Source organism: Bacillus sp. CCNWLW194, assembly GCF_037120585.1.
GTDB classification, from domain to species: domain Bacteria; phylum Bacillota; class Bacilli; order Bacillales; family Bacillaceae_G; genus Bacillus_A; species Bacillus_A basilensis.
In genome coordinates this window covers 115,343-173,013 of record NZ_JBBBBL010000011.1, presented here as the reverse complement: position 1 = coordinate 173,013, position 57,671 = coordinate 115,343, and the positions used below count along the sequence as shown (strand labels likewise).

Here is a 57,671-nt window from a genome sequence, read left to right as displayed (position 1 = left end):
AGAATATCGTGGTATTGAAAACATGAGTACAGTGACGAAGAGCTTCTACCATCAAGGTCGTCAGCAAGTGCCTTCTATTACAAATGACCGAATATTCTCAACGGATATTGAAAATATTACGCATTGGTTAAAAACGAATTATTCGATAAAAGAAAGATTGGATGTAAACGCAGCACTATAAAATGAGAAAAGGGAGAGATCGAAATGGAAAAAGTACAACAAACAATTCGCGCGGCAAGAGGTACTGAGTTACAAACGAAAGGATGGGTTCAAGAAGCAGCACTTCGTATGTTAATGAACAATTTAGATCCTGAAGTTGCTGAAAAACCAGAAGAACTAGTTGTATATGGTGGGATTGGCCGTGCAGCTCGTAACTGGGAAAGCTACCATGCAATTGTTGATTCATTAAAAACGTTAGAAAGCGATGAAACGTTACTTGTTCAATCAGGAAAACCGGTAGCAATTTTTAAATCACATGAAGATGCGCCTCGCGTTCTTTTGGCGAACTCAAACTTAGTGCCGAAATGGGCGAATTGGGATCACTTCCGTGAATTAGAGAAAAAAGGCCTTATGATGTATGGTCAAATGACAGCTGGTAGCTGGATTTATATTGGAACACAAGGGATTTTACAAGGAACATATGAAACATTTGGTGAAGCGGCACGCCAACATTTCGGTGGTTCATTAAAAGGTACAATAACACTTACTGCTGGTTTAGGCGGTATGGGTGGTGCACAACCTCTTGCTGTAACGATGAACGGCGGTGTTGTAATCGCTATTGATGTAGATAAGCGTAGTATCGATCGTCGTATTGAAAAGAGATACTGTGATATGTATACAGAATCATTAGAAGAAGCATTAACGGTTGCGAACGAGTATAAAGAGAAGAAAGAAGCGATTTCTATTGGCTTATTAGGAAATGCAGCAGAGATTTTACCAGAACTAGTGAAGCGCAATATTACGCCAGATTTAGTTACGGATCAAACATCAGCTCATGATCCATTAAACGGTTATATTCCAGTAGGTTACACATTAGAAGAAGCGGCGAAACTTCGTGAAGAAGATCCAGAACGTTACGTACAATTATCAAAAGAAAGCATGACAAAACATGTGGAAGCAATGCTTGCTATGCAAGAAAAAGGCGCAATTACATTTGATTATGGAAATAACATTCGCCAAGTTGCTTTCGATGAAGGTTTGAAAAATGCATTCGATTTCCCAGGATTCGTACCTGCATTTATCCGTCCGTTATTCTGCGAAGGAAAAGGGCCATTCCGCTGGGTAGCACTTTCGGGTGATCCAGAAGATATTTATAAAACAGACGAAGTAATTTTACGTGAATTTGCGGATAATGAGCATTTATGTAACTGGATTCGTATGGCTCGTCAGCAAGTTGAATTCCAAGGTCTTCCATCACGTATTTGTTGGTTAGGTTACGGTGAACGCGCGAAATTTGGTCGCATCATTAATGAAATGGTTGCAAATGGTGAATTATCAGCACCAATCGTTATCGGTCGTGACCATTTAGATTGTGGATCAGTAGCATCTCCAAACCGTGAAACAGAATCGATGAAAGACGGTAGTGATGCAGTAGCAGACTGGCCAATTTTGAATGCATTAATTAACAGTGTAAACGGTGCAAGCTGGGTATCTGTTCACCACGGTGGCGGTGTTGGTATGGGTTATTCACTTCACGCTGGAATGGTTATCGTTGCAGATGGAACAGAAGCGGCTGCAAAACGTATTGAACGCGTATTAACTTCTGACCCTGGTATGGGTGTTGTTCGTCACGTTGATGCAGGATATGACTTAGCTGTAGAAACTGCGAAAGAAAAAGGCGTTAACATTCCAATGATGAAATAAGGAGGAGAAAACATGCTGGACACTTTACTAATAAATATCGGTCAATTACTAACAATGGATCAGGAAGATGGCTTGTTAAGACGGGAAGCGATGAACACGCTTCCTGTTATCGAAAACGGTGCAGTTGGAATTGAAAACGGCGTAGTTACTTTCGTTGGAACAGCAGAAGAAGCGAAAGGATTACAAGCGAAAGAAGTTATTGATTGCGGCGGCAAAATGGTTTCTCCTGGTCTTGTTGATCCGCATACGCATCTTGTATTTGGTGGATCTCGTGAAAATGAAATCGCACTAAAATTACAAGGAGTTCCGTACTTAGAAATTTTAGAACAAGGAGGGGGTATTCTTTCAACTGTAAATGCAACGAAACAGGCGTCGAAAGAAGAACTTGTTCAAAAAGCGAAATTCCATTTAGACCGTATGCTATCTTTCGGAGTTACAACTGTAGAAGCGAAGAGTGGTTACGGATTAGATGATGAGACGGAATGGAAACAATTAGAGGCAACTGCACAATTACAAAAAGAGCATCCAATCGATTTAGTTTCAACATTTTTAGGTGCTCATGCAGTTCCGAAAGAGTATAAAGGAAGATCAAAAGAATTTTTACAGTGGATGTTAGATCTATTACCAGAAATGAAAGAGAAGCAATTAGCTGAGTTCGTTGATATTTTCTGCGAAACAGGTGTGTTCTCTGTCGAAGAATCGAAAGAGTTTTTATTAAGAGCGAAAGAGCTTGGCTTTGATGTGAAAATTCATGCAGATGAAATCGACCCTCTTGGTGGTGCGGAAGCAGCGGCTGAAATTGGTGCAGCATCAGCGGATCATTTAGTTGGCGCTTCTGATAAAGGAATTGAAATGCTTGCAAACTCTAATACAGTAGCCACTTTATTACCAGGGACAACTTTCTATTTAAATAAAGAAAGCTTTGCTCGTGGTCGTAAAATGATTGATGAAGGTGTTGCAGTTGCGTTAGCTACAGACTTTAACCCAGGTAGCTGTCCAACTGAAAACATTCAGCTTATTATGAGCATCGCAATGTTGAAATTGAAAATGACACCAGAAGAAGTTTGGAATGCCGTAACAGTTAACTCTTCTTACGCAATTAATCGTGGTGATGTAGCTGGGAAAATTAGAGTTGGTCGCAAGGCAGATTTAGTGTTATGGGATGCTTACAATTATGCTTACGTACCGTATCATTACGGTGTAAGTCATGTGAATACAGTATGGAAGAATGGTAATATCGCATATACAAGAGGTGAACAATCGTGGAGCACGGCCACTATTTAAAGAAAAATGCAAAGTTTATTGATCGTGAAGTGACGAAATGGAGTGAGATGATTAAAGATTGGGAGGAAGGCGTGGAAATATTCGGTGCAGCCTTAATTGGAGCACCCCTTTCTAAACCATCTATTAGTCATTCAGGAGCAAGTTTTGCTCCAAAAACAATTCGTGCGATGTTAGATGCATATAGCACGTATGCAATTACAGAAGAACATGATATGAAAGAAAGTGTCTTATATGATTGCGGCGATATTACGATGCATGTGACGGATATAAAAGAAAGTCATAAACGAATTGTGAAATCAGTTGGTCACTTAACGAAAGTAAATCCAAATATGATACCAATCGTTCTTGGTGGTGATCACTCGATTAGTTTTCCGAGTATAACAGGATTTGCAAATAGTAAAGGGAAGGTCGGTATTATTCAATTTGATGCCCATCATGATTTGCGAAATTTAGATGATGGTGGTCCATCAAATGGTACACCGTTCCGTAGCTTACTAGAAAATGGTGTTATTACAGGAAAACAACTCATTCAAATCGGTATTCGTAATTTTTCAAATGCACGAGCGTACCATGAATATGCAAAAGAACATGGCGTGACAGTATACACAATGAAAGATGTACGAGAGCGAGAAATAAAGGATATTATCATAGAAAGTATTGAAGTATTAAGAAAGCAAGGCGTGACTTCTATTTACATTTCTCTTGACATGGATGTACTAGACCAAGCATTTGCACCAGGTTGTCCAGCAATTGGTCCTGGTGGAATGGACAGTACGACTTTATTTGATGCGATTGAATTTCTTGGTAAAGAACCACTCGTTCAAGGGATGGACATTGTAGAAATTGATCCAACACTTGATTTTAGGGATATGACGAGTAGAGTGGCTGCGCAAGTGATTATGAGTTTCCTTTTGGCAAGAGAAACGATTAGTAAACAGGTTAGTATATAGGTGTGGAATTAATAGGGGATGTTTATCGATTCTGTATAAAAAACACATTACTACTCATATGTAGTAATGTGTTTTTATGTTAAAAGAGAAGATGAAATTAAAATGTATATATGTGTGGAAAAGTTAATAAGATTGCGGGTTTTTAGTGATATTTTACGAATTTATTTTCTTGGTTCGAAAGGATTGACATGAAAAATATTTTTGTGATAAAATAAAAATTTTGCTAAAAAAGTGATTGTGTGTTAAGATTGAGAAGGTTACCATATATGGAGGTGGATTATTTGTTTCAAATTGGCGATAACATTGTTTATCCAATGCACGGAGCAGGTATAATTAAAGCCGTAGAAGAGAAGGAAATCGCAGGAGAAAAACAACAGTATTATGTTATAAAAATGTCGGGTAGTAATATGGAAGTAATGATTCCGGCAGGGAGAATATTGAACTCAAATATACGACCAGTCACGGATATAACGGCAATAGCACACATATTGGATATTTTTCAACATGGAGAATCTGATAGATTACTTACGTGGAAACAAAGGTATAAATTGAACACTGATAAAATAAAGACGGGTAAAATACAAGAAGGTGCTGAAGTTGTACGTGATTTATTACGTATGCAGAAAGAAAAAGCACTTAATGCAAGCGAAAAGAAAATGTTAGATAACGCACATGAATTTTTGATTAGTGAACTGGGATTAATTGAGGGTATCACAGAAAGTCAAATAAAAAGCTTTTGTTAAGATTCATTACAAATAATGTATTACATCCCAAAAAAGATTTTGAATTTTTTGGGAACATAATTATAGAAAATTAATCATTTCAAAGACATTCAACTCTTTCAAACCACTTTTAGAGCATTAACCTCTTTTGTTATTACTACAATAAAATCCATTTTTATTTTTTAACTCTTTACGAATGTTCGAAGTTTAATTAAACACTTCGATAGAATAGTTACTTGATTTTTGCAATCCTGATTCACACTGGCACGGACGAGGAGCCGTAAGGATGAAAGAGAGGTAGGGCTTTCATTGTATTAGGTTTATAAGTTATTATTTTTAGAAGAATACTGAACCACTCTCACTTCTATTGTTAAAGTTTTTTTATATGTGAAGAGATAATAATTGTTTATTTTCTTTATATAAAAGAGATAAACGAGTTGTCATCCATATACGGTAAACAAAAAAAGGTTTCCTTCCTAGGAAACCTTTTTTTGTTGTATCATTCTATTTTTTGATATTCGAATGTTTGATGGTAAAGGCGTATAAATTGACGTTACTATCTAAAAGTAAGTATGATGCGATTATAGTAAGAATTTTTTTAGGGGGAAGAGAAATGACAAGTTCAAATAAAAAAGCGGCAAGTATTTATGAAGGGACAAATATAAACGCTTGGGGATCTTTTGAAAATATTGAAGGAACGAAATTGTTTGATCCAATTCAAGTTGGATCTTGGTCTCTTCGTAATCGCATAGCAATGGCACCGATGACGAGATGTTTCGCGAATCATGAAACAGGAGTCGTTGGTACTGATGTAGTCGAGTACTACAGAAAACGTGCAGCTGATGGAGTTGGATTAATTATTACAGAGGGAATCGTCATTAGCCCAAGAGCAAAAGGGAACCCAGGGGTACCAGGAATTTATACACAAGAACAAATCGATTCGTGGAAGCCTGTTACAGAGGCAGTACATAAAGAAGGCGGAACGATTATCGCTCAAATATGGCATGTCGGCCGTATGAGTCATCACGAAATAATTGGTGGGCAATTGCCACAAGCACCGTCTGCTATTGCGGCAGAGGGAAATGTTCCGCGTTTTCGTAAACCATTCGATACGCCAGAAGCAATGACCTTAGAAGAAATACAAGAAGTGATCGGTCAATACGCACAAGCTGCGAAGAATGCGATCGAAGCTGGATTTGATGGAGTAGAAATTCACGGTGCACACGGATATTTAATCGATCAATTTACTTATGAGTTTGCAAATAAGCGTACTGATAAATACGGCGGTGACTTAAAGCAACGGTTAACGTTTATGAAAGAAGTAACGGCGGCTGTAATAGAAGCTGTTGGGGCTGATAAAACACTTCTTCGTTTCTCTGCCTTTAAAGGTGATAATCCTACTTATATGTGGGAAAATCCTGAGCTTGCAATTGAAACGTTTGTAAATATGTTCAAAGAAGTTGGTTTAACGATGATTCACCCTTCAACGATGAATTATACGGCAGTGATTGCTGACGGAAAGAATTTTCATCAATTAGTAAGAAAATATTGGGATGGTACGATCGTTGGGGTTGGTAATTTGAATCCGAAAGAGGCTGAAGAAGCGTTGCAAGAAGGAACAATTGACATAGCTGCATTCGGAAGACCTTTAATTGCTAATCCAGATTTTGTTCATCGAATTAAACATGCTGAAAGTTTAGTTGAATATGATGCGAAAGAGCATCTTGCTACATTAATTTGAATAAAGATAAAAGGAGAACACATGAAGTGTTCTCCTTTTATTATGGAATTTCATAGGAGGAAGCGGGATGAGTGAAACGCTACTCGTTATTATTAGTATATTGCTCTTATTGATGCTACTATTGATTATCTTTTTTATTATTACATTTTTCATTAAAAAACGGACGTATCATTCTATTTTAAAACTCCATCCATATCTAGGAAGAATGCGCTACTTACTGGAAAAAATAGGGCCGGAATTCCGGCAATATTGGTTTGATCACGATACGGATGGAAAACCTTTTTCGCGTTACGACTTTCAAAGTGTTATGTTTTTAGCGAAGTATCGCTCTGAAATACTTGGTTTTGGGTCGAAACGAGATTTTGAAGCATCTGGTTATTATATTGCTAATACGCTGTTTCCGGTATTAACAGAGGAATTAAGTGTGAATGTAACGCAAGAACGTGAAGGGAAAAAGTATGTGATTCATAAAGAAGGGTTATTTTCACGGAGAGAAAAATTGACAGCGGATACAACGAATCTTTGGTTATACGAAGAGGGCGATGCGATTATCGTTGGTGAAAATCGTAAATATCCATGGAAACTATATGGCATGTTTGGAGCATCAGCAACTTCTTACGGTTCGATTGGAGAAAATTATATTTTAGCGAGTGGGTTTGGAGCGAAAATGGCTGGTGGTTCATGGATTAATACTGGTGAAGGTGGTGTTATTCCAGAACATTTACATACGGGTGCGAATATCATTGCACAAATTGGTCCGGGTTTATTTGGATATCGTGATGAGGACGGTAATTTTTCAATAGAGAAATTTATGGGGAAAGCGAAAGAAAGTAATATTAAAGCATTCGAATTGAAATTTGGGCAAGGTGCGAAAATACGTGGTGGTCATTTAGAGGGACAAAAAGTAAATGAGAAAATTGCTTCTGTTCGAAATGTACGAGAGGGAGAGACAATTAATTCACCGAATCGATTTTCATTTTTAAATAATGCAGCAGATACACTTTATTTTATTCAACAGTTGCAAGAAAGTGGTGGTAAACCAGTTGGAATGAAAATCGTAATTGGACAGCAGGAGCCGTTGGAAGGTTTATTCAAAACGATGAAAGAGTTAAATATTTATCCAGATTTCATTACAATTGATGGTTCAGAAGGTGGATCAGGAGCAACGTATAAATCGATGGCAGATAGTATGGGAATGCCGCTTATTCCAGCATTACTGACATGTATTGATACAGCGAATCATTATGGTGTTCGGGACAAATTTAAAGTGTTTGCCTCGGGGAAATTAATTACACCAGATAAAGCGGCAATTGCTTTAGCTATTGGTGCAGATGCTGTAAATTCAGCGCGTGGTTTTATGATGGCAAGTGGCTGTATTATGGCGCTTCAATGTAATTCCGGACAATGTCCATCTGGAGTTGCCACGACGAATCCGCACTATCAAAAAGCGCTAGATCCGTATGAGAAGAAATGGCGGGTAATGAATTATGTTGTTAGTATGAGATATAGTTTGTTTTCACTTGCAGCAGCAGCGGGAGTAAAGAGTCCGCGTCATTTAACTAGAGAACATATTGTGTTTAAGGATGAGATGGGGCGGGTAGTTTCTCTTTCGGAATTGTTTCCTACTAGTAAATAGAAGGTAAGCTATGTTTAATAGATTAAAAGTCATATATTTGTATGGCTTTTTTGTTTAATAAAATAGGTGTATAGATTTCTGAATATTTTTACTTTAATTATTTTTGAAAGCGGGGTAATCCACTGGGATAAAGGCGTTTATAAAGGTTTTTACATGTAGTAAAAAGTGCTTGTTCACTTGAAAGAACAAAAAATGTTTGTTAAGGTAGGGAACCATAAGCGAAAACAAGAAAATAGAAAAAGTCATTTTTCGAAATTTTGAATGGCTTATGTAACTAAGGGAGAGATTTGGTGAAGATTGAGATTATGGTTTCGCTTGCTATTTATATGGCAGGTATGTTGTATATCGGTTATTGGTCTTATAAGAAGACATCCGATTTATCAGATTATATGTTAGGCGGAAGGGGACTCGGTCCAGCAGTTACAGCTTTATCAGCTGGTGCTTCTGACATGAGTGGTTGGATGCTAATGGGATTACCTGGTGCGATGTATGCAACAGGATTATCAAGTGTATGGATTGCGATAGGTTTATTAATAGGTGCTTATGCAAACTATTTAATTTTGGCCCCGCGTTTGCGAACGTATACAGAAGTGGCAAATGATTCAATTACGATTCCGGATTTTTTAGAGAATCGTTTTAAAGATCGTACGAAAATACTTCGTTTTGTCTCCGCTATCGTCATTTTAGTATTTTTCACATTTTATGCGTCGGCTGGTTTAGTTTCAGGTGGACGTTTGTTTGAAAATTCTTTTAACCTTGATTATAAAATTGGTTTATTTGTAACTGTGGGTGTCGTTGTTGCTTATACACTATTCGGTGGCTTTTTAGCAGTAAGTTGGACCGACTTTGTGCAAGGTTGTATTATGTTTATTGCTCTTGTATTAGTTCCAATTGTAGCTTTTACAGATGTCGGTGGTGTAACAGAAACATTCAATACAATTAAGCAAGTTGATGCATCGCATTTAGATATGTTTAAAGGGACTACAATACTTGGTATTATTTCATTTTTAGCATGGGGTCTTGGGTATTTCGGTCAACCACATATTATTGTCCGCTTTATGGCAATTACCTCTATTAAAGATTTGAAAACTTCTCGTAGAATCGGTATCGGTTGGATGACGATTTCAATCATAGGTGCAATGCTTACTGGTCTAGTTGGTATTGCTTATTACGCTAAAAATAATGCGACATTACAAGATCCGGAAATGGTCTTTGTAACATTCTCAAATATTCTATTCCATCCGTACATTACTGGGTTTTTACTATCAGCTATTTTAGCTTCGATTATGAGTAGTATTTCCTCACAATTACTTGTTATTTCAAGTGCTGTAACGGAAGATTTCTATAAAACATTTTTCCGTCGTAACGCAAGTGATAAAGAACTTGTATTTATCGGTAGGCTGTCAGTATTAGTAGTAGCGATGATTGCAGTTGTTTTAGCGTATCATCCAAGTGATACAATTTTAACGCTTGTTGGATATGCTTGGGCAGGATTTGGATCAGCATTCGGACCAGCAATTTTATTAAGTTTATATTGGAAGAGAACGAATAAATGGGGCGTTCTTGCCGGAATGATTATCGGTGCAGTAGTTGTTATTACTTGGGTACAAATTCCAAGTTTAAAAGCGACTATGTATGAAATGGTACCTGGATTCTTCTGTAGTTTATTAGCTGTTATTATTGTAAGTTTATTAACGAAAGAACCAGTTAAAGAAATTCATCGTGAATTTAATGAGATGGAAGCAGTACTGGAAGAAGAAACGAAATGATTTGAAAAGAGAGTAATCGGTGAATAGCGTTTACTCTCTTTTCATTTTAAATGAAATAAGTAGCTTATTGACAAAGAAAAGTAAGTAACTTATAATAAGTGTTGAGTTCGAGGAAAATGACATTCTAAATCAAGGTTTGTTATGATTATAGAGTGAGTAAATATTTTTTTAGTAAATTATCTCGAAATCGAGATAATTTCGATAAGTTAGATGATAATGTTTGTTTTTATAATCAATATCTCAATTTCGAGATAAAATCATCATGATGGATTTTACTTTGCGGTATGGACAAAATGAATAATGAATTTTAATGTAAAGCAATTTTTATAATGAAATGAAAAAGGAGCGGAGAAAATGGAAAAGAAGACGATGGGAATTCATCACATTACAGCAATTGTAGGACATCCACAAGAAAATGTAGATTTTTATGCTGGTGTATTAGGTTTACGTTTAGTGAAACAAACAGTGAATTTTGATGATCCAGGTACGTACCATCTTTATTTTGGTAATGAAGATGGAAAGCCCGGAACAATTATTACGTTTTTCCCATGGGCAGGTGCTCGTCAAGGAGTTATTGGTGACGGTCAAGTAGGGATCACTTCTTATGTTGTACCAAAAGGGGCAATGGAATTTTGGGAAAATAGATTAGAAAAATTCGATGTTTCGTATACGAAAATGACTCGATTTGGAGAGCAGTATTTAGAATTTGATGATCCACATGGTTTGCATATAGAATTAGTAGAAAGAGAAGAGAGCGAATTAAATAATTGGACTTTTGGAGAAGTTACGCCAGAAGTAGCAATTAAAGGGTTTGGCGGTGCGGTTCTTTTATCGGCACAGCCTCAAAAAACGGCTGAACTGTTAGAGCATGTTATGGGTCTTGAGAAAGTTGGAGAAGAGGGGGAATTCGTTCGATTCCGTTCTTCTGCTGATATTGGAAATATAATTGATTTAAAATTATCAACAATCGGTCGTGGCCAAATGGGCGTTGGTACAGTGCATCATATTGCTTGGAGAGCGAGTGACGATGCTGATCAGCTAGACTGGAAAGAGCGTGTGTCCCGTTTTGGATACCACGTAACTCCTGTACAAGATCGAAATTATTTTAACGCAATTTATTTTAGAGAACACGGCGAAATCTTATTTGAAATTGCGACAGATCCCCCTGGTTTTGTTCATGACGAATCGTTAGAGACGATGGGTGAGGAATTAAAGTTACCAGAGCAATATGAACAACATAGAAAACAGATTGAACAAACACTTTTACCATTTGAAGTGAGAAATTTAGATTAAAGTGATTGAAAGGGGAAAAGGATTATGATGAAACATGTTTTTCAAAAAGGGAAAGATACTTCAAAACCAGTGTTGTTATTACTTCATGGTACAGGTGGTAATGAATTAGATTTATTACCACTTGCAGAAATAATTGACCCGGAAGCTTCGGTATTAAGTGTCCGTGGAAATGTGTTAGAGAATGGGATGCCGCGTTTCTTCCGCCGATTAGCAGAAGGTATTTTTGATGAAGAGGATCTTATTTTCCGTACGAAGGAATTAAATGAATTTTTAAATGAAGCTGCAAAAACATATGAATTTGATAGAAATAACATTGTTGCTATCGGTTATTCAAATGGAGCAAACATTGCGGCAAGCTTATTATTCCATTATGAAAATGCGTTAAAAGGTGCTGTGCTTCATCACCCAATGGTGCCTAGAAGAGGAACACAATTACCTAATTTAGCTGAGAAATCCGTGTTTATTGCGGCGGGGACAAATGACCCGATTTGTTCACCTGCTGAGTCAGAGGAACTGAAGACGTTATTAGAAAGTGCAAATGCAAACGTAACAATGCACTGGGAAAATAGAGGACATCAATTAACGATGGGTGAAGTAGAAAAAGCAAAAGAGTGGTATGAGAAAACAGTTCTATAAGTACAAAAAATAAAAGAAGCATCTGCTATTCGTTAGCAGATGCTTCTTTTATTTTTTAAGACTAGATTGTAAGGTGAGATGAAGAAAGTGGTAGCTGAATATCAACGATCGTACCTTTATTTAATTCACTTGAAATGTGTAATTTACCATGATGTTCTTCAATTATTTTGTAACACATCATTAATCCTAGCCCTGTACCTTTTTCTTTTAAACTATAAAAAGGTTCGCCTAGACGGGAGATACGATCTTCTGGAATGCCGCAACCTTCATCGATAATCCGTATTAAGATGAAAGTATCCTCTAATGGTTTTGTTTGGATGAAAATATTTCCGCCATTTGGCATCGCTTCTATCGCATTTTTTAATATGTTTATAAAAACTTGTTTTAATTGGTTACCATCACATTGAATATCATATACGTAATCGAAATGGTCCATAATGATATGAACGCTATGCATAATAGCAGTTGGTAAAATAAATGTAACTACTTCTTCAATTAAAGTTTGTATGTTGCACGTTTGAATAGATAATACTTGTGGTTTGGACATCGCCATAAATTGACTTGTGATAGATTCCATTTGTGAAATTTCACTTAACATAACATCGATATACCATTTCTGCTCCTCATTTATTTCAGGGAGTAGCAATGTAAGAAAACCTTTTAGAGAAGTAAGTGGATTTCTAATTTCATGGGCAATTCCAGCTGTCAGTTGTCCGACTACTGCGAGCTTTTCAGATTTTCGTAATAACTTTTCAGTTTCTTTTAACTCAGTAACATCTCTTCCCATCACGATAAGACCTTTGCGAGAACCATCAGGATGATAAAGTGGAACTTTCGATATACTTAAGATTAGATCGAAATCATCTCTATGTATAATAAATTCCTCACCATGAAGAATTTGTCTTTGTTGCCATGCTAGTTCATCGACTTCTTCACAATGTAAAAAAGCTTCTCGGTACGCTTCATTATATTGAATAAGTTCGCTATCTTTTTTCCCGTGGTAAGGTACATGATGGAAATTGAAGCAAGAAAGCGCGTAGTCATTTGCCTCAAGCCAGCGCCCTTCATGATCCTTAAATATAACAAACGCAGGCATGGAGTTCACTAATGTACGCAATCTCTGTTCACTCTCTTTAAGCATTTTCTCAATTCTTTCTGATTTTTCAAGAGGCTTCATAATGGCATACACGCCTGTTAGACATTTTCTTGAAAAAATAGGAACTAATTTTGTTACGACATCTAATAAATATCCGTCTTTGTGATAAATAGATACGATATACTCTTGTTGATTGTCGGCTTTAGTTTGTTTTATATATTGTAATACTTGCTCAGAAATATGTGCTTCTAGAATAGAGGTAATGTTTTTTCGCTCTAATTCTAAAGAAGTGTAACCTAGTATTCTTTCGGCAGAAGGATTAGTGTGTATAATCATTCCCTCTAAATTTAATGAAATAATACTATCAGGATTATGTTCGAACAGAGATGCGTACATTTCTGCTAAAGAACGATCTTGTATATGGTTTCGCAAACGTCCTGAAATATTTGGATGACGTTTTTTTTGAGTAGATGAATATTTTTTCCGACTCATATTATTTCCTCCGTACAAATAGCATCTAAAAAGAGTTGTCTATTAATAACTATAATATAGATGTAATGTGTATTGCTATAAAAAATGGAAGTTATAGAATGAATTTTGTTTTTTTTATTTTTTGTAAAGTGAATGTAGGGTGGTAATAAGGGGAGCTTATATTGTTTTATAAACCTTTTGTAAGTTACAGGATTAGGTTTTCCTTATAAAATTAGGATAGAGGAGGGGGAGAGAGAATGAAAAATTATATTCAAGGGATTGATCATGTGCAAGTAGCTGCGCCTGTAGGGTGTGAAGAAGAAGCACGAGAATTTTATGGTGAAAAAATAGGTATGAAGGAAATACCGAAGCCAGAGGAATTAAAGAAGCGTGGTGGGTGCTGGTTTAAGTGTGGAAATCAAGAGATTCATATCGGAGTTGAGCAAAACTTTAATCCAGCTAAAAAGGCGCACCCAGCTTTTTATGTTTTAAAAATTGATGAATTTAAACAAGAGTTAATAAAGCAAGGTATTGAAGTAATAGATGATCATGCACGACCAGATGTAACTAGATTTTACGTGTCAGATCCGTTCGGAAATCGAATTGAATTTATGGAAAATAAAAACTAGGTGGAAATCCACCTAGTTTTTTAACCTTTTCTAAACAATCCTAATACTTCAACCGTTTCGGTAATGTTAACGAATGCATGAGGATCAATTTCAGAAATTGTTAATTTCATGCTTGCTAATTCTTCACGAGAAACGACTGTCATAAGTACACGTTTTTTTTCGCTGGAATAAGCACCTTCGCCATCAAGTAATGTAATTCCACGTACAACAGTTGAAAGAAGTTGTTTTTTCATTTTTTCTGCTTCATTTGTTACAATCATAAGTGTAACCTTTCGATGTTTCGTATGAATAGCATCGATGACTTTACCAGTCACATAAATGGAAAGTAAGCTTGTAAGAGCAACATCCCAAGTGAAGAAAAATCCTGCAATTATTACAACAACTGCATTTAAAATAATAAGGAATCCGCCAAGTTTAATGTCTCTTTTGCGAGATAATAACATACCAATAATATCGAAACCACCAGTTGATCCATTACAGTTAAAAACAAGACCGATACCAGCTCCGGCAATGACACCACCAAAGATAGATGATAAAAGTGGATCTGTTGCTACGACTTTCACGGGAACGTAGTATAATGCAACAGATAATACAATAACAGAGACCATTGTGTTGAAAATTACTTTTTTTCCAAGACCTATGTACCCTAAAATAAGGATAGGTAAGTTTAATACAAAGTTAATAATACCTGTGTTTACAGGAGTTACAATCCCTAAAATAATAGCAATTCCGCCAATTCCACTACTTAAAATTTTGTGGGGGATAAGGAAAAGATTAAAGGCAATCGCAATAATAATAGAACCAATAATAACACCAAGAAATCTGACCATCTCTTTCCCGTCCTTCACTAAAAAATTCATATTATTTCAAGATTATATATGATATTGAAAGTTTTGGGTAAAAACAGTTTATTTCGGAAAAATAGATTAATCGAAATAATTTGAATACTTTATCTTTTGAAAGGGGATACAGTTGTGAAGATAAAAACATATCAACAAAAAAGCCCGTTGAAGCAAGAATGTGAGGATTCTTACTTTTGTAATGAAGAAAATAAGATTTATGGTGTATGTGATGGTGCAACACCACTTGTCCCGTTTCGTGATGAAAAAGGACATAATGGAGCATACATCGCTTCACATTTATTTGCAAGTTATTTTGCTTCATTACGTGAAAATCATAGTTTACAAGTTGCAGTTACCAAAGCAAATGAAGCATTGCAAAGCAAAATGTTAGAATATAAAGTAGATACGAGAAAAAAAGAGCATTTATGGTGTACATGTATTGCGGCAGTTAAAATAGATGGTGAAAAAATTGAATACGCACAATTAGGGGACTGTATGATTGTCGCAATACTTCAAAATGGAACGATGCAAGTATTAACGAAAGACACAGTTGAAGGGATTAGTAAACGAGCAAAAAAGAAGAGAGAAGAAGATCGTAAAAAAGGGTTATCTGTACCAGAAGAATATGTTTTTCAAGATGTGCGAGAACAGTTAAAATATAATCGTTATCTTGCAAATATGCAGGGGGGGTATTCCGTTGCAAATGGAATGAAAGAAGCGATACATTATTTACAGCATGGTGAATTACATATAGATGAAGTGAGCAGGATTTTTATTTGTTCAGACGGATTATTTCACCCAGATTGGCCACTCGAACAAACTGTTGCATATATAAGAAAGAATAGTATAAGTGAATATGTAGCAATTATCGAAGAGCTAGAAGTGGAAAAGAGAATAAGACCAGATGATAAAACAATAATAATGATTGATTTTTAAGAGGAGGCAATTCATATGGAAATTGAATGTGCAAATCTAGCATTTAAAGACGAATTAGTTCCTTTAGAAAAAGTAAATAAACTAATTATCCACCATACATCCGAAGATGGATGGGATGTGTATCAAACACATGAATTTCATCAAAAAGTAAAAGGATGGAGCGGGATCGGTTACAATTATTTTATTGAAGAAGATGGAACTGTAGTCGAAGGGCGAGGTTTACATATTGGAGCGCATGCGAAAGATCATAATAGAGATACAATTGGAATATGTATGACGGGTAATTTTGATAAATATGATCCAACTACCGCACAAATGAATGCATTATATTCTTTATGTAAAATGTTTATGAAGCAGTTTTCTATAGAGAAAGGAAATGTACTTGGTCATAGGGAGCTAGAAGGTGTTACAAAAACTTGTCCTGGAAATCGCTTTTCTATGGTAGAGTTAAGAAACTTACTATCTTAAATATAGAGGAGTAATAAATGATGATGAATATAAAAATACCAAATGATAAAAAAGAAGAGCTTGTAGCACAAATTCAGCAATTTTTCGTTGAAGAAGATTTAGATGAAATTGGGCGTTTTCAAGCAGAACGTTTAATAGAAGAAATGATTAAATTAGTAGGACCTTTTGCATACAATCAAGCAATTGGAGATGCTAGAAAGCTTGTAACAGAGAAACTATCTAATATTGAAGAAGATTTGTATGTGTTAGAGAAGAGTGAAGGGAAGTAAACTTCCGTCAATTATAAAATAAGTGTTATTTCACGGCTTTTTCCGATGTTTTATTTGGAAAAGGCCGTGAAATTTTTTCATTGTCAGCAGGAAAATAATGAAACTTATTCCCCTATCTCGTACTCCATTCTTTTGCCATTTCATCATGATATGCTTCTGTCCAATGATATGGTTGCAACTCTTTTAAAGGTTTAAAAATAATATCTTGTTTAGCATTTGTAATCGCACACTGTACTTCTGGTCCCCAGTAAAATAAACGTTCTTGGCATACACCACAAGGTGAGAGTACCTTTAATTCAGAATGCTCATTTTCTCTTGCAAGACAAATAGAATGTGTAACTTTCTTTTGAAATTTATGAGCTTCTAAAATTGCACCTGTTTCCATACAAAGTTCTGTTGAAGCATTTATTACGTCCGGAGCAACACTTGTATAAATTGTTCCATCTTCTACACGAATCGCTGCGGCTCCACCCCAATCGTTTGGATATCTTTGTTCAATTAACTGTTTCACCACATCATATAATTGTTGCTCAATATTCAATTTCTTTTCCTCATTTCTGCCCAAATTCAGGTTTATTATTTCGAAATATTCTTTCTTTTATCATAATAACATAAACAAAAAAATGGAATGAACATTTAATTTCAAACCATCTTTTTTCCAAAAAGAACGCTAGAATTAAAAAAAACGTTATTCTTTCTTAACGAGCTAGATGAGAAGGAATAACGTTTTTTAGATTGAGATTAAAAATATATTATCTTAATTTTATCTTTTTTTAATAATTTATTTATGGGCAATTTATAGTTGCTATTTATAATTCCTATATATAGCAGCTATGGATACTATGAAAAAGAACTTTGGAGGTGTAACACTTTGTATCCAATTAGCTGTAATGAAAATTTAAAACATGAATTGCTCACATAGAGTCTTCTTTTGGAAGAAAAGTGGTGTAATTCTTTGTTAAATGAAGGAAGGGATTGGAAAGCTATGAATAAAACAATTTTAAAAACATGTATCATATCAGCAGTTCTAGGTGGAGTTCTATTAACTGAAAAAAATGGAGAAGTGAAAGCAGAAGCGATTACACCACAAACGAATCATACTGGTGTATTCAAAGATGTTCCACAGGGGCACTGGGCATATGAGGCGATTCAGCAATTAACAGATGAGAAAATCATTTTCGGCTATGATGATGGGAGATTTGGTTTTGGAGATAACGTGACACGCGAACAAGTTGCAGCTTTACTATATCGTTATTTTAATTTGGCAGAAGACAAAAATTATGAGAATCCATATGGAGATGTAAGTGAAGAGTCGACAAGCTATAAAAAGGAAATCTTGTCTTTAACAGAAATGGGCGTTTTTAAGGGTGACGAGCATGGGAACTTTAGACCGAAGGCATCCTTAACACGTGCAGAAATGGCACAGGTTCTTACAAATGCTTTTCATTTAAAGACAAAGAGTGATCACACTTTTAATGACGTTTCAACGAACTCATGGGCAAGCAATGCAATTAGTGCTGTTCAAACAAATAATATTGCAAAAGGAGTAGGCGGAGGGAATTTTGCTCCAAATATGGATGTGACGCGTGAACAGTATGCACAATTTTTATACAATGCAATACAAGAAACTGAGCAAACTCAACAAACGAAAGGGCAACTATTAGCTAGCATACTTGGTGAAACAAATTGGCAAGGGACAAAAGTCTATGACAAAGATCATAATGATTTAACGAAAGAAAATCAAAATTTCATTGGGCTTGCAAAGTATGATGCTAAAACAGCAAGGTATGAATTTTTTAATGCAAATACAGGAGAGAGTCGTAATGATAGCGGTACCTTTTTTATAACTAACGATGGAAAGAAAAGAGTACTAATTTCTGAGACGCAAAATTATCAAGCAGTTGTTGAATTAACGCAATTAGATAAAGAGAAATTTACATATAAAAGAATGGGGAAAGATGCAAAAGGGAACGATGTAGAAGTATTTGTTGAACATGTTCCTTATCATAAAAAAGAGCTATCTTTCACGCGACCTGATAAAAATTTAGAGAGCTCGACGGGTAAAATAGTTACGGATGTTGATGGAGATAAAATACTATCTAGTACACTATGGAACGGTACGGTGGTATTAGACGAACAGGGCAATAATGTAACAAAATACAATTCAAACTTAATCAGTCTAGCAAAATATGATAAAAGTACAAATAAATATGAGTTTTTTAATGTGAATACAGGAGAAAGTCGTGGAGACTATGGTTTCTTTGATGTTGTACATGGTAATAAAATAAGAGCTCACGTTTCGTTAGGAAATAATAAATACGGTGCAGTTCTTGAACTTACAGAATTAAATAAAGAGAAATTTACGTATACAAGAATGGGGAAAGATGCGAATGGAAAAGATATAAAAATCTTTGTTGAGCACGAACCATATACAGGAGACCTAAAACCAAATTTCACAAAATAAGATGTAAAAGTAATTTTTAGCTCTAGTAAAGGCATTGTGTTAGAAAATGTTAGTAATGAAAAGTCAGAGTGGTTATATAATTAAAATAGTTGTTTATAGACAAATAGATGCCCGAAGGCATCTATTTGTCGTTTTAAAATGATTTTATGGGTAAATATAAAATGCAAATATCTAGTAACTTACTACTTGCACAACCATACATTTTCGTTCTTTTATTTATTCTCTTTATGCTCTTTATATTCATGAACTTTTTCTTTCACATTACCGACAGTATCTTTAGCAGTGCCTTTCACTTTATCCCATTTTCCTTCAGCTTGTAATTTTTTATTGTCAGTTACTTTCCCGACAACTTCTTTTACTTCACCTTTTACTTTATCGATGGCACCTTCTACTTTTTCTTTTAAACCATGATCATGTTTAGTCATACATTTCTCCTCCTTGTAGTTTGATTAGAATTTTCTTTTCATATTGCAAGTTGAATGATGTATCTAGTAATAGCGTAACAAATCTAGTTTGAATATTCAAATGATTAATAGGGTAGAAAATAAATTGTAATAAAATGTATAAAAGTGTAATAAAAAGAGAAAGAATGTTAATTATATGTTTTTTGCAGTCCATATTGATTTCGTATAAGCGATTTTCATATGGGCACGTTCCATATTATTTTGGCTGCCGCTACCGAACCTTGCTTGTCCAACTATTAAATGACAATTGGATTCAATAGCTGTCTCAATTCGTTTTTGAATTAATGCAGTATGACAGCCTTTACGTTGAAATTCTGGCAAAGTAGCAGAAGCGGCTAATGAGGCAACACCGTTATTTATATAGAGAACTCCTATACTAGCAGGAGTATTTTGAACTTCAGCTATGAAAAAATGCCATCCTAGTTTATTGTAAAGAATTTTGTTATTTTGGCGCACGCCATCTTTTGTAAAGGATGGCATGTTAAAACCACGTACATATATATCTGCAAAAATATCAAACTCATTTTCTTTTAGCTTGCGTACTGAAATGTTAGAAGGAAGAAGAGATGGATCTTCTTTCGGTTTACTATATAAAGCGGTATGGAAGCTAGATTGGTAAAATCCTTTTTCAGATAAGTATTGAAATAGTTCAGCTGTACCTTGCGCTGGTGTAATTTCAAAACGGCAAGGAATTTGTAGTGATTGATAATAAGAGATAATCGCATCTATCTCATCTGTATTTGTAAAGGTAACGCCTTTTACTGTATTAAAAGCAGGACCAGCAATTATTTTTGATGAAAAGGCAGTGGCACTCCCGAACTTTTTCATTTGTACTTGCATTGGATTTCCGCTTATTGCTTGTAGTAGCGCTAATCTAGAAGAAAGCATATGTATTTCTGCGTTTTCAATTTCACTTGCTGTATTAAGTGTCAGAATAGTACTCATAAAATTCCCCCGTCATTAAATACATTTCATAGTACATATACGTTTTCTGTTCTAAGATTCCTGTTGAAATGTAAGAGAATTAGAGGTTTTTTGGAAGGGAAATGGAAGTGGATTGTCGAAGGGAGTAGAAACAGATTAAAGGTGGTGCTCTCATGAAACAGAAAGACGTGCAGACATGCTCTAATTGTGGTTCTCATAACATAGGAGAAGGTGAGTTTGTCGGTTATGCACAAATACGGAAAAAGGAGACGATGTTCACATCTTCACCAGTAGATGCTTATATTTGTACAGATTGCGGGAATATCCTTTTATTAAAAGTACGACATTATGAAAAGTTTAAGCAGAAGCCGTTATGAGTATTGAGAAGTAGTTTTATTAGGGGAGTTAATAAGAGTAATATTTTACATATATATGAGTAGGCCTCAGATAAAGAGATGAAAACATATGCTGTACATAGTTCGTTATATGACACATAAAAATATATAGAAGAAATTGTGAGGCAATAGGAGGAAGAAAAAACAGCTCCTCTTGGAATGCTTCATATTAAAAACTCCTTTAAATGAATAAGGGAGTTTTTTGGTTTCTTATAACAATAATTACCTATAATTGTTATAATTGGGTATTAGGAGAGTTTGTTTTATTAACGTCAAAATCATATAAGGAAAATAGCTAAATCGTATACAAAATCGCTATATAACACAATCGCAACCGTAAGTTGACAAAGTGCAACCGCAGGAAGATAGAGATAAGGGTAATGTTAACATACAATTTAATTAAGAAAACAAAGGGGGACACACATATGGGATTTGGTGAAAAGCTTTTTAAATTAAGAAAGGAAAAGGGTCTTTCTCAAGAAGCGTTAGCCGAGAAATTAAACACAACGAGACAAGCGGTTAGTAAATGGGAAAACGGTCAAGGTTTTCCTGAAACTGAAAAGTTAATAATAATTGGAAATGTATTTGAAGTATCACTCGACTATTTATTAAAAGAAACTGCTGAGCAAAGTAATGAAAATGTAGATGGATATTACGTAAGTCAGGAAATGGCAGAAGGGTATGTAGTGTATGGACAAAAAATTTCTAAATATATAGCGCTAGGATTTAGTTTGCTCATTTTATCTACAATACCGTATTTATTATTTAAAGAAAATGCAACAATGTCGACATTTCTTGTTATTATCATTGCTGTCCTTGGAATTGGAGCGATGATGGTACCTGTAACGATAGAAGAGAGTCGATACAATGTATTGACAAAGGAAGAACTACTATTTGATCAAAACTTTCTAAAAGAATTGACAAAAAGATATGCGACTATTAAGAAGAAGTATGCGGCAGTAATGATTGTTGGATTTTGTTTTATAGCCGCAGGTGCAATACCGTTTTTGTTTGAGAAAAAGCATATCACTTCAGGAGAATTAGTGCAGTATTATCCGTACTGCGTTGTACTTATTGCTATCGGAGTTTATCTTTTTGTTCGTGTGTTAGGAGTATTAGAGGTGTATCGAATTTTAGTAGAAAATAAAGAATATAGTAATCGTTTTATTTTTAAACTGAAAAAGAAAGTGAGAGAAAAAGTGGATAATTTTTAATAGTAGAAAACATATTTTTATGAAAAGTTAAGATAGGAGTGTAATGATGTCAAATCTTCTAGAAATTGAAAATTTAAGTAAATCATTTAGAAACAAAGTTGTTTTAAGAGATGTTTCCTTCAATGTGCCGTCGGGGTCAATTGTTGGATTTATTGGTGACAATGGAGCAGGGAAATCAACAACCTTTAAAACAGTACTAGAATTAATTTCTAAAGATAGTGGTACAGTAAAAATATTTGGTGAAGAAAATATAAATAAAGATACCAAGATTAAGGAAAAGATAGGAGTCGTATTTGATGCTATGAATCTACCGGCTCATCTTACAATAAAGCAATTAAATAAGGTTTTTGAAAAGATGTTTGAATCTTGGGACCAAGATAATTTTTATAGATTAGTAAATACTTTCTCTTTACCTACTAATGAGAAAGTAGGTAAATTCTCGCGTGGGATGTCAATGAAACTAACTATAGCTGTTGCACTGTCACATAATGCCAGATTATTAATCCTAGATGAGGCGACGGGAGGTCTGGATCCTTCATCTAGGGAGGGCGTGTTAGAGGAATTAAAAAGTTTTGTGAGTAAAAGTAACGGTGGTATATTACTTTCTTCTCATATTATGAGTGATGTAGAAAAAGTAGCTAGCCACCTTATCATTATAAAAGATGGAGAAATTTTATTGAACGAAGAAAAAGATAAGGTTTTAGACAGTTACACCATCGTAGATGTTGATGTGGAACAACTAGCTTTAATCAATAAAGATATAGTTGTGGCAAAGAGAGACCATGGTTCTTATTTCAATGTACTCGTATCAGATGTGCATAAATTACCAAGTGGTATTGCTCATAGAACCATCTCGATAGAAGAAATGAGTGTCTTATTAACGAGGAGTGAAAAATAAATGAGAGGTTTATTATTGACGAACTATTATCTAGTGTATCGAACTTTCTTTATGTTCATGGGAATAGCGATATTGGGAGCCGGATTCGTTTTTTATTTTGGTGATGCTTCAATGTACCGTTTAATTGCTACGTTCATTATCTTATTTGCTGCGATTCCTGCACTTGAAGTTATTAAATATGAGAGTAAGTCAGGTTATGAAAAATATGTACTTACTTTACCTGTTACTAGAAGTAATATTGTGCAAAGTCACTACTTTTTCTATTTTTCAGTTGTAATTATTGGTACTTTATTATCATATGGCATATTTTATGTACATGGTTTAGTTTCAAATACACCAATTGATGATGGTATATTTAAGAGTGTTTCTTTAGGGACTTTCATCATTCTTAATGCCGGAGCAATAGCCTATCCACTCCTCTATGTTTTTGGAGCAGAAAAATCTGATGCCATTACAATTGGAGGCGCATGTGGGGGGCTTGTTACTTATTTTGGATTACAAAGTGTAATTGGCTATCTAATAGAACAATTTCCAATATCAAATTTAAATTCATCTTTATACGTTTCAATTTTATATACGATATTTGGTGTTATCATATATATCTTTTCTTTTGTTATTTCGGTATTTATATATCGTAAGAAGGAATTTTAGTATATCTTCTCTTAGTATTTTCTGAATTATTTCCAAAGAAATAATTCAGAAAATACAGAAAAATGTCGTGATTATTTGTAGAAGTCTGTTATAATAAACAAAAATGAAAACGCTTTAAAGGGGGATATAACCAATATGATGATGAATGTACCGCTAACAATTAGTTCTATGATAGAAAGAGCAGAAAAACTGTTTTCAAAGAAAGAAATTGTTTCACGGACACATGATACAGTTACGACGTTAACGTATAAGCAGTTAGGTGAAAGGACGAGAAGGCTTTCCAGTGCGTTGGAAAAATTAGGGATTAAAGAAGGCGAGCGTATAGGAACGTTAGCGTGGAATCATCATCGACATGTGGAAGCGTATTTTGCTATTCCTGGTATTGCTTCCGTTTTACACACAATTAATATTCGTTTATCTCCTCAACATATTTCATACATTATTCAGCATGCAGAAGATCGAATTCTACTTATCGATGAAGATCTCGTACCACTCGTTGAAAAAATTCAATCACAATTATCAACTGTACAAGCCTACATTATTATGACAGATAAAGATGAACTTCCAAAAACTATACTTCAGCCTGTATATCATTATGAAAAGCTATTAGAAGAAGGCGATCCAAATTTCCAATTTGTAAAAGATATTGATGAAAATACACCTGCTGGTATGTGTTATACGTCAGCGACTACAGGAAATCCAAAAGGTGTTGTATATACGCATCGTAGTACTGTTTTGCATTGTATGGCACTTGGTTTAGCGGATACAGCTGCCTTATCGGAAAGTGATGCGGCAATGGCGATTGTACCGATGTTCCATGTGAACGCTTGGGGACTTCCTTTCGCAGCTACTTGGTTTGGGTCAAAACAAGTTCTGCCAGGACCAATGTTTACGCCTAAAATTTTATTAGAAATGATCCAATCAGAAAAAGTGACGTTAGCTGCTGGTGTGCCGACAATTTGGCTTGGTGTATTACAAGAATTAGAAAATAATAGTTACGATTTATCTAGTATGACGAGAATATTATGCGGAGGTGCAGCTGCACCGAAAAGCGTTATTAAAGCATTTGAACAGAAACATAATGTTCCTTTCATTCATGCATATGGGATGACGGAAACAAGTCCACTTGTAACACTTGCACGTTTAAAAAGTTATGAAACGGAATTATCGTATGAAGAGCAATTAGAAATCCGATCAAAACAAGGATATCTTGTACCTGGTGTAGAGATGAAAGTAGTCGGTACAAATGGTGAAGTAAAGTGGGATGGTACGGAGATGGGAGAACTATGTTTACGAGCACCATGGATCGCTGAAAGTTATTATAACGATGAGCGTACTGTTGAAGGTTTTCGTGATGGCTGGTTATATACAGGAGATGTCGTTACGGTTGATGAGGAAGGCTGCGTGAAAATTGTTGACCGTACGAAAGATGTTATTAAAAGCGGTGGAGAATGGATTTCCTCAGTTGACCTTGAAAATGCTTTAATGGCACATGATGCTATATTTGAAGCGGCTGTCGTTGCTGTACCTCATCCGCAGTGGCAAGAGCGACCGGTTGCCTGCGTTGTTCAAAAGAAAAATAGTGCAGTAACAAAAGAAGAAATATATGAGTTTTTAAAACCACAGTTTGCGAAGTGGTGGTTACCAGACGATATTGTATTTATGGAAGAAATACCGAAAACATCTGTTGGGAAGTTTTTAAAACAAGCGCTTCGGAAAGAACTTCAGCATTTGCATGAAGAGAAATAATTGAATTTATATTTGTAAACTGATTATAAAAATAAGTTGACAAAGGATGGGGAGAAAGATAATATAACTCCTATAATATGTTATCCAAAAATCATTTTAAGTTTACAAATAGGGGAAGCAAATATGAATACAAAAAACTTAGTTTTCGTCGCTTTATTTAGTTCTATTATGGGAGTATTAGGGTTAATACCCCCAATTGCTCTTTCTATCACACCAGTTCCAATTACATTACAATCACTTGGTGTTATGCTTGCTGGTGGACTGTTAGGATCACGTCTTGGTGCATTAAGTCAGCTTATTTTCTTACTTATTGTAGGAGTTGGAGCACCATTACTTGCTGGTGGACGAGGTGGTCCAGGTGTATTCGTTGGGCCAAGTGCAGGATACTTACTTGGTTATATCGTTGGAGCGTTTGTCATTGGTTATTTAATTGAGCGTTTACGTGAAGTTTCTATTATAAAAGTATTATGCATTAATATAATTGGTGGTATTTTCGTAGTTTATGTATTTGGTATTACTGTACAAGCTTTCTTAATGGGTGTTTCCGTATGGGAGACGATGAAAGTGAGTGCTGTGTTTTTACCAGGGGATTGTATAAAAGCAATTATTGCAGCAGTTCTTGTAACAAAATTACACCGTTCATTGAAACATATTATTACGCCTGCTCTAAAGAATGGGAAATATACAAATGCGGGATAAGAAAGAGAAGAAACACGTTTATTGCGTGTTTCTTTTTAGTATTTTGGAAAGAAAGGACGTCTCAAATGGGGATTACAAAAGAATATAAAAAGCATGCTTCTTTACAACCGAATAAAATAGCGATAAAGGAATGTGATCGAGTTTTAACATATAAAGAATGGTTTGAGTCAGTGTGTAAAGTAGCAAGCTGGTTGAATGAAAAAGGATCGAAGAATAAAACGATAGCAATCATATTAGAAAATCGTATAGAGTTTTTACAACTATTCGCTGGTGCTGCTATGGCCGGATGGGTTTGTGTGCCACTAGATATAAAGTGGAAACAAGATGAGCTCAAAGAAAGAATTGCAATTAGTAATCCGGATATGATTGTGACAGAGAGATATAAGTTAAATGATCTACCTGGTGAAGAAGGAAGAGTAATTGAAATTGATGAGTGGAAAAGGATGATTGAGAAATATCTTCCTACATATTTCCCTATAGAAAATGTACAAAATGCTCCTTTTTATATGGGATTCACATCAGGATCGACTGGGAAAGCAAAAGCGTTTTTACGTGGGCAACAATCGTGGGTTCATAGTTTCGATTGTAATATACATGACTTTCATATGAAAAAAGAAGATTCTATTTTAATAGCTGGGACGCTCGTTCATTCTCTTTTCTTATATGGCGCAATAAGTGCATTATATGTAGGGCAAACAGTGCACATTATGAGAAAGTTTATTTCAGATCAAGTGCTGGATAAGTTAGAAACGGAACATATTTCAGTCATGTATACAGTTCCGACAATGCTTGAATCTTTATATAAAGAAAATAGAGTAATAGAAAATAAAATAAAAATTATTTCGTCTGGAGCGAAATGGGAAACTGAGGCAAAAGAAAAAATAAAGAATATATTTCCGTATGCAAAAAGATATGAATTTTATGGTGCATCAGAGCTAAGTTTTGTAACAGCACTAGTCGAGGAAGAAAGTAAAAGAAAGCCGAATTCAGTAGGGAAACCTTGTCACAATGTGCAGGTTAGAATATGTAATGAAGCAGGAAAAGAAGTACCGAACGGCGAGATAGGAACTGTTTATGTGAAAAGTGATCAGTTTTTTATGGGATACATAATAGATGGGGTTTTAGCACGGGAGTTGAATGCAGATGGCTGGATGACAGTGCGCGATGTAGGTTATGAAGATGAAGAAGGATTTATTTATATTGTCGGTAGAGAGAAGAATATGATTTTATTTGGAGGAATTAATATTTTCCCAGAAGAAATAGAAAGTGTATTACATGAACATCCAGCTGTTGATGAAATAGTTGTAATTGGTATGGAAGATAGTTACTGGGGTGAAAAACCTGTCGCGATCGTAAAAGGAAGTGCTACGAAGCAACAATTAAAGAGTTTTTGCTTACAACGATTATCTTCGTTTAAAATACCGAAAGAATGGCATTTTACAGATGAAATACCGTATACAAATAGCGGGAAAGTTGCTCGTATTGCAGCAAAAAGTATGATTGGAAATCGGGAGAAAATATATGAATAGGGCGGTTATTGTAGAAGCGAAAAGAACACCTATTGGTAAGATTAATGGGATGTTGAAAGACTATGAAGTTCAGCAATTAGCCGCACCACTGCTTTCATTTCTAGGTAAAGGAATTGAGAAGGAAATAGACGATGTTATATTAGGGAATGTTGTTGGACCAGGAGGGAATGTTGCGAGATTGTCTGCTTTAGAGGCAGGACTTGGCTATCATATTCCTGGTGTAACGATTGACCGGCAATGTGGTGCCGGATTGGAAGCGATTCGCACCGCATGTCATTTCATTCAAGGCGGGGCCGGTAAGTGCTATATCGCCGGAGGAGTAGAGAGTACAAGTACGTCACCTTTTCAAAATAGAGCGCGATTTTCACCTGAAACAATTGGTGATCCTAATATGGGAGTAGCGGCTGAATATGTTGCAGAACGTTATAACATAACGAAAGAAATGCAAGACGAGTACGCTTGCCTTAGTTATAAACGAACACTGCAAGCGTTAGAAAAAGGATATATACATGATGAAATATTGTCTTTTAATGGATTATTAGATGAATCTATAAAGCCAGAAATGAATTATGAACGAATCATTAAAAGAACAAAACCCGCATTTTTACAAAATGGTACAGTAACGGCAGGTAATTCATGCGGTGTAAATGATGGGGCATGTGCCGTTCTTGTCATGGAAGAGGGGCAAGCCAAAAAATTAGGATACAAGCCAGTTCTTCGTTTCGTTCGTAGTGCTGTAGTTGGAGTGAATCCAAACCTTCCGGGAACTGGTCCAATATTTGCAGTGCACAAATTGTTAAAAGAAATGAATGTAAAGGTAGAAGACATCGATTATTTTGAAATAAATGAAGCGTTTGCTTCAAAAGTTGTAGCTTGTGCAAAGGAGTTACAAATTCCGTACGAAAAAGTAAATGTAAATGGTGGTGCAATTGCGCTCGGTCATCCGTACGGTGCATCTGGATCTATGCTTGTAACGCGTTTGTTTTATCAAGCGCAAAGAGAGCATATGAAGTATGGAATCGCGACATTAGGAATAGGGGGCGGGATAGGGCTTGCGCTATTATTTGAGAAAGTAGAAGACTAGAAAGGAACTAGTTTTCTACTTTTTGAGGAACATAAACATTGCTACCAGGCTTTGCTTTTATTTCGTTCCAAGTAGCGATAGCATCAGCTTTTGATTTTCCTTTGTTATTTGGATCTTCGAAAAAGTCGCGAGTAAAGCGATTATATTCAAACTGCGCGCTGATCGTTGTTTTATAAGACGGGTCTTTTTTTCGTTCGTTTTCCTCATACCAAAACGTTATTGCGTCTTCATATGTTTTTCCAACATTCTCTTTAAAAAATTTTTGAAGAGCTACTGTAAAACGGAAGTTTGCTCCGATTTTTTCTTTGAAAAAAGCCCGTACATCTTCGCTACAGCGGTGATTTTCAGTAATAACAGTTTGAAGAGAAAGATCTTTATAAGAAAGAGAAATTTTACTCACCTTGTGATAAGAACTGTTTTTTAATACTTTTCCCGTTGTTAAATAATGTGAGATACGCTCGGTTATTTCGATCTTAGAACCACTAGCTGGTAAACCATACTCACGACAAAATGTTTGGAGTTCTGCTTTTAACCAATAATAGCTTTGGAAATCTTCAAGTGATATAGACTTTGTTAAAGATGGACGCATGAATGTAACAACTTCTTTCTTCCATAATTTTCTTTAATTATAAAACATACGTTCTTTTTGTGGAAGGATTTATTTGTAAATTTAATAGGGAGAGGAGATTGTATATGGAAAATGTAATGCAAGTTCGTGTTACGGGAATTTTAATTGAAGTTGAAAAAGTATTGCTAGTAAAGCAAAAAGTTGCTAATCGGAATTGGTCTTTATCGGGGGGAAGGGTAGAGAATGGTGAAACGTTAGAAGAAGCAATGATTCGAGAAATGAGAGAAGAAACAGGATTGGAAGTTAAGATTAAGAAGCTATTATATGTTTGTGATAAACCAGATGCTCTCCCGTCTCTATTACATATTACGTTTTTGCTTGAAAGGATTGAAGGTGAAATTACGCTACCTTCTAACGAGTTTGATCATAATCCAATTCATGATGTGCAAATGGTACCGATTAAAGATTTAAGTCAGTATGGTTTTTCGGAAACTTTTATTTCTCTTATAAGTGAAGGTTTTGTAAATGCAGGGAGTTATCAAGGGTTAAAACGAAATATAGGTCTATAAATATAGTGGAAGGATAGCCGTTAGCTATCCTTCATAAACATGTTTTAGACTTCTGACTGTAAAGAAGAAATAAGTTGATTTAAAAACTCATCCCCGCTCATAGGCGCTTTCCCGCCACCACGAGCACTCTTTTTATTTCCACCACCTTTTCCTTCAATGGCAGGAAGTGCATCTTTTAAAAGAGCATTCATATCGTATGATACTGATTTTCCGCAAGCGAGGATGCATTGTAATTTGTCATCGTTTTCAATAACGAAATATGTAATGGCATGCTCTTGTTGTTCTGTAATAATAGCGGATAGCTTTGCGATTTCTTGTATAGAACGATTTATAAATACTTTAGAAATAAGTATGTCAGCATGGATTTCTGTAGGGTGTTGAAGTAGTTCATTTGCTTCTGCATATAATAATTTTTCAGTCATTGTTTGCATTGCTTTTTCATTTTCTTTTTGAGAAGTAAGAAGTTGTGCTACTTTTGCTGGAATATCAGCTTCGCTACTGTTTAATTGTTTAGAAACATCCTTCATAATCTGTTGCTGTTGTCCCATTAATTTAAGTGTACGCCAACCAGCGATAAATGTTAATCGTATGCCGCCTTTATTACGTTCCCATCCTAGTACTTGAATAGGCCCTACTTCACCTGTACGTTTCGGATGCGTTCCACCACAGCCGTTATAATCAAAGTTTTCGATCATAACAACGCGTATATTTTCTGTCATAGTCGGTTCTTTGCGAAGTGGTAATGTTTTCGCTTCTTCTAAGTTCATCCATTTAATAAGAATTGGATGATTTTCAAAAACAATTTTGTTCGCAATTTGTACTGCTTTTTCAACCGTTTCTGCATGTAAATTTTCTGTTTCTAAATCAATTGTTACCGTTTCTTTACCAAGATGGAATCCAATCGTAGGTATGTTAAAATAATCCCAAAAAGCAGCAGATAAAATGTGCTGAGCCGCATGTTGTTGCATATGATCAAAACGGCGCTCCCAATTAATTTTACCTTCTACTTCTTCTGTATGTAATTGTTCTGCAATGAAGTGGCGGATTTCTTCGTCGACTTCTTCAACACCAAGTACAGCAATGCCATTTAAAGTTCCAGTATCATGGGGTTGCCCGCCACCTGTTGGATAAAATGCCGTTTCGTTTAAAATAACGTATAAGTTACCGTCTTTATCATAATCTTGCTTTATAACTTTTGTAGTAAAGTCTTGCTTATAAGCATCAGTGTAATATAATTTTTGCTCCAATTTTCTTTCCCCTTTCGTGTTCGCTAGTTTCATTGTAAAGCAATCGAAATTAGTTTCCTAATATTTCAGAAGAAAGAAACTATTTTTAGAATTTTCTTGCTATAATAAGAGGAAGAAAATGCGGGGGTGGAATGAATATGTTATATGAAAACGGCGTAGATAAACTACTTAGTTTAAGTAAAAATATTTCTGAATTGTATCGAGAATTAAATGAAATGACCCGGATTTTAACGGATTGTAATCGAGAAAGTGTGAAGTTTGATCGGTTATATGTAAAAGAGGTACTGTGGAAGAAAGAAGATGTAATAGAAAAATATGACCAGCTACTTGTGCAACTTTGTATAAATGAATGCTTTGATTTAAAAAGTGTCATTACAGGGGAATATAAGTATACATATGAAGAAGTAGAAAACATCGTTTTACAATTTAATGAGAAGTATAATGTTGCAATTTTAATTAAAGATGTTTGTAAAGAATTACAGTTTACATATGGCATAGATATGGATATAACGAGAACTGCTCGGGTAACAACATCTCAAGTATAAAAAGGGAAAGAAAGCAGATCCTTTGCTTTCTTTTTTTATGTAAGAACAGGGAGAGTAGGTTTAAAGATGAAGGGGAAGTTAAAGCATATTCATCCACTTGGAATGAGTATTATTTTAGGGACATTGTTTGCTAGATTTGCTACTTCAATGAGTATTCCTTTTTTAGCAATTTATTTAACAACTGTTAAAGGTGTATCAGCTGGAATGACGGGTGCTATTATCGGAACGAGTGCACTTGTTGGAGTGTTTGCTAGTTTTATTGGAGGGAATTTATCTGATCGATTCGGTCGAAATATGATTATAATATGGTCCATGATCGTTTGGGTGTTTGTATTCATAGGTTTTTCACTTGCAGATCATGTTTTAAGTTTCTTTTTATTAAATGCTTTGAATGGATTATGTAGGTCCTTTTTTGAACCCACGTCAAGAGCTTTATTATCAGATTTAACGAAACCAGAGTATCGGTTACTCGTATATAATTTGCGTTACGGTGCAATCAATGTTGGAGTAGCGATTGGCCCACTTGTCGGATTACAAATTGGAAGCGCAAAATCTACAATTCCTTTTTTAGTAGCAGCTGGAGTATATATTCTATATACAGCTATATTAGCGTTCCAATTTAAGAAGTATCCCATTGACAAAAAGAAAGTGAATACAGAAAAGCCTGTCACAATGTTAAATGCAATTCGCATTTTGCGAAAGGATGTCGTATTTTTAGTTGCTTTAGTTGGTATTATTTTGAGTAATTGTGGTTTTTCTCACTTAACGACAACAGTATCTCAATATTTTGCAAATGCACATATATTCCAGGATGGAGTGAAATTATTTTCATATATGCTCGCTTTAAATGCGATTGTTGTAGTCGTAATTCAATACCCTGTTATTCAAATGTGTAAGAAGTATACACCGTTAGTATCCATTATGGTGGGAACTTTATTTGTGAGCGGGGGATTGTTTGGATTTGGAATAGTAGAATCTACGCTAGGTGCTGCCATTTGTACAATTATTTTTACAATTGGAGAAGTTCTCATGTTTTCAATGACGGATGTATTTATAGATGATATAGCTGTTCCACATTTAAAAGGGACATATTTTGGAGCAATGGGGTTTTCGGGGATTGGAGCAGTAATAGGTCCATGGTTTGGGGGCGTACTTCTCGATTATTACGGGTACCAAAATGGATTTGTAGTATTTTCAGCGCTAGCTATATTTTCAACTGTAGCGTTTCCAGTTCTGTTAGTTACGAAAGGTTTATTGAAAAAAAGATATGATGGAAATTCTAATATGGAAGTACATGCGAAATAAAATAAGCCCCAGTAGACGACTGGGGCTTATCTTTGTATTTATTTTAATTCTCAATTTGAAAAAGAACTTTCTCTTCATGTTTATTAGCTACTTCGTTTTTGGAAATATGAATGGCTAAAAATCCATTCTCTAAGCAGGCTAGCATCTTCTTATAAATAATATTAGCGGGTAAAGGAATGTTCCGCTGCAAAGAAATATTTTTATGAAGTATGCAAATGTTTAGGCCTGTCTCCATCTTTTTAATAACTACATTTTGTTCAGTTACATTTGGTACATCTGTTTCCAAAATGTATTCTTGTTCAGTTTCACAAAGATCAATATGAATTTGATTTGGGAAACTAAAGTTACTACAAGAATCAGAACAAAATTGATCCATCCATTCTTCGAAACCATCAACATGAAAAAGACAATCCTTCTTTTTCTTGCCCATGTAAGACACCCTCCGTAAAATCTCAATTCATACTATGTTATGCATGAATGAAGTAAGGGTGAAGAATAAATGGAAAAATATAAACATTGTATGTGGCAAAGGTAGCTAGTGTGAACCTATTGTTTTACATATCATGATGTGCATGATTTTTTTGGCGTGAATGGTTACGGTTTTTTACTTTATGAGATCCGCTTAATGGTTCAGGTTGTCCTTTTTTTTCTTTCGCTTCACGATTGTTTTTGCCCATTGTATGTGACACCTCCTCTTTCTCTTTAGAATGAGAGAAGTTTGCAAATTTATACGAGAATGTTTTTAGAAAAAAAGGTAAAGATAAATGGGACTAACTATTATGGAAAGGGGATTGTATAATGCCATATCATAAAGACAAACAACAAGCATTTCAAGCAGCTCAGCAAGGTGTTACACAAGCAGAAAATGCATTTAACAACATTGTGAAAAATGATCCAAACTACGGTCATGATTTAAAAGAGTTACGCCAAGAGGTTCAGGAGGCGTATGAACAGATTCAAAATGCACTAGAAGTAGCTTCGGAAACACAACGCCCACAACTTGAGCAATACGAAAATAATCTTCAAAATATTATGCAGCATGTAGATCAATTAGAAAAGTAAATGAGGTTGTTGTGTATTCGACAACCTTATTACTTTAATGAATGTTATGTTAAAACGGAAAATTTTTCTATTCGTTTTTTCTTTCCTATGCGCAGTACATATATTTCAAGTTGAAAAAGTGGAAGCGAAAATGTTGCTCAGAAAAGAGCTAGAACCAACTGGCTATGTAACATGGGAAGTACCTAATAATGAAAAGATTATTGCCATTACATTTGATGATGGACCAGATCCAACTTATACACCACAAATTTTAAATTTATTACGTCAATATAAAGCAGAAGCGACATTTTTTATGATTGGATTTCGAGTTCAGCGTAATCCATATTTAGTGAAACAAGTGTTAAAAGAGGGACATGAAATTGGAAATCATACGATGAATCATTTATATGCGAGTAATTCATCGGATGAAAAATTAGAAAATGATATTTTAGATGGAAAGAAATATTTTAAAAAATGGGTGAAAGAACCTTTGCTATTCCGTCCACCTGGCGGATATATTAACGATGCTGTATTTAAAACAGCGAAAGAAGCTGGGTATCAAACTGTTCTATGGTCGTGGCATCAAGACCCACGTGATTGGGCGAATCCTGGGGTTGGATCCATTGTGAATCATGTTCTGAAAAATGCTAAAAGTGGAGATATTGTATTGTTACATGATGGAGGAAATGATCGTAGTCAAACAGTATCGGCACTTGCAAAAATTTTGCCTGAGCTGAAAAAGCAGGGGTATCGATTTGTAACTGTTTCGGAATTATTACGTTATAAACATTAGAAAAAATCCCAAAAGGTGTATGTTCCTTTTGGGATTTTTCGTTATTGGTTCTTTTTACGTTTCTTATTATTTTGTCGCTCTGCAGGAGTTAAATTCTCATTTGCAAACTCTTCGTTATAACCAGCACCTTGTCCTTGTGCGGATGCAGCATTCATTCCTGAAATAGTATGATTTGCTTTTCGTTTACCCATTTTATTTCACCTCTATAACATTTTTTGTATGTTGAATGATGAGCAGTTCATAGTATGTATGAACTGTAAGTAAACCGCTAATAAAGCACTTTACTTTATGGTAATAGTATTCATAAGGAGCATGAAAGCTATTCAAATTTAGAAACATAAAGAAAACTTATGATAATCTATAAGTTTCTTATTATTTACTTATTTAGAAAGTTGTAATAAGATATTATCGTAAGGTATTGAAAAGTTTGTCTACATTTTATATTCAGACAACTTAGTCACGTTTAACAGGGGGGAAACATAATGGTCAAACATAATCCATTTCAATCACGTGCAACTTTTGAAGTAGATGGAAAAACGTATCATTATTATGATTTGAAAGCGCTTGAAAATGCAGGGGTTGGCAACGTATCTCAATTACCATATTCCGTGAAAGTTTTACTTGAATCAGTACTTCGTCAAGTAGACGGACGTGTAATCACAGAAGAGCATGTTACAAATTTAGCAAAATGGGGAACGAAAGATGTGCAAGATATCGATGTTCCATTTAAACCATCTCGTGTAATTTTACAAGATTTCACTGGTGTTCCAGCTGTTGTAGATTTGGCTTCGCTTCGTAAAGCAATGGCAGACATGGGTGGGGATCCTGATAAAATTAATCCTGAAATTACTGTAGACCTTGTAATCGATCACTCGGTACAGGTTGATAGAGCGGGTACAGCAGACGCGCTTGCATTCAACATGGACTTAGAGTTTAAACGTAATGAAGAGCGTTATAAATTTTTAAGCTGGGCACAAAAATCATTCGATAACTATCGTGCGGTTCCACCAGCAACAGGTATTGTACACCAAGTAAACCTTGAATATTTAGCACCAGTTGTTCATGCTGTGAAAAATGCTGAAGGTGACTTAGTTGCATACCCGGATTCATTAGTTGGAACAGACTCACATACAACAATGATTAACGGTATCGGTGTTCTTGGATGGGGCGTTGGTGGTATTGAAGCAGAAGCAGGAATGCTTGGACAGCCTTCATACTTCCCAGTACCTGAAGTAATCGGTGTGAAATTAACTGGTACACTTCCAAGTGGCACTACAGCAACTGACGTTGCATTAAAAGTAACACAAGTATTACGTCAAAAAGGTGTAGTTGGTAAATTCGTTGAGTTCTTCGGTAATGGACTAAAGAGCATGCCTTTAGCTGACCGTGCAACAATTTCAAATATGGCACCAGAATACGGCGCAACTTGTGGATTCTTCCCAATCGATGATATTTCATTAGAATACTTACGTTTAACAGGTAGAGATGAAGAGCAAATTCGCGTTGTTGAAGAATACTGTAAAGCAAATGGCTTATTCTATACAGCAGACAGCAAAGATCCAATCTACACGGATCTTGTTGAAATTGATTTAAATACAATCGAATCTAACCTTTCTGGACCGAAACGCCCACAAGATTTAATTCCACTTTCAGATATGAAAGATGCGTTCCACAAAGCTGTTGTAGCACCAGTTGGAACACAAGGACTTGGATTTAATGAGCAAGAGTTCGATAAAGAAGTGAAGGTTACATTAGAAGATAAAGAAGTAACGATGAAAACAGGTGCAATTGCAATCGCTGCAATTACAAGCTGTACAAATACATCAAACCCATACGTATTAATTGGGGCAGGTTTAGTTGCGAAGAAAGCAATTGAAAAAGGACTTGTAGTACCTGAGTACGTAAAAACGTCATTAGCGCCAGGATCTAAAGTTGTTACAGAGTACTTAGATAAATCAGGTTTAACAACATATTTAGATCAACTAGGTTTCCAAACAGTTGGTTACGGCTGTACGACTTGTATCGGTAACTCTGGTCCATTAGCAGACGAACTAGAAGAAGCAATCGCAGCAAACGACTTACTAGTAACATCTGTTTTATCTGGTAACCGTAACTTTGAAGGTCGTATTCACCCACTTGTAAAAGCGAACTATTTAGCATCACCACCACTTGTTGTGGCATATGCACTTGCAGGTACTGTTGATATTGATCTGAAAAATGATGAAATCGGTAAAGATGCAAATGGCAATGCTGTTTACTTCAACGATATTTGGCCATCAGCTAAAGAAATTGAAGATGTAGTTCAAAACGTTGTTACATCTGAACTGTTCAAGAAAGAATATGCACAAGTATTTAACAGCAATGAGCGTTGGAATGAAATTCAAACTTCAAACGAAGCTTTATATACTTGGGATAATGATTCAACATACATTCAAAACCCACCGTTCTTTGAAGGATTATCTAAAGAGCCAGGTGAAGTTGAAACATTATCAGGCTTACGCGTAGTTGGTAAATTTGGTGATTCTGTAACGACAGACCATATTTCACCAGCAGGTTCAATCGGTAAGCACACACCAGCTGGACGCTACTTATTAGAGAACGGCGTACAACCAGTTGACTTCAACTCTTACGGTTCTCGTCGTGGTAACCATGAAGTTATGATGCGTGGTACATTCGCGAACATCCGTATTAAAAACCAAATCGCACCAGGAACAGAAGGCGGATATACAACATATTGGCCAACTGGTGAAGTAACATCAATCTATGATGCTGCTATGAAATATAAAGAAGATGGCACAGGCCTTCTAGTTGTTGCAGGTAAAGATTACGGTATGGGAAGTTCTCGTGACTGGGCTGCGAAAGGTACAAACTTATTAGGTATTAAAGCAGTAATCGCAGAAAGCTTCGAGCGTATCCACCGTAGTAACTTAGTATTAATGGGCGTATTACCACTACAATTTAAAGATGGCGAAAGCGCTGAAACATTAGGTCTTGTTGGTAACGAGTCATTTGAAATTCAAATCGACAAAACAGTTAGACCACGTGATCTAGTAAAAGTAGTTGCAACCGATTTAGATGGCAACGAAAAACAATTTGAAGTAGTAGCTCGTTTCGATAGTGAAGTTGAAATTGACTACTACCGTCACGGTGGTATTCTGCAAATGGTTCTTCGTGAGAAAATCGAAGAGTCTAAAGTGTCGAACTAAATAATTGAAATGAACGATAAGGAAGCTAACAACTGTTAGCTTCCTTATTTTATGGAAAGGGATGAAACCATTTGGTTTCATCCCTTTCTTTTTACTATAAAAAACGGAGGAAATGTCATGAAAGAATATAAAAGAATATTGTTACCGTTACAGAAAGAAAAAATATTAGTAATAGCAGCTGTATGCAGTGGGCTTTTTGCAGCTATTTTAAATTTATCCCGTCCACTATTCATGGGGCTAATTGTAGATAACCTTATTCAACGAGAGGTAAAGGAGGCGTACCTTTACATTACTTTGTTTGCAGTTAGTCACTTGTTGATGTGGGTGAACAATCTTTCATTTGATTATGTAAGCACCAAAGCGAGTCAGCGAATATTACGAGAGAAGCGTATAGATGTATTGCGTCATTTTTTCTTATTACCATTTGAAGAGAGTGAGAAAATCAAACAAGGAGAGTTAGAAACTTTAGTCGTATCTGATATTCCGAACTGGGTCAGGTTATATGATTCTATATTAATAGAATATATACATGCCATTGCGCAATTTATCGGTGCGATCATAGCGCTGCAACATATAGATACACAGTTCATCTGGTGGATAACTCCGTTTTTATTTCTAAGTGCAGTTGTTCCAATGATTATGGGCAAAAAGGTAAGAAATATCGCAAGTATTGCTCAAAAAAATCAATCAAGTGTTGTAGAGATGGTTTCACAGTTTGTAAAAGGTGCACAAGATTTACGTAGTTTGCAAAAAGAAAAATGGGCTATTGGCTTATTTAAAGGAGTAACGGTACAATCTTATAAAACAGAAGTAAAGAAGACGATGATGCAACACTGTATTGGAGTAGTTGGAACAGTGATTGAAACAGGAGCATATATCGTTGTTCTTATTATAGGTGCGCAAAAAATAATGCAGGGCGAAATGGAGGTTGGTTCACTTGTTGCAGTTTTAGTGACAATAGAGATGCTCTTTTTCCCTGTCCGTTATGTGGGAGATTTATTAATGATGACACAAGTTGCAGCTGCTTCGGCAAGTAGAGTTTTTTCCTTTTTAGATAAACGAGTGGCAAATAGTAATGTAGAAAGAGCGATGGGGATGACAATAACAAATGTTTCATTTCAGGAAAATGATGAAGAGAAATGCAGAATTCATAATATTGATTTGCAAATTAACCCTGGTGAACTCATTATGATCGTAGGGGAAAGTGGAGCAGGAAAAACAACGCTTTTAAAATTAATGACAGGCTTGTATAAACCATCTAACGGTAGCATTGTTTATTATGGTCAAAAGGCTCGTATGACTACAGTGTGGCATGAACCTCGATTCTTTCGGACGACAGTAAAAGAGAATATGTATTTCGGGGAAGTGGGCTTAGAAAACCAGTTAGAAAAAAATATTGAACTTATAAATGTGAAGCCGATAATTAGAGATTTACCTAAAGGGATTCAAACTGTACTACATAAAAGTGGTGAAGAGTTTTCGGGAGGAGAAAGAAAACGTCTTGCATTATTACGAGCAATTGGTTCAAATCCGAATCTTATTATTTTAGATGAACCGACTGCCGGGTTAGATCCGAGCAATCAAGAAGTTGTTTGGGATATGATTGAAGGACTAGGAAGAGATGTAACGAGAATTGTGGCGACACATGATGTAGAGAAAGTGATACTAGCGGATCGTGTTGTCATAATGAGAGAAGGAAGTATTGTTGCATGTGGAAGTCCTGAAAAATTAATAAATAGTCATTCATTTTGAAAGAGATGTGAATAAAGATAAGAGCAGTGCTCTTATCTTTATTCAATGTCATTTATTTGATATTCGATAGATTCTGAATGGTTCAGATCTACGTTAAAAGTAGCAGTCATAAGGAAAGTTGCAATTCCAAGAATTAAGAAAAGGACGAATGAGACTAGAGAAACATAGAGACAAATACGCCCTACTTTCTTTTTTTCAAGATCTTTACTAAAGAGTGAAATGATCCATGTAATAATACCGACTGGGTATAAAAGAAAACTAAGAATATATAATGTTGTTTTTTCGAATGAATTCATAAACAATCCCCCTTTTGTGGTAGGTTTATAACTACGAGAGTAAAAAGGTGAATGGGTCCATAAGAAGATAAGCAACACTTCATCCGTTTGTCTAATTATATGATAAAAAGGAAGGAATTGCACTTCAAATAAGAATATCCCGATTATTCTGACTGTGAATATTTCCAAGCTTGTCCGTATAAGCTAAAATAAGGTATATAGCATTTGAATGGATATATTAAAAGAAGATAAACACGTTAGGGTGATATAAAATGTGGCGGAAGCTTATGATTATTGTAGTGTTACTTTGTTTAGCGGGATATGCAGCTTATGAACAGTTTGGTAAAAGCGATCAGGCGGCCCAAGGAGAGCAAGAAAAAAGTGAAGCTGCTATGAAAGAGATGATTGCAAGTAATGGTATTGAAATAGGGAAGAGTGCGCCGGACTTTGAATTAACGAAGTTAGATGGAACGAATGTAAAGTTATCAGATTTAAAAGGAAAGAAAGTGATTTTAAATTTTTGGGCAACGTGGTGTGGACCTTGCCAACAAGAAATGCCTGATATGGAGGCTTTCTATAAAGAACATAAAGAAAATGTAGAAATTTTAGCAATAAATTATACACCTTCAGAAAAAGGTGGGGGAGTAGAAAAGGTAAGTAATTTTGCAAAGGAAAAAGGAATTACTTTTCCTATTTTATTGGACAAAAATATTGATGTGACAACAGCGTATAAAGTAATTACGATCCCAACTTCGTATTTTGTAGATACAAAAGGTGTCATTCAAGATAAGTTTATTGGACCGATGACGCAAAAAGAGATGGAGAAACGGATTGCTAAATTAAAATAATGGTGAAAAGGTAGAGGTGGAAAGTAACCATTTCTGCCTTTTCTTTTTCAAGTAGTGAAAGCTTCGTGATATGATAAAAGAAATATAAACGTTTAGAGATAAAGGAGTGTATTTGGAGTGGGGAATATATCCTTACCGTTAGATTATGTTGTAATTGATTTTGAAACAACAGGATTTAACCCTTATAATGATAAAATTATTCAAGTAGCAGCAGTGAAATATCGTAATCATGAGCTAGTAGATCAATTCGTGTCATACGTGAACCCAGAGCGTCCAATTCCAGGCCGAATAACGAGCTTAACAGGTATTACAAATTATCGTGTTTCAGATGCACCGACAATTGAAGAAGTGTTACCTTTATTTTTAGCATTTTTACATACAAATGTTATTGTGGCTCATAACGCTTCTTTTGATATGCGCTTTTTGAAAAGCAATGTCAATATGCTTGGATTACCGGAACCTAAAAATAAAGTGATTGATACTGTGTTTTTAGCAAAGAAATATATGAAGCACGCGCCTAATCATAAACTTGAAACGTTAAAGCGAATGCTTGGCATTCGTTTAAGTTCTCATAATGCATTTGATGATTGTATTACCTGTGCAGCTGTTTATCAAAAATGTGCATCTATTGAGGAAGAAACAAAGAGAAAATCAAATAAAGACGTACTTGATGAAACTGTGGTATATGAAGTATTAAAAGAAATGCTTGTACGAAATAAACGTAATATTGAATGGATTCGTTACATGAATGTAGGGAATTATTTAGATATAAAAGCTTTTTATCCGGTTATGAGATTAAAAGTAAAAGGTCGAAAGAAATATGTATTAACAGATATATTAGAAGATGATGTGAAAGAAATATGTACGAGCTTACAATGTGAACCGGCGTTAAAAAGTGAAGCTGGTAATACGAGAATTATGCTGAATAGCGTAGAAGATGTTTTAAAATTAGAAAGTTATATTTTAGAACAGTATGATTTCGTACTACAAGCGCTCCATGATTATAAAGAAAATGAAACGAATGCAGATGAAAAACTGAAAGAGTATTTAAATGTTATGGTATAAAAAACTCCGTATACAATTTATTGTATACGGAGTTTTTTTAGGAGTATTAAAACATAAAATTTTCTTGCAAATCTGATTAAAGAGTTTTTCATTTGCTCATACTATGTAATAAGAAAGTAAAGGAGAGAGGGTGAACAGCATGAGAAGAAGTCGCCGTAAATCATTTGACGAACTTGTGAAAGAAAATAAACAACAATTATTAAGCGATCGTGATGCAATCGATCGTATTGAAGAACGTATTGAAAAACGTTATGAAATGAAACTTTTTAAGCAAGCTGAATAATTCTTAACACTAGTACGATACTAGTGTTAAGGAGGCGATAGTAATGGGTAATCCGAAAAAGAATTCAAAAGACTTTGCACCGAATCATATTGGAACACAATCAAAAAAAGCTGGTGGCAATAAAGGAAAGCAAATGCAAGACCAAACGGGCAAACAACCGATTGTTGATAACGGTTAAAGAAAAGGAGAATATTACATTCTCCTTTTTTATGTATAAATTTGAGGCAAGATAGGTAACTTAAGATGGTGTGTATATACAATATTAGGAGGGAAGTACATGCCAAATCCAGATAATCGAAGTGACAACGCTGAAAAGTTACAAGAAATGGTGCAAAATACAATTGATAACTTTAATGAAGCAAAAGAAACAGCGGAACTTTCTAATGAAAAAGATCGTGCTGCTATTGAAGCAAAAAATCAAAGACGTTTAGAAAGTATTGACTCATTAAAAAGTGAAATCAAAGATGAATCTTAACAGAATGTACAAAAAGGGCTGACTTATGTCAGCCCTTTTTTGTAATCGTAAAGTTTTCAACGAGTAAACGCCAATTTTGCGGGAATGGTAAACCTATCTTCCAATAGCTAATACCGCCTATACCTTGTTCTTTCATTAAATTGAATTTACTTTGAACAGACCGTGAATCTTCAAACCAAACTTCGTGTTGTACACCATTTTCATCGAAATAATTAAAATGAGGAGCTTGAGCTGTGAAATCATAGCGGATAGGAACATTGTATTTACGAGCTAGTGCAACAGCTGCAATAGAGCTAATTGCTTTTGCAGGTGGATTTCCTTCTTTGAATGGAAGTTTCCAATCGAAACCGTATAAATTTTGCCCCATCATAATTTTTTGTGGAGGCATTTGAGATTTTGCATATTGAAGTACTTCTTTTACAGGACCGATAGGAGAGATCGCCATCGGTGGCCCGCCTTGCCATCCCCAGTCATATGTCATAATGACGACGAAATCAACAATTTGTCCTTGTGCTTTATAATCGTGAGCTTCGAAAAATTTTCCCTTTTGATTTGAACTTGTTTTCGGTACAAGCGTTGTGCTTAGCGTGTATCCATTAGGTAATCGTGTTTTTACATTTCGTAAAAAACGATTATACGCTTCACGATCTTCAGGTGCCACACTCTCGAAATCAAAATGAATGTCTCGCATACCGTACTTCTCAGCAGTTTGCAAAATGTTTGTAATAAATTTATTTTGGATTGTTGCGTCCCGTAAAATAACTGATGTCAGATCGGCACTGAAATTTCCATTTTCAATATTTGTAATAACAAGCATAGGGATGGTGTTGCCTTGCGTTGCAATATTAGCGATTTTAGCTGTTTCGGTTGGTTCTTTTAATGTACCATCTCTTTTGGCTTCAAAACTAAAGTAGGCTAAATACGTTAAAAATGGGTTGATAGCACGTGTAGCATTTACCAAACTTTCTTTTATTGGAATTGTTGAAGGTTGTAAATAAGCGATGGATTCTACCGCTCGTTTTGTCCCTTTCGGTATATATAATTGCTGTCCAACATGGAGAATGGATTTTAAAGATAAGTTATTAACTTTAGCTAAACTAGCGAGAGGAACGTTATATGTCTGAGAGATTCGATATAGGCTATCGCCAGGCTGTACATAATAATTATTCCCTTTCGTATTCACGATCAGTGCCTGACCAACAACGAGTGTTTCAGCTGGATTTAATCCATTGTCTTTTACTATCTCGTTAGGTGTTGATCCATATTTTGATGCCAAGCTATATACGCTATCACCGCTACGAACAGTTACAATTTGAATCATATGCTTGCTCCTTTCAGTAAAAGATTCACTGTTTTTATTTTATTTTTGTTGTCACTGTATTATGATTAAATGTATGCAAGGCAGCAGAAGTGAAAGAAGGCGAATACATATGTTTGTAGCAGAACATGAAGTTGAAATCCGTTATGCGGAAACAGATCAAATGGGTGTTGTTTACCATTCAAACTATTTGGTGTGGCTGGAATTAGGTCGCACGAAACTTATACAAGATTTAGGTTTTTCATATGTTGAAATGGAGAAAGAGGGTATTATTTCTCCTGTGTTAGATTTGCAAATTTCATATCGTAAAGCGATGCGTTACGGTGAAAAAGCAATTGTGAAAACATGGGTGGACACTGTGAGCCCGCTTCGCGTGGTATATGGTTATGAAATATATAACGGCGAAGGTGAACTTTGTATTACCGCAAGTACGACGAATATTTGTGCGAAAAAAGAAGGGTTCAGGCCCGTATCATTTAAAAAGTTCTATCCTGAGTGGTATGCGAAATATGAGGAAATTAAGAAAAAATAAAAAACGTGGCAGAAGCCACGTTTTTTCTATTTTTCATAATTAAATTGCGGGAAATCATCACCGTCGTTAAATGTAACAACTAAATTATGTCCATCGAAGAACCACTCATCATCGCTTTCAATAAAGAAGTTAATATCTTCTTCTTGAATTTGAACAGCAGGGTGTGCAGGGTCATCTTTACGAATACCTAAAGAAAGTCCTTTTTGCACAGTGCTGCAACCACCGTATTGTACGAAAAAGCGTAGTGTTTCACCTGATTGTAAGTTTAATTCGTTTTTATACCATTGTGCTGCTTCTTTTGTTACGGAAAGATTCATGTATAGTTCCTCCAAATTATGTTGCTTTTTCTTTAGTATAAAAAATAACGCAAAAAGACGCTATTAATATGCTTCACGTTTTCTTTTTGCGTTATGTGGGTTACGATCTTATTTTTGCTTTTTTGAAAAGTTTGCTTTCGGTTCAGTTTTATTTATAATTCGTCCAATATTTGCACGGTGTTTATAAATAACCATACCTGCTAATAAACACATCGCAATAATGAAGATTTTATCCCCGCTAACAATTGATGCGATAACGGCAACGACAGCTGTTACCATAGAAGAAAGTGACACGTATCTTGTTGTAAATAAAAGGCTGAAAAAGACAACAGCTAATATTGCAAAAACAACTGGTGAGTAGCATAAAAGCACGCCAGCAGAAGTTGCAACTGCTTTACCACCACGGAATTTCGCGAAAATCGGATACACATGTCCAAGAACAGCTGCTAATCCGAACCATAGTGGATGAACATCTAACCCGAAAATAATCGGTAGACTCGTTGCTAATGTACCTTTTAAAATGTCAGCAATTGTAACGATAAAACCTGCTTTTTTCCCTAGTGTGCGGAATGTATTTGTCCCGCCCAAATTACCGCTTCCATGCTCACGAATGTCAATTCCATAACCAATCTTTCCAACGACTAGTGCAAATGGGATCGAGCCAAGTAAGTAGGCAACGATAAATAAAAGATATGTAGTAACCATAAGTTCAGTCTCCTTTATTCAAATGTGTTGATAAAGGGTAAAAAGAGTTTTTCCCGTATATTGTACCATACATTTGTAAAGAGCACATTTCTTTTTTGTAAATGAAAAATTCATTATTTCGTGCAAAAAATTTCACAGGAATGTTACATTTCTCACAGAAACAATAAGACTATATGTAGTAACATTTTAATCAAAAGACAACAACATATTGGTGGAGGGTTATAAATGTTACAAAAAAATACACGTGGAGAAGAATTAATGAGAGTGTTTGAGACAATTGTCCACGGCAATGAACAAGATTTAATGCAAGAAAATGCAAATGTAGATGGCCGCTCTCCGATGGGAGTAATGGGAACGTTCGCATCTGAGAGTGCGAAATATTATGCAGTTGAAAATTTATTGTCAGATCAAGTGAAAAAAGCGATAAATCAAAATATATTATATCCACATGACTTAGATTTTTATGCGACTGGGACAACGACTTGTTCGCAAATTCCATTAGCGCAAATGCTTGCTAACGGTTTTCATACAGGACATGGCCATATGAGACAACCGCAAGACATTAAAAGTGCATTGGCTCTTTCGTCTATTATTTTTCAAGCGAATCAAAATATGCAGCATGGTGGTCAATCGTTTGCACTCTTTGATATTGATTTAGCTCCATATGTGAGAAAAACAGTAGAGAGACATAAGAAACGATTACAGTCATATCCGCTTACGAAAGAACAAATAGAAGAATTTGCATGGAAAGAAACAGAAAATGATACGTATCAGGCTTGTGAAGCGTTTATTCATAATTCAAATAGTATGCATAGTAGGGGCGGGGGACAAGTACCGTTTATTTCTATTAATTATGGAACAGATACATCAAAAGAGGGACGATTATTAGTTAGACAGCTTTTAAAAGCGACACAAGCTGGTCTTGGTAAAGGGGAAACACCAATTTTTCCTATTCAAATTTTTAAAATGAAAAAAGGTGTGAACTTTGAAGAAAGTGATCCGAACTATGATTTATTTGAATTAGCGTTAGAAACAACGGCTGAAAGATTATTCCCTAACTTTTCATTTTTAGATGCGCCATTTAATGCAGTGCATTATGATGGACGACCGGAAAGTGAAGTATGTTACATGGGATGCCGTACTCGTGTTATGTCTAACATACATGGAGAAGAAACAGCGATTGGAAGAGGCAATTTATCATTTACGTCTATTAATTTAGTGAAATTAGCGTTAATTAGTGGTTCAAAAGAAGCGTTTTTTGAAGCGTTAAATTATTACTTAGATTTAGGAATTAAGCAATTATTAGAACGATTTGAGTACCAATGTACGAAGCGAGCTAGAGATTTTCGATTTTTATATTCACAAGGTGTATGGCGCGGAGGAGAAACGTTACAGCCTGAAGATTCTGTAGCATCCATTTTAAAACAAGGGACGTTAAGCCTTGGGTTTATCGGTCTTGCGGAGTGTTTAGTAGCTTTAACAGGAAAGCATCATGGAGAAGATGAAGAATCGTGGAAACTTGGATATGGAATTATTTCCTTTATGAGAGATAGAATGGATAAAGCGACAGAAGAACATGAACTGAATTTCTCAGTAATTGCAACTCCTGCAGAAGGGTTATCAGGGAAGTTTGTGAAAAAAGATAGAGAAGAATTCGGTGTGATTACCGGTATAACGAATCATAATTATTATACGAATTCGTTCCATATCCCAGTTTACTATAACATTCAAGCGATAAATAAAATTCGTTTAGAAGGACCTTTCCACGCCCTATGTAATGGGGGACATATTACGTATATTGAACTAGACGGAGCAGCAATGCATAACAAGAAGGCGTTAAAACAAATTGTGCAAGCGATGGCAGAGAATGGCGTTGGATACGGTTCAATTAATCATCCTGTTGATCGTTGTAAGTGCTGTAGCTATCACGGAGTTATCGGAAATGAATGTCCAAGCTGCGGAAATGAAGATGAGGCCAATATAGAAAGAATTCGCCGCATAACAGGTTATCTTGTAGGAGATATGTCGAAGTGGAATAGTGCGAAACGTAGTGAAGAGATGGATCGGGTGAAGCATAAATGAAAGTGATGAACATCATTCATGATAGTGTAGTAGATGGAGAAGGATTGCGGACAGTCGTGTTTTTTGCGGGCTGTCCGCATCGTTGTTTCGGTTGCCATAATCCGAAATCGTGGAATATTTGTAATGGAACTGAAATGACAGTAGAAGAAATTATGGAAGAGATTGCAAGTAATCCATTAACTGATGTAACATTTTCAGGTGGAGATCCATTTTTCCAAGCTAATGAAGTGAAAAAAGTAGCAAAAGCTGTGAAAGATTTGAAAAAAAATCTATGGATGTATACAGGTTATACGTTAGAAGAGATACAGAGTTCTCAAAATAATGATATGATAGAGTTGTTACATTATGGGGATGTTTTAGTCGATGGAAGATTTGAAATCGAGAAAAAAGATTTAACACTTCCATTTCGCGGAAGCTCCAATCAACGTATTATTCGATTGAAAGAGTAAAAAGGCGGGATAGATTATATGAATAAAACAGTATTACTTGTTGAAGATGAAAGAAGATTACGTGAAATCGTTAGTGATTATTTTCGTAATGAAGGCTTTGAAGTAATCGAAGCAGAAGACGGAAAAAAAGCGTTAGAATTATTTGCAGAGCATGAAATTGATTTAATTATGTTAGATATTATGTTACCAGAAATAGATGGATGGTCTGTTTGTAGACGAATTAGAAAAGAATCAGCTGTACCAATCATTATGTTGACAGCACGTTCGGATGAGGATGATACATTATTAGGATTCGAATTAGGTGCAGATGAATATGTAACGAAACCATTCAGCCCGAAAGTGTTAGTAGCTCGCGCGAAGACGTTATTGAAACGTGCGGATGGCGTGGTAGGAGTAGCGGAAGAAAATACTATGTCTTTAGCTGGAATAGAAGTGAATCGTCTATCTAGAACCGTTTTAGTAGATGGAGAAGAAATTATATTAACACATAAAGAATTTGAACTTCTTGTTTATTTAATGGAGAACAAAGGAATTGTGTTGTCACGACAACATTTATTAGATCAGTTATGGGGATATGACTATTACGGTGATGACCGAACGGTTGATACTCATATTAAAAAACTACGAAATAAGCTAGGAGATAAAGCGAAGCATATCGGTACTGTTATTCGAGTTGGTTACAAATTTGAAGAATAATTGTAACGGATTGTGTACTTTAGCCTAGGGAAATGTCAATTTTATATCCTCTTTTGCAGGTAGAATGTACAAAAAATACTTTTCTTGTCTACAATGTTAGATAAGAGTATTTTTTTAATTGGATTTCACGATGAGTTCACAAGAAGGACACAAAACGTGACTATACTGAAAATACGAATTCACCAGAGAGGGGAAATAAAACATGGGATATTACGACGGACCAAATTTAAATGAAGAGCATAGGGAAACGAGAGAAGTGAGAAAATCGGGCAGTAAAAAAGGTTATTTTTTCACAGGTTTAGTCGGGGCTGTAGTTGGGGCTGTCACAATTAGTTTTGCAGCACCATATATGCCATGGGCTCAAAATAATGGAGCGGCTGTATCATCATTTAGTTCGGATTCAAAAGTTGAAGGTACTGTAGTTCCTGTTGTCAATAAAGCAAAAAATGAAACTGATTTACCTGGTATGATTGAAGGCGCGAAAGATGTTGTTGTAGGTGTTATCAATATGCAACAAAGCATTGATCCATTTGCAATGCAACCGACAGGTCAAGAACAACAAGCTGGCTCAGGATCAGGTGTTATTTATAAAAAAGCAGGAAATAAAGCATATATTGTAACGAACAACCATGTAGTAGATGGTGCAAATAAACTTGCTGTAAAATTAAGTGATGGTAAAAAGGTAGATGCAAAACTAGTAGGGAAAGATCCTTGGTTAGATTTAGCTGTTGTTGAAATTGACGGGGCTAATGTAAATAAAGTTGCCACTTTAGGTGATTCAAGCAAAATCCGTGCGGGTGAAAAAGCAATTGCAATCGGTAACCCACTAGGATTTGATGGAAGTGTAACGGAAGGTATTATTAGTAGTAAAGAACGTGAAATTCCAGTAGATATTGATGGGGATAAACGGGCAGATTGGAATGCTCAAGTTATTCAAACAGATGCAGCGATTAACCCTGGTAATAGTGGTGGTGCATTATTTAACCAAAACGGTGAAATAATTGGGATTAATTCAAGTAAAATTGCACAACAAGAAGTTGAAGGGATTGGATTTGCTATTCCAATTAATATCGCAAAACCAGTTATTGAATCACTTGAAAAAGACGGAGTAGTGAAACGTCCAGCTCTTGGAGTAGGTGTCGTTTCATTAGAAGATGTGCAAGCTTATGCAGTAAATCAATTGAAAGTACCGAAAGAAGTAACAAATGGCGTTGTATTAGGTAAAATTTATCCAATATCACCTGCAGAAAAAGCTGGTTTAGAGCAATATGATATTGTAGTAGCATTAGATAATCAAAAAGTAGAAAATTCACTTCAATTCCGTAAATATTTATATGAAAAGAAAAAAGTAGGCGAAAAAGTAGAAGTTACATTCTATCGTAACGGTCAAAAAATGACGAAAACAGCCACTTTAGCAGATAACTCAGCTACAAAGAATCAATAATCGAAATAAAAGAAAGTCTCTTTCATATTGAAAGAGACTTTCTTTATCGGCTATACTAAAGGAATAGGAGGGATAAATTATGACAATTGAAAACCCAACTCGTACGGAAATTGGTGAAGTATTAAAGAAAAGCAAAACGATTGCAGTTGTTGGATTATCGGATAAGCCAGAACGTACATCGTATATGGTTTCAAAAGCAATGCAAGATGCTGGGTATCGCATTATTCCAGTAAACCCAACGGTAGATGAGGTGCTTGGAGAAAGGGCAGTTGCTTCACTAAAGGATATTAAGGAACATGTTGATATTGTAAATGTATTCCGCCGTTCAGAATTTTTAATGGATGTTGCAAAAGAGTTTGTAGAGATTGATGCAGATGTTTTTTGGGCACAATTAGGAGTACAAGATGAAGATACATACAAACTTTTAAAAGAAAAAGACTATACTGTAATAATGGATCGTTGTATAAAAGTAGAACATGCGATGACAAAATAGTATAGGTTGTAAAGGTAGAAAGATTGAATCAGCCCTTGTTACATATATAGGGTCGATGAACGAGGTGTTCATCATGAGATTTTTTAAAGGCTGTTTTTGGGGATTGTTAATTATTATCCCATTTTGGATATTGATCATTTGGATCATAAAAAAGGTTTGGAATGTGTAATCTTGGCATACATATCCATTTCTCGTTGACAAACGATTATTTTTCTGAAATAGTAGCCTAGAGGAATCCTTGTGAAAAAACAAGGATTTTTCTATTGAAAATGGTATATAAAAGAGATAAGATAACTTGCCAAAACTATAGTCGAGGCGTTATTCTATAATAGAAACATATGTTCTGATTTTTGATTAGGAAAGGGGCAAGGAGTTTGGCAAAGCATCAGTTCCAATATAATGAAGATGCAATCCAAGTGTTAGAAGGACTTGAAGCCGTTCGAAAACGCCCGGGTATGTATATCGGGAGCACGGACAGCCGTGGATTGCATCATTTAGTATATGAAATAGTAGATAACTCCGTTGACGAAGCGTTAGCGGGATTTGGCGACGAAATTTCTGTCGTAATACATAAAGATAATAGTATTAGCGTTATAGATAAAGGGCGTGGAATGCCTACGGGAATGCATAAACTTGGAAAACCTACACCTGAAGTTATTTTAACTGTACTTCATGCTGGTGGTAAGTTTGGTCAAGGTGGTTACAAAACGAGTGGTGGTTTACACGGTGTTGGGGCATCAGTTGTAAACGCCTTATCAGAATGGTTAGTCGTAACGATTAAGCGTGACGGCAGCATTTATGAACAACGTTTTGAAAATGGTGGTGTTCCTGTAACGACGCTTGAGAAAATTGGGAAAACGAAAGAATCTGGTACAACAATGCATTTCAAACCAGATACAACGATTTTCAGTACAACAAATTACAATTATGAAACGTTATGTGAAAGATTACGTGAATCAGCATTTTTACTAAAAGGAATGAAGATTTCAATTAAAGACGAACGAAATGATTTAGAAGATGTATTTCATTATGAAACAGGAATTGAAGCTTTCGTTTCCTATTTAAACGAAGAAAAAGATCCCATTCATCCAGTTGTATACTTCACTGGTGAACAAAATGGGATTGAAGCAGAACTAGCATTTCAATTTAATGATGGTTACTCAGAAAATATTCTTTCATTTGTAAATAACGTACGTACAAAAGACGGTGGAACACACGAAGCTGGATTTAAAACAGCCATGACGCGTGTGTTTAATGAGTATGCGCGTAAAGTTTCACTATTAAAAGAAAAAGATAAAAACTTAGAAGGTACAGATATTCGTGAAGGGGTAGCAGCTATCGTTTCTGTACGTGTACCAGAAGAAGTACTTCAGTTTGAAGGACAAACGAAAGGGAAGCTAGGTACAAGTGAAGCGCGGTCTTCAATTGATGCGATTGTATCAGAGCATTTAGCCTACTTTTTAGAAGAAAATCCGGATGTAGCTACACTTCTTGTGAGAAAAGCAGTGAAAGCAGCGCAAGCGCGTGAGGCTGCTCGTAAAGCGAGAGAAGAAGCTCGCAGTGGTAAGAAGAAGAAAAAATCAGAAGGTACATTAAGTGGTAAGTTAACACCTGCACAATCACGTAACCCGCAGAAAAATGAACTGTACTTAGTAGAGGGTGACTCTGCCGGTGGTTCAGCAAAGCAAGGACGAGATCGTCGTTTCCAAGCGGTATTACCGTTACGTGGTAAAGTTATTAATACAGAAAAAGCAAAGCTTGCTGATATCTTTAAAAACGAAGAGATTAATACAATCATTTATGCGATTGGTGGCGGCGTAGGAAATGAATTTGATGTTGAAGATATTAACTACGATAAAGTTGTCATTATGACCGATGCTGATACGGACGGAGCTCATATTCAAGTATTGTTACTAACGTTTTTCTACAGATATATGAAACCACTTATCGAAGCCGGAAAAGTGTTTATCGCACTTCCACCTTTATATAAAGTAAGTAAGGGAAAAGGTAAGAGTGAAGTAATTGAATATGCTTGGTCAGATGAAGAATTAGACGGTGTAACGAAAAAGGTTGGAAAAGGCTATATGTTACAACGTTATAAAGGACTTGGTGAGATGAATGCGGATCAATTATGGGAAACGACTATGAATCCTGAAACGCGCACGTTAATTCGCGTGAAAATTGATGATGCAGCAAGAGCAGAGCGCCGCGTTACAACGTTAATGGGCGATAAAGTAGAACCACGTCGTAAATGGATTGAACGCAATGTACAGTTTGGTATGCAAGAAGAAGGAAATATTTTAGAAAATGAAATGATAATGGAGACGGAGGTGGAATAACATGCAAGCAGAGAAGTTTCATGACCTCCCGCTTGAAGACGTGTTAGGTGACCGCTTTGCGCGTTATAGTAAATATATTATTCAAGATCGTGCACTTCCAGATGCACGTGATGGTTTAAAGCCAGTACAAAGACGTATTTTATATTCTATGTATGTAGAAGGTAATGTACATGATAAAGCGTTTCGTAAATCAGCTAAAACAGTAGGTAACGTTATCGGTAACTATCATCCACATGGGGATTCCTCTGTATATGAGGCGATGGTACGTTTAAGTCAAACTTGGAAAGTACGTAATGTTTTAGTTGAAATGCATGGTAATAATGGTAGTGTCGATGGGGACCCAGCAGCAGCAATGCGTTATACGGAAGCTCGTTTATCACCAATTGCATCTGAATTATTACGTGATCTTGATAAAGAAACAGTTGAATTCGTGTCAAACTTTGATGATACGAGTGAAGAACCAGTTGTATTACCAGCAGCGTTTCCGAACTTATTAGTGAACGGATCAACGGGGATTTCCGCTGGTTATGCAACAGAAATTCCTCCGCATCATCTTGGAGAAGTTATTGATGCTACAATGATGCGTATTGATAAGCCAAACAGTACTGTTGATGATTTATTAACAGTTATGAAAGGACCAGATTTCCCGACAGGCGGTATTATTCAAGGGATTGATGGTATTAAAAAGGCGTATGAAACAGGAAAAGGTAAAATCATTATTCGCGGAAAAGCAGAAGTTGAAACGGTTCGTGGTGGGAAACAGCAAATCGTAATCACTGAAATTCCTTACGAAGTGAATAAAGCAAACCTTGTTAAAAAAATGGATGAATTACGTCTAGATAAAAAATTAGATGGTATTGCTGAAGTTCGTGATGAGACAGATCGTACAGGTCTTCGCATTGTTGTAGAATTGAAGAAAGAAGCAAATGCTGAAGGAATTTTAAATTATTTATATAAAAATACAGATTTACAAATTCCGTACAACTTTAATATGGTAGCGATTAATAATCGTCGCCCAACACTTATGACATTACCAAAAATATTGGATGCTTATATTGGCCACCAAAAAGAGGTTGTTACGAGACGTTCACAATATGAATTAAGAAAAGCGGAGAATCGTCAACATATTGTAGAAGGTTTAAAGAAAGCATTATCGATTTTAGATCAAGTAATCGAAACGATTCGAGCTTCAAAAGATAAGCGTAATGCAAAAGATAATTTAAGTGCGAAATTTGGTTTTACAGAAGCGCAAGCGGAAGCGATTGTATCCTTGCAATTATATCGTTTAACGAATACAGATATTACAGCACTACAACAAGAAGCCGATGAGCTGAATAAGAAAATTATAGAGTTACAGGCGATTTTACAAAGTGAAAAAAGATTGCTTCAAGTTATTAAAACAGATTTAAAAAGAGTGAAGAAAACATATAGTGATGATCGTCGTGCTATTATTGAAGAACAAATTGAGGAAATTAAAATAGATGTAGAAGTAATGATCCCACAAGAAGATGTCATCGTTACTGTAACGAAAGAAGGGTATGTGAAACGTACTGGATGGCGCTCGCATAATGCCTCAAATGGCAAAGACTTCGGTATGAAAGAGGGTGACATCTTACTTGAACGATTCGATACGAATACGACAGAGACAGTCCTCTTATTTACGAATAAAGGAAACTATATATATCTGCCAGTATACGAAATGCCAGATATTCGTTGGAAAGATTTGGGTCAGCACGTTGCTAATATCGTTTCACTCGACCGGGATGAAACCATTATTTGGGCAACTGTCGTACCGAACTTTGAGGAAGAAAAACGATTTATCGTATTTGTAACGCGAAATGGTATGATTAAGAAAACAGAATTAAACCAATATAAAGTACAGCGTTATTCAAGGGCGTTCGTCGCTGTAAACTTGAAAAAAGATGATGTGGTTGTCGATATATTTGCGACAGATGGAACGAGTGATATTGTTCTTGCTACACACGGTGCATATGCACTTATTTTCCATGAAGATGAAGTAAGTCCAGTAGGCGTAAGGGCCGCTGGTGTGAAAGCAATTAATTTAAAAGAAGATGACTATGTTGCTTCTGGTAAACCATTAAATGGTGACAAAGATCAACTTATTCTCGTAACGCAGCGCGGTGCTGTAAAACGTCTAAAAGCATCAGAAATTGAGAAATCAACGAGGGCGAAGCGAGGGCTTGTTATTTTCAAAGAGTTAAAACGTAATCCATACCGCATTGTCGGTATTGAAATTGTTCGAGACGATGAACTAGTTTACATGAAGACAGAGAAACACATTGTAGAAGAAATTGATCCGAAAGCGTATCGAAATAAGGACCGGTATAGTAACGGTAGTTTAGTGCTAGATGTTAATGATACTGGTGAAGTTATTGAGACGTGGACGAAAAAAAGACCGGAATAAAGGGAGCATCTTGCTATGGATAATGGCAAGATGCTTTTTTCTAGGCAAATTAGTATGAATCTTGTTATAATAACTGAATGAAATCGTTCTCATAAAGTGAAACTTTAATCAGTGGGGATCTTACTCGCCACAAATAGCAGGATAAATGGAGGGGCAACATGAAAAAAATAGGTGTAGGGATTGTAGGGTTTGGATTTTCTAGTACAACATTTCACATCCCATTATTACAAACGATAGAAGAATACGATATTCGTGCGGTATTATCTTCAAAAGAAGAGGTAGTAAAAGAAACATTACCGAATGCTAACGTCGTTAGTACAATTGATGAATTGGTGAAGCGAGATGATATTGACTTAGTGGTTATTACTTCACCGAATACAACTCATTTTCCATATGTAAAAGAAGCAATATTAAACGGTAAGCATGTTGTTGTGGAAAAGCCATTTGTTGTTTCAATTGAAGAAGGAGAAGAGCTTATTTCATTAGCAGAGCAACATAATGTGGTATTGAGTGTATATCATAATCGTCGTTTTGATAATGACTTCTTAACGATAAAGAAATTGTTAGAAGAAAATAGAATAGGGAATGTATACGCATATGAAGCGAATTTTGATCGTTTCCGTCCACATGTCCGTGATCGCTGGAGAGAAAAGAACTTACCGGGGTCAGGTATATTATATGATTTAGGGTCACATTTAATTGACCAAGCATTATCATTATTTGGGAAACCAGATGCGATAAGTGCAGATGTAATTAAACAACGACCAGGTGCACAAATTGATGATTACTTCCATGTTGTACTTCACTACGGAGTAAAGCGTATCATTTTACATAGTAGCAGTTATGTAAAACAAGCAGGTCCACACTTTACACTGCATGGAGAAAAAGGTTCTATCGTGAAGTATGGTATGGATTCACAAGAGGAACAATTAAAAAATGGAATGAAGCCAGGCGATAACGGTTACGGTGTAGACGCTGAAGCGAATTTTGCTACTTTAGAAACAGAAGAACGTTTAGACCGTATTCCAACAGAAGTCGGCTGTTATGACATGTATTATAAAGGTATAAGAGATAATATATTAAATGGTGAGAAACTACCTGTAACAGCACAAGAAGGTTTAGAAGTTATTAAGCTGATTCAATTAGCGGTTGAAAGTAGTGAAACGGGTAGAGTCATTTCGGTAAAATAAAAAAGACACGAATTTCGTGTCTTTTTTATTTTTTTGGGACGGACAGTCCATAAAAGAACATCGTAACGATATCTTGTATATGTTTTTCACGATCTCCTTCCAAAAGTTGTGCTCCAAAGTCATCACCTAATTTAGTGAACATTTGAATGTAAAGTAACATCATTTCTTTAGTAAGGTGGGGGTTAATTTCATTTTTTTGCTGCGCTTGTTCTAATATTTCTAAATACCATGGCAGTATTTTTTCATTTTGATAACTATAAATAAACTCTCGGAGAATTTCGTCCCTTTGCATCATTTGTAGTAACATATCAGGCTGAAATAATCCGCCAGTATTCATTTTTCTTACAATCATTTTTTGCATCATATCATGGAAAGGTAATTTTTCTTCAGCAAGCTCTTTATAATATTGAAATTCAGATACGATAAATTCTTGTATAAGTTCTCTAAATAACGCATCTTTACTTCCAAAATGATTATAAATTGTAACTTGAGAAACGTTTGCTTCTTTTGCGATATGTTCTATTTTCACTTCATTAAATCCACGTTCTGAAAATAATAAGAAAGCTGCCTTTTTAATAGCGCGTTTTTTCTTTTCTTTTACTTTTTCAAAGCCGTTCAATGCAATCACCTCAATTAAAATATACAAGAAAAAATAATGGAAAACAATATTTTTGAAATATGGACATATAAATATTTCAAAAAGTTGTTGCGAATATGAAAGATGAGGAGTACAATAATTTTGAAATATCACATATTAAATATTTCAAAAAATGAGGTGGAATTATGATTTCAGTTCAAGATGTTACAAAACAGTTTTCAAATGGAAAAGGCTTGTTTCATATTACATTTGATGTAAAAGAAGGAGAAGTATTCGGTTACTTAGGGCCAAATGGTGCCGGGAAATCAACAACGATTCGTAATTTAATGGGATTTATAAAACCGACATCTGGTAAAGCAACGATTTTTGGATTAGATTGCTGGAATGAAGCCGCGAAAATTCAAAGAGAAGTCGGATATTTACCAGGAGAAATTT

At 35.5% G+C, this 57,671-nt stretch carries 60 protein-coding genes (2 of these 60 running past the window's edge); 45 read left to right on the top strand and 15 right to left on the bottom strand.

Annotation, left to right across the window (positions count from 1 at the left end; all coding sequences use genetic code 11):
• From hutH to V7S50_RS23560, 10 genes are all read left to right on the top strand, one after another.
• Nucleotides 1-181, top strand: partial view of a histidine ammonia-lyase gene (hutH, locus tag V7S50_RS23605; RefSeq protein WP_242255089.1) — the 3' portion only. The gene continues 1,337 nt to the left of window position 1, outside the view; only the last 181 of its 1,518 coding nucleotides appear in the window; its start codon lies beyond the left edge, outside the window; its stop codon occupies nucleotides 179-181.
• 23 nt (nucleotides 182-204) lie between these two features.
• Nucleotides 205-1,863 carry a urocanate hydratase gene (gene hutU, locus V7S50_RS23600; protein ID WP_242255091.1) on the top strand — a complete coding sequence of 553 codons (1,659 nt, stop codon included), beginning with the start codon at nucleotides 205-207 and terminating at the stop codon, nucleotides 1,861-1,863.
• 12 nt (nucleotides 1,864-1,875) lie between these two features.
• The gene (gene hutI, locus V7S50_RS23595) at nucleotides 1,876-3,147 is read left to right on the top strand and encodes an imidazolonepropionase (RefSeq protein WP_242255092.1); all 1,272 of its coding nucleotides are present in this window, start codon (nucleotides 1,876-1,878) and stop codon (nucleotides 3,145-3,147) included.
• Nucleotides 3,126-4,097: a formimidoylglutamase gene (gene hutG / locus V7S50_RS23590; protein ID WP_242255094.1), complete on the top strand. Its 972-nt coding sequence runs from the start codon at nucleotides 3,126-3,128 to the stop codon at nucleotides 4,095-4,097. Before hutI ends, hutG begins: the two co-directional genes overlap by 22 nt.
• Before the next feature lie 281 nt (nucleotides 4,098-4,378).
• The gene (locus tag V7S50_RS23585; RefSeq protein ID WP_242255296.1) at nucleotides 4,379-4,840 is read left to right on the top strand and encodes a CarD family transcriptional regulator; all 462 of its coding nucleotides are present in this window, start codon (nucleotides 4,379-4,381) and stop codon (nucleotides 4,838-4,840) included.
• A gap of 592 nt (nucleotides 4,841-5,432) precedes the next feature.
• Nucleotides 5,433-6,560, top strand: a complete 1,128-nt coding sequence (locus V7S50_RS23580; RefSeq protein WP_242255096.1) for an alkene reductase — start codon at nucleotides 5,433-5,435, stop codon at nucleotides 6,558-6,560.
• 67 nt (nucleotides 6,561-6,627) lie between these two features.
• Nucleotides 6,628-8,196: an FMN-binding glutamate synthase family protein gene (locus V7S50_RS23575; protein WP_242255098.1), complete on the top strand. Its 1,569-nt coding sequence runs from the start codon at nucleotides 6,628-6,630 to the stop codon at nucleotides 8,194-8,196.
• A gap of 290 nt (nucleotides 8,197-8,486) precedes the next feature.
• Entirely contained in the window at nucleotides 8,487-9,965 is a 1,479-nt protein-coding gene (gene putP / locus V7S50_RS23570; protein WP_242255100.1) for a sodium/proline symporter PutP, read from the top strand.
• Nucleotides 9,966-10,319: 354 nt separating this feature from the next.
• Nucleotides 10,320-11,258 carry a ring-cleaving dioxygenase gene (locus tag V7S50_RS23565; protein ID WP_242255101.1) on the top strand — a complete coding sequence of 313 codons (939 nt, stop codon included), beginning with the start codon at nucleotides 10,320-10,322 and terminating at the stop codon, nucleotides 11,256-11,258.
• Nucleotides 11,259-11,282: 24 nt separating this feature from the next.
• Nucleotides 11,283-11,894: an alpha/beta hydrolase gene (locus V7S50_RS23560; protein ID WP_063221300.1), complete on the top strand. Its 612-nt coding sequence runs from the start codon at nucleotides 11,283-11,285 to the stop codon at nucleotides 11,892-11,894.
• Nucleotides 11,895-11,955: 61 nt separating this feature from the next.
• Here V7S50_RS23560 and V7S50_RS23555 read toward each other — a convergent pair whose 3' ends face one another.
• Nucleotides 11,956-13,482, bottom strand: a complete 1,527-nt coding sequence (locus V7S50_RS23555) for a BA3702 family sensor histidine kinase (protein WP_242255102.1) — start codon at nucleotides 13,480-13,482, stop codon at nucleotides 11,956-11,958.
• 236 nt (nucleotides 13,483-13,718) lie between these two features.
• On the opposite strand from V7S50_RS23555, the gene V7S50_RS23550 reads away from it, so the two are divergent.
• Nucleotides 13,719-14,090 carry a VOC family protein gene (locus V7S50_RS23550; protein WP_242255105.1) on the top strand — a complete coding sequence of 124 codons (372 nt, stop codon included), beginning with the start codon at nucleotides 13,719-13,721 and terminating at the stop codon, nucleotides 14,088-14,090.
• Nucleotides 14,091-14,110: 20 nt separating this feature from the next.
• Here V7S50_RS23550 and V7S50_RS23545 read toward each other — a convergent pair whose 3' ends face one another.
• Entirely contained in the window at nucleotides 14,111-14,920 is an 810-nt protein-coding gene (locus tag V7S50_RS23545; RefSeq protein WP_252209165.1) for a YitT family protein, read from the bottom strand.
• 126 nt (nucleotides 14,921-15,046) lie between these two features.
• Between V7S50_RS23545 and V7S50_RS23540 the strand changes: the two genes are divergently transcribed.
• The 3 genes from V7S50_RS23540 to V7S50_RS23530 are packed head-to-tail and all read left to right on the top strand — an operon-like array spanning nucleotide 15,047 to nucleotide 16,605.
• A complete protein-coding gene (locus V7S50_RS23540) occupies nucleotides 15,047-15,868 on the top strand; it encodes a protein phosphatase 2C domain-containing protein (protein ID WP_242255109.1) in 822 nt (273 codons plus the stop codon).
• 15 nt (nucleotides 15,869-15,883) lie between these two features.
• The gene (locus V7S50_RS23535) at nucleotides 15,884-16,336 is read left to right on the top strand and encodes a peptidoglycan recognition protein family protein (RefSeq protein WP_242255111.1); all 453 of its coding nucleotides are present in this window, start codon (nucleotides 15,884-15,886) and stop codon (nucleotides 16,334-16,336) included.
• Between the two features lie 17 nt (nucleotides 16,337-16,353).
• Nucleotides 16,354-16,605 carry a DUF2164 domain-containing protein gene (locus V7S50_RS23530; protein WP_001983516.1) on the top strand — a complete coding sequence of 84 codons (252 nt, stop codon included), beginning with the start codon at nucleotides 16,354-16,356 and terminating at the stop codon, nucleotides 16,603-16,605.
• A 112-nt stretch (nucleotides 16,606-16,717) separates the two neighbouring features.
• Here V7S50_RS23530 and V7S50_RS23525 read toward each other — a convergent pair whose 3' ends face one another.
• Nucleotides 16,718-17,146: a cytidine deaminase gene (locus tag V7S50_RS23525; RefSeq protein ID WP_017560432.1), complete on the bottom strand. Its 429-nt coding sequence runs from the start codon at nucleotides 17,144-17,146 to the stop codon at nucleotides 16,718-16,720.
• A gap of 444 nt (nucleotides 17,147-17,590) precedes the next feature.
• Here V7S50_RS23525 and V7S50_RS23520 point away from each other — a divergent pair, with 444 nt between their 5' ends.
• Complete coding sequence (locus V7S50_RS23520; protein ID WP_242255113.1) at nucleotides 17,591-19,069, top strand: DUF4822 domain-containing protein; 1,479 nt, start codon at nucleotides 17,591-17,593, stop codon at nucleotides 19,067-19,069.
• Between the two features lie 212 nt (nucleotides 19,070-19,281).
• Here V7S50_RS23520 and V7S50_RS23515 read toward each other — a convergent pair whose 3' ends face one another.
• Nucleotides 19,282-19,494: a CsbD family protein gene (locus V7S50_RS23515; protein WP_000160409.1), complete on the bottom strand. Its 213-nt coding sequence runs from the start codon at nucleotides 19,492-19,494 to the stop codon at nucleotides 19,282-19,284.
• Nucleotides 19,495-19,665: 171 nt separating this feature from the next.
• Entirely contained in the window at nucleotides 19,666-20,478 is an 813-nt protein-coding gene (locus V7S50_RS23510; protein ID WP_242255115.1) for a GNAT family N-acetyltransferase, read from the bottom strand.
• A 152-nt stretch (nucleotides 20,479-20,630) separates the two neighbouring features.
• Between V7S50_RS23510 and V7S50_RS23505 the strand changes: the two genes are divergently transcribed.
• From V7S50_RS23505 to V7S50_RS23470, 8 genes are all read left to right on the top strand, one after another.
• A complete protein-coding gene (locus V7S50_RS23505; protein ID WP_000810206.1) occupies nucleotides 20,631-20,834 on the top strand; it encodes a hypothetical protein in 204 nt (67 codons plus the stop codon).
• Nucleotides 20,835-21,277: 443 nt separating this feature from the next.
• On the top strand, nucleotides 21,278-22,066 hold the full coding sequence (locus V7S50_RS23500; RefSeq protein ID WP_242255116.1) for a helix-turn-helix domain-containing protein: 789 nt from the start codon (nucleotides 21,278-21,280) through the stop codon (nucleotides 22,064-22,066).
• A gap of 46 nt (nucleotides 22,067-22,112) precedes the next feature.
• Nucleotides 22,113-22,964: an ABC transporter ATP-binding protein gene (locus V7S50_RS23495; protein ID WP_242255118.1), complete on the top strand. Its 852-nt coding sequence runs from the start codon at nucleotides 22,113-22,115 to the stop codon at nucleotides 22,962-22,964.
• Nucleotides 22,965-23,615 carry an ABC-2 transporter permease gene (locus V7S50_RS23490; protein WP_063221290.1) on the top strand — a complete coding sequence of 217 codons (651 nt, stop codon included), beginning with the start codon at nucleotides 22,965-22,967 and terminating at the stop codon, nucleotides 23,613-23,615.
• 135 nt (nucleotides 23,616-23,750) lie between these two features.
• Nucleotides 23,751-25,364, top strand: coding sequence for a long-chain fatty acid--CoA ligase (locus tag V7S50_RS23485; protein ID WP_242255120.1), 1,614 nt, complete (start codon nucleotides 23,751-23,753; stop codon nucleotides 25,362-25,364).
• Between the two features lie 123 nt (nucleotides 25,365-25,487).
• A complete protein-coding gene (locus tag V7S50_RS23480) occupies nucleotides 25,488-26,063 on the top strand; it encodes a biotin transporter BioY (RefSeq protein ID WP_242255122.1) in 576 nt (191 codons plus the stop codon).
• A gap of 65 nt (nucleotides 26,064-26,128) precedes the next feature.
• Nucleotides 26,129-27,592 carry an acyl-CoA synthetase gene (locus tag V7S50_RS23475; RefSeq protein ID WP_242255124.1) on the top strand — a complete coding sequence of 488 codons (1,464 nt, stop codon included), beginning with the start codon at nucleotides 26,129-26,131 and terminating at the stop codon, nucleotides 27,590-27,592.
• Nucleotides 27,585-28,676, top strand: a complete 1,092-nt coding sequence (locus V7S50_RS23470; RefSeq protein ID WP_242255125.1) for an acetyl-CoA C-acyltransferase — start codon at nucleotides 27,585-27,587, stop codon at nucleotides 28,674-28,676. The genes V7S50_RS23475 and V7S50_RS23470 overlap by 8 nt, the downstream gene beginning before the upstream one ends.
• 7 nt (nucleotides 28,677-28,683) lie before the next feature.
• Here the strand turns inward: V7S50_RS23470 and V7S50_RS23465 are convergent, their stop codons facing one another.
• Complete coding sequence (locus V7S50_RS23465) at nucleotides 28,684-29,265, bottom strand: DUF6434 domain-containing protein (RefSeq protein ID WP_242255127.1); 582 nt, start codon at nucleotides 29,263-29,265, stop codon at nucleotides 28,684-28,686.
• Nucleotides 29,266-29,369: 104 nt separating this feature from the next.
• Between V7S50_RS23465 and V7S50_RS23460 the strand changes: the two genes are divergently transcribed.
• Complete coding sequence (locus tag V7S50_RS23460) at nucleotides 29,370-29,813, top strand: NUDIX hydrolase (RefSeq protein WP_242255129.1); 444 nt, start codon at nucleotides 29,370-29,372, stop codon at nucleotides 29,811-29,813.
• Nucleotides 29,814-29,857: 44 nt separating this feature from the next.
• Here V7S50_RS23460 and V7S50_RS23455 read toward each other — a convergent pair whose 3' ends face one another.
• Nucleotides 29,858-31,060 (bottom strand): alanyl-tRNA editing protein, encoded by a 1,203-nt coding sequence (locus tag V7S50_RS23455; protein WP_242255130.1) that lies wholly within the window; start codon nucleotides 31,058-31,060, stop codon nucleotides 29,858-29,860.
• 137 nt (nucleotides 31,061-31,197) lie between these two features.
• Between V7S50_RS23455 and V7S50_RS23450 the strand changes: the two genes are divergently transcribed.
• Nucleotides 31,198-31,605 (top strand): hypothetical protein, encoded by a 408-nt coding sequence (locus V7S50_RS23450; RefSeq protein WP_000965141.1) that lies wholly within the window; start codon nucleotides 31,198-31,200, stop codon nucleotides 31,603-31,605.
• 66 nt (nucleotides 31,606-31,671) lie between these two features.
• Entirely contained in the window at nucleotides 31,672-32,910 is a 1,239-nt protein-coding gene (locus V7S50_RS23445) for an MDR family MFS transporter (protein ID WP_242255132.1), read from the top strand.
• Between the two features lie 43 nt (nucleotides 32,911-32,953).
• On the opposite strand, the gene V7S50_RS23440 is transcribed toward V7S50_RS23445, so the two are convergent.
• Together V7S50_RS23440 and V7S50_RS23435 are read right to left on the bottom strand one after the other, a co-directional pair.
• On the bottom strand, nucleotides 32,954-33,340 hold the full coding sequence (locus V7S50_RS23440) for an Hsp20/alpha crystallin family protein (protein ID WP_063221282.1): 387 nt from the start codon (nucleotides 33,338-33,340) through the stop codon (nucleotides 32,954-32,956).
• Between the two features lie 124 nt (nucleotides 33,341-33,464).
• Nucleotides 33,465-33,587, bottom strand: a complete 123-nt coding sequence (locus V7S50_RS23435; RefSeq protein ID WP_000517650.1) for a small acid-soluble spore protein P — start codon at nucleotides 33,585-33,587, stop codon at nucleotides 33,465-33,467.
• 121 nt (nucleotides 33,588-33,708) lie between these two features.
• Here V7S50_RS23435 and V7S50_RS23430 point away from each other — a divergent pair, with 121 nt between their 5' ends.
• A complete protein-coding gene (locus V7S50_RS23430; RefSeq protein WP_001146294.1) occupies nucleotides 33,709-33,972 on the top strand; it encodes a hypothetical protein in 264 nt (87 codons plus the stop codon).
• A 46-nt stretch (nucleotides 33,973-34,018) separates the two neighbouring features.
• Nucleotides 34,019-34,744, top strand: coding sequence for a polysaccharide deacetylase family sporulation protein PdaB (gene pdaB, locus V7S50_RS23425; RefSeq protein ID WP_242255298.1), 726 nt, complete (start codon nucleotides 34,019-34,021; stop codon nucleotides 34,742-34,744).
• 41 nt (nucleotides 34,745-34,785) lie between these two features.
• Here pdaB and sspO read toward each other — a convergent pair whose 3' ends face one another.
• Nucleotides 34,786-34,935, bottom strand: coding sequence for an acid-soluble spore protein SspO (sspO, locus tag V7S50_RS23420; protein ID WP_000518052.1), 150 nt, complete (start codon nucleotides 34,933-34,935; stop codon nucleotides 34,786-34,788).
• A 291-nt stretch (nucleotides 34,936-35,226) separates the two neighbouring features.
• Between sspO and acnA the strand changes: the two genes are divergently transcribed.
• Together acnA and V7S50_RS23410 are read left to right on the top strand one after the other, a co-directional pair.
• Entirely contained in the window at nucleotides 35,227-37,950 is a 2,724-nt protein-coding gene (gene acnA / locus V7S50_RS23415) for an aconitate hydratase AcnA (RefSeq protein WP_063221281.1), read from the top strand.
• A 51-nt stretch (nucleotides 37,951-38,001) separates the two neighbouring features.
• Complete coding sequence (locus V7S50_RS23410; RefSeq protein WP_242255134.1) at nucleotides 38,002-39,702, top strand: ABC transporter ATP-binding protein; 1,701 nt, start codon at nucleotides 38,002-38,004, stop codon at nucleotides 39,700-39,702.
• Nucleotides 39,703-39,740: 38 nt separating this feature from the next.
• Here the strand turns inward: V7S50_RS23410 and V7S50_RS23405 are convergent, their stop codons facing one another.
• Entirely contained in the window at nucleotides 39,741-39,998 is a 258-nt protein-coding gene (locus V7S50_RS23405; RefSeq protein WP_336375954.1) for a hypothetical protein, read from the bottom strand.
• Nucleotides 39,999-40,249: 251 nt separating this feature from the next.
• Between V7S50_RS23405 and V7S50_RS23400 the strand changes: the two genes are divergently transcribed.
• From V7S50_RS23400 to tlp, 5 genes are all read left to right on the top strand, one after another.
• Complete coding sequence (locus tag V7S50_RS23400) at nucleotides 40,250-40,825, top strand: TlpA family protein disulfide reductase (RefSeq protein WP_242255137.1); 576 nt, start codon at nucleotides 40,250-40,252, stop codon at nucleotides 40,823-40,825.
• Between the two features lie 117 nt (nucleotides 40,826-40,942).
• Nucleotides 40,943-41,890 (top strand): 3'-5' exonuclease, encoded by a 948-nt coding sequence (locus tag V7S50_RS23395; protein ID WP_063221277.1) that lies wholly within the window; start codon nucleotides 40,943-40,945, stop codon nucleotides 41,888-41,890.
• A 139-nt stretch (nucleotides 41,891-42,029) separates the two neighbouring features.
• A complete protein-coding gene (locus V7S50_RS23390; RefSeq protein ID WP_001254697.1) occupies nucleotides 42,030-42,173 on the top strand; it encodes an FbpB family small basic protein in 144 nt (47 codons plus the stop codon).
• A 43-nt stretch (nucleotides 42,174-42,216) separates the two neighbouring features.
• Nucleotides 42,217-42,351, top strand: a complete 135-nt coding sequence (gene sspN, locus V7S50_RS23385; RefSeq protein WP_000527987.1) for an acid-soluble spore protein SspN — start codon at nucleotides 42,217-42,219, stop codon at nucleotides 42,349-42,351.
• Nucleotides 42,352-42,450: 99 nt separating this feature from the next.
• Nucleotides 42,451-42,648: a small acid-soluble spore protein Tlp gene (gene tlp, locus V7S50_RS23380; RefSeq protein ID WP_002172888.1), complete on the top strand. Its 198-nt coding sequence runs from the start codon at nucleotides 42,451-42,453 to the stop codon at nucleotides 42,646-42,648.
• Nucleotides 42,649-42,676: 28 nt separating this feature from the next.
• Here tlp and V7S50_RS23375 read toward each other — a convergent pair whose 3' ends face one another.
• Nucleotides 42,677-43,969: a glycosyl hydrolase family 18 protein gene (locus tag V7S50_RS23375; RefSeq protein WP_242255139.1), complete on the bottom strand. Its 1,293-nt coding sequence runs from the start codon at nucleotides 43,967-43,969 to the stop codon at nucleotides 42,677-42,679.
• 109 nt (nucleotides 43,970-44,078) lie between these two features.
• Here V7S50_RS23375 and V7S50_RS23370 point away from each other — a divergent pair, with 109 nt between their 5' ends.
• A complete protein-coding gene (locus V7S50_RS23370) occupies nucleotides 44,079-44,498 on the top strand; it encodes an acyl-CoA thioesterase (protein ID WP_000495815.1) in 420 nt (139 codons plus the stop codon).
• Between the two features lie 26 nt (nucleotides 44,499-44,524).
• Here the strand turns inward: V7S50_RS23370 and V7S50_RS23365 are convergent, their stop codons facing one another.
• A complete protein-coding gene (locus V7S50_RS23365) occupies nucleotides 44,525-44,815 on the bottom strand; it encodes a HesB/YadR/YfhF family protein (RefSeq protein WP_001054442.1) in 291 nt (96 codons plus the stop codon).
• A 108-nt stretch (nucleotides 44,816-44,923) separates the two neighbouring features.
• Nucleotides 44,924-45,520 (bottom strand): glycerol-3-phosphate 1-O-acyltransferase PlsY, encoded by a 597-nt coding sequence (gene plsY, locus V7S50_RS23360; RefSeq protein WP_000258967.1) that lies wholly within the window; start codon nucleotides 45,518-45,520, stop codon nucleotides 44,924-44,926.
• 225 nt (nucleotides 45,521-45,745) lie between these two features.
• On the opposite strand from plsY, the gene V7S50_RS23355 reads away from it, so the two are divergent.
• The 8 genes from V7S50_RS23355 to V7S50_RS23320 all read left to right on the top strand — a co-directional run bounded on the left by V7S50_RS23355 (nucleotide 45,746) and on the right by V7S50_RS23320 (nucleotide 56,638).
• Complete coding sequence (locus V7S50_RS23355; RefSeq protein ID WP_242255140.1) at nucleotides 45,746-47,602, top strand: anaerobic ribonucleoside triphosphate reductase; 1,857 nt, start codon at nucleotides 45,746-45,748, stop codon at nucleotides 47,600-47,602.
• Nucleotides 47,599-48,051 carry an anaerobic ribonucleoside-triphosphate reductase activating protein gene (gene nrdG, locus V7S50_RS23350; RefSeq protein WP_063221274.1) on the top strand — a complete coding sequence of 151 codons (453 nt, stop codon included), beginning with the start codon at nucleotides 47,599-47,601 and terminating at the stop codon, nucleotides 48,049-48,051. Before V7S50_RS23355 ends, nrdG begins: the two co-directional genes overlap by 4 nt.
• Before the next feature lie 18 nt (nucleotides 48,052-48,069).
• A complete protein-coding gene (locus V7S50_RS23345) occupies nucleotides 48,070-48,747 on the top strand; it encodes a response regulator transcription factor (protein WP_001044686.1) in 678 nt (225 codons plus the stop codon).
• Between the two features lie 202 nt (nucleotides 48,748-48,949).
• Nucleotides 48,950-50,191 (top strand): S1C family serine protease, encoded by a 1,242-nt coding sequence (locus tag V7S50_RS23340; RefSeq protein WP_063221273.1) that lies wholly within the window; start codon nucleotides 48,950-48,952, stop codon nucleotides 50,189-50,191.
• A 79-nt stretch (nucleotides 50,192-50,270) separates the two neighbouring features.
• Nucleotides 50,271-50,684: a CoA-binding protein gene (locus V7S50_RS23335; RefSeq protein WP_242255141.1), complete on the top strand. Its 414-nt coding sequence runs from the start codon at nucleotides 50,271-50,273 to the stop codon at nucleotides 50,682-50,684.
• A gap of 374 nt (nucleotides 50,685-51,058) precedes the next feature.
• A complete protein-coding gene (gene parE, locus V7S50_RS23330) occupies nucleotides 51,059-53,023 on the top strand; it encodes a DNA topoisomerase IV subunit B (RefSeq protein ID WP_242255143.1) in 1,965 nt (654 codons plus the stop codon).
• Nucleotide 53,024: 1 nt separating this feature from the next.
• Nucleotides 53,025-55,448, top strand: a complete 2,424-nt coding sequence (gene parC / locus V7S50_RS23325) for a DNA topoisomerase IV subunit A (protein ID WP_242255145.1) — start codon at nucleotides 53,025-53,027, stop codon at nucleotides 55,446-55,448.
• Nucleotides 55,449-55,606: 158 nt separating this feature from the next.
• Nucleotides 55,607-56,638, top strand: coding sequence for an oxidoreductase (locus tag V7S50_RS23320; protein WP_242255147.1), 1,032 nt, complete (start codon nucleotides 55,607-55,609; stop codon nucleotides 56,636-56,638).
• 25 nt (nucleotides 56,639-56,663) lie between these two features.
• Here V7S50_RS23320 and V7S50_RS23315 read toward each other — a convergent pair whose 3' ends face one another.
• On the bottom strand, nucleotides 56,664-57,266 hold the full coding sequence (locus tag V7S50_RS23315; protein ID WP_242255300.1) for a TetR/AcrR family transcriptional regulator: 603 nt from the start codon (nucleotides 57,264-57,266) through the stop codon (nucleotides 56,664-56,666).
• 155 nt (nucleotides 57,267-57,421) lie between these two features.
• Here V7S50_RS23315 and V7S50_RS23310 point away from each other — a divergent pair, with 155 nt between their 5' ends.
• Nucleotides 57,422-57,671: the 5' end (the start) of an ABC transporter ATP-binding protein gene (locus V7S50_RS23310; RefSeq protein WP_242255148.1), read on the top strand. Its footprint extends 644 nt past the window's final position; 250 of the gene's 894 nt are visible here — the first part of the coding sequence; its start codon is at nucleotides 57,422-57,424; its stop codon lies beyond the right edge, outside the window.

Bases quoted from the DNA above. Each gene is read 5' to 3' on its own strand.
- hutU (WP_242255091.1), top strand. From the start codon at position 205: ATGGAAAAAGTACAACAAACAATTCGCGCGGCAAGAGGTACTGAGTTA.
- hutI (WP_242255092.1), top strand. From the start codon at position 1,876: ATGCTGGACACTTTACTAATAAATATCGGTCAATTACTAACAATGGAT.
- V7S50_RS23580 (WP_242255096.1), top strand. From the start codon at position 5,433: ATGACAAGTTCAAATAAAAAAGCGGCAAGTATTTATGAAGGGACAAAT.
- V7S50_RS23575 (WP_242255098.1), top strand. From the start codon at position 6,628: ATGAGTGAAACGCTACTCGTTATTATTAGTATATTGCTCTTATTGATG.
- V7S50_RS23565 (WP_242255101.1), top strand. From the start codon at position 10,320: ATGGAAAAGAAGACGATGGGAATTCATCACATTACAGCAATTGTAGGA.
- V7S50_RS23560 (WP_063221300.1), top strand. From the start codon at position 11,283: ATGATGAAACATGTTTTTCAAAAAGGGAAAGATACTTCAAAACCAGTG.
- V7S50_RS23555 (WP_242255102.1), bottom strand. From the start codon at position 13,482: ATGAGTCGGAAAAAATATTCATCTACTCAAAAAAAACGTCATCCAAAT.
- V7S50_RS23550 (WP_242255105.1), top strand. From the start codon at position 13,719: ATGAAAAATTATATTCAAGGGATTGATCATGTGCAAGTAGCTGCGCCT.
- V7S50_RS23545 (WP_252209165.1), bottom strand. From the start codon at position 14,920: ATGGTCAGATTTCTTGGTGTTATTATTGGTTCTATTATTATTGCGATT.
- V7S50_RS23535 (WP_242255111.1), top strand. From the start codon at position 15,884: ATGGAAATTGAATGTGCAAATCTAGCATTTAAAGACGAATTAGTTCCT.
- V7S50_RS23530 (WP_001983516.1), top strand. From the start codon at position 16,354: ATGATGATGAATATAAAAATACCAAATGATAAAAAAGAAGAGCTTGTA.
- V7S50_RS23520 (WP_242255113.1), top strand. From the start codon at position 17,591: ATGAATAAAACAATTTTAAAAACATGTATCATATCAGCAGTTCTAGGT.
- V7S50_RS23515 (WP_000160409.1), bottom strand. From the start codon at position 19,494: ATGACTAAACATGATCATGGTTTAAAAGAAAAAGTAGAAGGTGCCATC.
- V7S50_RS23510 (WP_242255115.1), bottom strand. From the start codon at position 20,478: ATGAGTACTATTCTGACACTTAATACAGCAAGTGAAATTGAAAACGCA.
- V7S50_RS23505 (WP_000810206.1), top strand. From the start codon at position 20,631: ATGAAACAGAAAGACGTGCAGACATGCTCTAATTGTGGTTCTCATAAC.
- V7S50_RS23500 (WP_242255116.1), top strand. From the start codon at position 21,278: ATGGGATTTGGTGAAAAGCTTTTTAAATTAAGAAAGGAAAAGGGTCTT.
- V7S50_RS23495 (WP_242255118.1), top strand. From the start codon at position 22,113: ATGTCAAATCTTCTAGAAATTGAAAATTTAAGTAAATCATTTAGAAAC.
- V7S50_RS23490 (WP_063221290.1), top strand. From the start codon at position 22,965: ATGAGAGGTTTATTATTGACGAACTATTATCTAGTGTATCGAACTTTC.
- V7S50_RS23485 (WP_242255120.1), top strand. From the start codon at position 23,751: ATGATGATGAATGTACCGCTAACAATTAGTTCTATGATAGAAAGAGCA.
- V7S50_RS23480 (WP_242255122.1), top strand. From the start codon at position 25,488: ATGAATACAAAAAACTTAGTTTTCGTCGCTTTATTTAGTTCTATTATG.
- V7S50_RS23475 (WP_242255124.1), top strand. From the start codon at position 26,129: ATGGGGATTACAAAAGAATATAAAAAGCATGCTTCTTTACAACCGAAT.
- V7S50_RS23470 (WP_242255125.1), top strand. From the start codon at position 27,585: ATGAATAGGGCGGTTATTGTAGAAGCGAAAAGAACACCTATTGGTAAG.
- V7S50_RS23465 (WP_242255127.1), bottom strand. From the start codon at position 29,265: ATGCGTCCATCTTTAACAAAGTCTATATCACTTGAAGATTTCCAAAGC.
- V7S50_RS23460 (WP_242255129.1), top strand. From the start codon at position 29,370: ATGGAAAATGTAATGCAAGTTCGTGTTACGGGAATTTTAATTGAAGTT.
- V7S50_RS23450 (WP_000965141.1), top strand. From the start codon at position 31,198: ATGTTATATGAAAACGGCGTAGATAAACTACTTAGTTTAAGTAAAAAT.
- V7S50_RS23445 (WP_242255132.1), top strand. From the start codon at position 31,672: ATGAAGGGGAAGTTAAAGCATATTCATCCACTTGGAATGAGTATTATT.
- V7S50_RS23440 (WP_063221282.1), bottom strand. From the start codon at position 33,340: ATGGGCAAGAAAAAGAAGGATTGTCTTTTTCATGTTGATGGTTTCGAA.
- V7S50_RS23435 (WP_000517650.1), bottom strand. From the start codon at position 33,587: ATGGGCAAAAACAATCGTGAAGCGAAAGAAAAAAAAGGACAACCTGAA.
- V7S50_RS23430 (WP_001146294.1), top strand. From the start codon at position 33,709: ATGCCATATCATAAAGACAAACAACAAGCATTTCAAGCAGCTCAGCAA.
- pdaB (WP_242255298.1), top strand. From the start codon at position 34,019: ATGTTAAAACGGAAAATTTTTCTATTCGTTTTTTCTTTCCTATGCGCA.
- sspO (WP_000518052.1), bottom strand. From the start codon at position 34,935: ATGGGTAAACGAAAAGCAAATCATACTATTTCAGGAATGAATGCTGCA.
- acnA (WP_063221281.1), top strand. From the start codon at position 35,227: ATGGTCAAACATAATCCATTTCAATCACGTGCAACTTTTGAAGTAGAT.
- V7S50_RS23410 (WP_242255134.1), top strand. From the start codon at position 38,002: ATGGAAAGGGATGAAACCATTTGGTTTCATCCCTTTCTTTTTACTATA.
- V7S50_RS23405 (WP_336375954.1), bottom strand. From the start codon at position 39,998: ATGAATTCATTCGAAAAAACAACATTATATATTCTTAGTTTTCTTTTA.
- V7S50_RS23400 (WP_242255137.1), top strand. From the start codon at position 40,250: ATGTGGCGGAAGCTTATGATTATTGTAGTGTTACTTTGTTTAGCGGGA.
- V7S50_RS23390 (WP_001254697.1), top strand. From the start codon at position 42,030: ATGAGAAGAAGTCGCCGTAAATCATTTGACGAACTTGTGAAAGAAAAT.
- sspN (WP_000527987.1), top strand. From the start codon at position 42,217: ATGGGTAATCCGAAAAAGAATTCAAAAGACTTTGCACCGAATCATATT.
- tlp (WP_002172888.1), top strand. From the start codon at position 42,451: ATGCCAAATCCAGATAATCGAAGTGACAACGCTGAAAAGTTACAAGAA.
- V7S50_RS23375 (WP_242255139.1), bottom strand. From the start codon at position 43,969: ATGATTCAAATTGTAACTGTTCGTAGCGGTGATAGCGTATATAGCTTG.
- V7S50_RS23370 (WP_000495815.1), top strand. From the start codon at position 44,079: ATGTTTGTAGCAGAACATGAAGTTGAAATCCGTTATGCGGAAACAGAT.
- V7S50_RS23365 (WP_001054442.1), bottom strand. From the start codon at position 44,815: ATGAATCTTTCCGTAACAAAAGAAGCAGCACAATGGTATAAAAACGAA.
- plsY (WP_000258967.1), bottom strand. From the start codon at position 45,520: ATGGTTACTACATATCTTTTATTTATCGTTGCCTACTTACTTGGCTCG.
- V7S50_RS23355 (WP_242255140.1), top strand. From the start codon at position 45,746: ATGTTACAAAAAAATACACGTGGAGAAGAATTAATGAGAGTGTTTGAG.
- nrdG (WP_063221274.1), top strand. From the start codon at position 47,599: ATGAAAGTGATGAACATCATTCATGATAGTGTAGTAGATGGAGAAGGA.
- V7S50_RS23345 (WP_001044686.1), top strand. From the start codon at position 48,070: ATGAATAAAACAGTATTACTTGTTGAAGATGAAAGAAGATTACGTGAA.
- V7S50_RS23340 (WP_063221273.1), top strand. From the start codon at position 48,950: ATGGGATATTACGACGGACCAAATTTAAATGAAGAGCATAGGGAAACG.
- V7S50_RS23335 (WP_242255141.1), top strand. From the start codon at position 50,271: ATGACAATTGAAAACCCAACTCGTACGGAAATTGGTGAAGTATTAAAG.
- parC (WP_242255145.1), top strand. From the start codon at position 53,025: ATGCAAGCAGAGAAGTTTCATGACCTCCCGCTTGAAGACGTGTTAGGT.
- V7S50_RS23320 (WP_242255147.1), top strand. From the start codon at position 55,607: ATGAAAAAAATAGGTGTAGGGATTGTAGGGTTTGGATTTTCTAGTACA.